Source organism: Rubellimicrobium mesophilum DSM 19309 (genome assembly GCF_000600335.2).
Taxonomy (GTDB): domain Bacteria; phylum Pseudomonadota; class Alphaproteobacteria; order Rhodobacterales; family Rhodobacteraceae; genus Rubellimicrobium; species Rubellimicrobium mesophilum.
Genome location: NZ_KK088521.1, coordinates 112469 through 167154, shown reverse-complemented (window position 1 = coordinate 167154; position 54686 = coordinate 112469). Strand labels below are relative to the sequence as shown.

Annotated in this window: 55 protein-coding genes and 1 pseudogene (2 of these 56 running past the window's edge); 29 read left to right on the top strand and 27 right to left on the bottom strand. The window is 70.1% G+C overall.

The window, feature by feature from the left end:
* The 3 genes from cysS to RUMESO_RS00785 form a co-directional block, all read left to right on the top strand.
* On the top strand, positions 1-1390 hold the 3' portion of the coding sequence (gene cysS, locus RUMESO_RS00795; protein ID WP_082483286.1) for a cysteine--tRNA ligase. The gene continues 143 nt to the left of window position 1, outside the view; only the last 1390 of its 1533 coding nucleotides appear in the window; the start codon falls outside the window, past its left edge; it ends in the stop codon at positions 1388-1390.
* Between the two features lie 139 nt (positions 1391-1529).
* A complete protein-coding gene (gene cimA, locus RUMESO_RS00790; protein ID WP_037277256.1) occupies positions 1530-3155 on the top strand; it encodes a citramalate synthase in 1626 nt (541 codons plus the stop codon).
* Entirely contained in the window at positions 3152-3913 is a 762-nt protein-coding gene (locus RUMESO_RS00785) for a squalene/phytoene synthase family protein (RefSeq protein WP_037277255.1), read from the top strand. The genes cimA and RUMESO_RS00785 overlap by 4 nt, the downstream gene beginning before the upstream one ends.
* 4 nt (positions 3914-3917) lie before the next feature.
* On the opposite strand, the gene RUMESO_RS00780 is transcribed toward RUMESO_RS00785, so the two are convergent.
* Genes RUMESO_RS00780 through cobA form a run of 3 tightly spaced genes read right to left on the bottom strand, consistent with a single transcriptional unit; the run spans position 3918 to position 7269 of the window.
* Positions 3918-5150 carry an MFS transporter gene (locus RUMESO_RS00780; protein WP_037277254.1) on the bottom strand — a complete coding sequence of 411 codons (1233 nt, stop codon included), beginning with the start codon at positions 5148-5150 and terminating at the stop codon, positions 3918-3920.
* Positions 5147-6448 (bottom strand): cobyrinic acid a,c-diamide synthase CobB, encoded by a 1302-nt coding sequence (locus tag RUMESO_RS00775; RefSeq protein ID WP_051520883.1) that lies wholly within the window; start codon positions 6446-6448, stop codon positions 5147-5149. The genes RUMESO_RS00780 and RUMESO_RS00775 overlap by 4 nt, the downstream gene beginning before the upstream one ends.
* Positions 6448-7269 carry a uroporphyrinogen-III C-methyltransferase gene (gene cobA, locus RUMESO_RS00770; RefSeq protein ID WP_037277253.1) on the bottom strand — a complete coding sequence of 274 codons (822 nt, stop codon included), beginning with the start codon at positions 7267-7269 and terminating at the stop codon, positions 6448-6450. Before cobA ends, RUMESO_RS00775 begins: the two co-directional genes overlap by 1 nt.
* 168 nt (positions 7270-7437) lie before the next feature.
* On the opposite strand from cobA, the pseudogene RUMESO_RS23705 reads away from it, so the two are divergent.
* From RUMESO_RS23705 to RUMESO_RS00745, 5 genes and pseudogenes are all read left to right on the top strand, one after another.
* Positions 7438-8480: pseudogene (locus RUMESO_RS23705) on the top strand (cobalt-precorrin-5B (C(1))-methyltransferase).
* Positions 8477-9217, top strand: coding sequence for a cobalt-precorrin-6A reductase (locus RUMESO_RS00760; RefSeq protein ID WP_037277251.1), 741 nt, complete (start codon positions 8477-8479; stop codon positions 9215-9217). The pseudogene RUMESO_RS23705 and the gene RUMESO_RS00760 overlap by 4 nt, the downstream one beginning before the upstream one ends.
* Positions 9218-9226: 9 nt before the next feature.
* A complete protein-coding gene (locus RUMESO_RS00755) occupies positions 9227-9850 on the top strand; it encodes a DNA-3-methyladenine glycosylase family protein (protein ID WP_037277239.1) in 624 nt (207 codons plus the stop codon).
* A gap of 46 nt (positions 9851-9896) precedes the next feature.
* The gene (locus tag RUMESO_RS00750) at positions 9897-10574 is read left to right on the top strand and encodes an alpha/beta hydrolase (RefSeq protein WP_037277237.1); all 678 of its coding nucleotides are present in this window, start codon (positions 9897-9899) and stop codon (positions 10572-10574) included.
* A 139-nt stretch (positions 10575-10713) separates the two neighbouring features.
* On the top strand, positions 10714-11301 hold the full coding sequence (locus tag RUMESO_RS00745; protein ID WP_037277456.1) for an HNH endonuclease: 588 nt from the start codon (positions 10714-10716) through the stop codon (positions 11299-11301).
* Between the two features lie 7 nt (positions 11302-11308).
* On the opposite strand, the gene RUMESO_RS00740 is transcribed toward RUMESO_RS00745, so the two are convergent.
* Positions 11309-11896: a YbjN domain-containing protein gene (locus RUMESO_RS00740; protein WP_051520882.1), complete on the bottom strand. Its 588-nt coding sequence runs from the start codon at positions 11894-11896 to the stop codon at positions 11309-11311.
* 135 nt (positions 11897-12031) lie between these two features.
* A complete protein-coding gene (locus RUMESO_RS00735; RefSeq protein ID WP_037277236.1) occupies positions 12032-12232 on the bottom strand; it encodes a hypothetical protein in 201 nt (66 codons plus the stop codon).
* A gap of 146 nt (positions 12233-12378) precedes the next feature.
* On the opposite strand from RUMESO_RS00735, the gene RUMESO_RS00730 reads away from it, so the two are divergent.
* From RUMESO_RS00730 to pgi, 5 genes are all read left to right on the top strand, one after another.
* On the top strand, positions 12379-12753 hold the full coding sequence (locus tag RUMESO_RS00730) for a VOC family protein (RefSeq protein WP_037277233.1): 375 nt from the start codon (positions 12379-12381) through the stop codon (positions 12751-12753).
* Positions 12754-12809: 56 nt separating this feature from the next.
* Positions 12810-13535 carry an MgtC/SapB family protein gene (locus tag RUMESO_RS00725; RefSeq protein WP_156362573.1) on the top strand — a complete coding sequence of 242 codons (726 nt, stop codon included), beginning with the start codon at positions 12810-12812 and terminating at the stop codon, positions 13533-13535.
* Positions 13536-13615: 80 nt separating this feature from the next.
* Positions 13616-15070, top strand: coding sequence for a glucose-6-phosphate dehydrogenase (gene zwf / locus RUMESO_RS00720; protein WP_037277231.1), 1455 nt, complete (start codon positions 13616-13618; stop codon positions 15068-15070).
* A 51-nt stretch (positions 15071-15121) separates the two neighbouring features.
* Positions 15122-15793: a 6-phosphogluconolactonase gene (pgl, locus tag RUMESO_RS00715; protein ID WP_037277230.1), complete on the top strand. Its 672-nt coding sequence runs from the start codon at positions 15122-15124 to the stop codon at positions 15791-15793.
* 1 nt (position 15794) lies between these two features.
* Positions 15795-17399, top strand: coding sequence for a glucose-6-phosphate isomerase (gene pgi / locus RUMESO_RS00710; protein ID WP_037277229.1), 1605 nt, complete (start codon positions 15795-15797; stop codon positions 17397-17399).
* 973 nt (positions 17400-18372) lie between these two features.
* Here the strand turns inward: pgi and RUMESO_RS00705 are convergent.
* The gene (locus tag RUMESO_RS00705; RefSeq protein ID WP_037277228.1) at positions 18373-18591 is read right to left on the bottom strand and encodes a DUF1858 domain-containing protein; all 219 of its coding nucleotides are present in this window, start codon (positions 18589-18591) and stop codon (positions 18373-18375) included.
* Positions 18592-18734: 143 nt separating this feature from the next.
* On the opposite strand from RUMESO_RS00705, the gene RUMESO_RS00700 reads away from it, so the two are divergent.
* The 7 genes from RUMESO_RS00700 to RUMESO_RS00670 are packed head-to-tail and all read left to right on the top strand — an operon-like array spanning position 18735 to position 24367.
* Entirely contained in the window at positions 18735-19187 is a 453-nt protein-coding gene (locus RUMESO_RS00700) for a c-type cytochrome (protein WP_037277227.1), read from the top strand.
* A 16-nt stretch (positions 19188-19203) separates the two neighbouring features.
* Positions 19204-20547, top strand: a complete 1344-nt coding sequence (locus tag RUMESO_RS00695; protein WP_037277225.1) for a cbb3-type cytochrome c oxidase subunit I — start codon at positions 19204-19206, stop codon at positions 20545-20547.
* A 5-nt stretch (positions 20548-20552) separates the two neighbouring features.
* Positions 20553-21350 carry a CbbQ/NirQ/NorQ/GpvN family protein gene (locus RUMESO_RS00690; protein ID WP_037277223.1) on the top strand — a complete coding sequence of 266 codons (798 nt, stop codon included), beginning with the start codon at positions 20553-20555 and terminating at the stop codon, positions 21348-21350.
* Positions 21351-21355: 5 nt separating this feature from the next.
* A complete protein-coding gene (locus tag RUMESO_RS00685; RefSeq protein WP_037277222.1) occupies positions 21356-23278 on the top strand; it encodes a nitric oxide reductase activation protein NorD in 1923 nt (640 codons plus the stop codon).
* Positions 23279-23280: 2 nt separating this feature from the next.
* Complete coding sequence (locus RUMESO_RS00680) at positions 23281-23454, top strand: hypothetical protein (protein ID WP_037277220.1); 174 nt, start codon at positions 23281-23283, stop codon at positions 23452-23454.
* The gene (locus RUMESO_RS00675; protein ID WP_037277219.1) at positions 23451-23678 is read left to right on the top strand and encodes a hypothetical protein; all 228 of its coding nucleotides are present in this window, start codon (positions 23451-23453) and stop codon (positions 23676-23678) included. Before RUMESO_RS00680 ends, RUMESO_RS00675 begins: the two co-directional genes overlap by 4 nt.
* Entirely contained in the window at positions 23675-24367 is a 693-nt protein-coding gene (locus RUMESO_RS00670) for an NnrU family protein (RefSeq protein ID WP_037277218.1), read from the top strand. Before RUMESO_RS00675 ends, RUMESO_RS00670 begins: the two co-directional genes overlap by 4 nt.
* On the opposite strand, the gene RUMESO_RS00665 is transcribed toward RUMESO_RS00670, so the two are convergent.
* The 14 genes from RUMESO_RS00665 to RUMESO_RS00600 all read right to left on the bottom strand — a co-directional run bounded on the left by RUMESO_RS00665 (position 24364) and on the right by RUMESO_RS00600 (position 36664).
* The gene (locus RUMESO_RS00665; RefSeq protein WP_051520896.1) at positions 24364-24888 is read right to left on the bottom strand and encodes a flavin reductase family protein; all 525 of its coding nucleotides are present in this window, start codon (positions 24886-24888) and stop codon (positions 24364-24366) included. The two genes, RUMESO_RS00670 and RUMESO_RS00665, sit on opposite strands and share 4 nt — an antisense overlap.
* Positions 24889-24979: 91 nt before the next feature.
* The gene (locus RUMESO_RS00660; RefSeq protein WP_082483285.1) at positions 24980-26020 is read right to left on the bottom strand and encodes a KpsF/GutQ family sugar-phosphate isomerase; all 1041 of its coding nucleotides are present in this window, start codon (positions 26018-26020) and stop codon (positions 24980-24982) included.
* Between the two features lie 388 nt (positions 26021-26408).
* Positions 26409-26876, bottom strand: a complete 468-nt coding sequence (locus RUMESO_RS00655; RefSeq protein WP_037277215.1) for a prepilin peptidase — start codon at positions 26874-26876, stop codon at positions 26409-26411.
* Between the two features lie 3 nt (positions 26877-26879).
* On the bottom strand, positions 26880-27737 hold the full coding sequence (locus RUMESO_RS00650) for a helix-turn-helix transcriptional regulator (RefSeq protein WP_156362571.1): 858 nt from the start codon (positions 27735-27737) through the stop codon (positions 26880-26882).
* 246 nt (positions 27738-27983) lie between these two features.
* Entirely contained in the window at positions 27984-28979 is a 996-nt protein-coding gene (locus RUMESO_RS00645) for a type II secretion system F family protein (RefSeq protein ID WP_037277214.1), read from the bottom strand.
* A gap of 7 nt (positions 28980-28986) precedes the next feature.
* Positions 28987-29958 (bottom strand): type II secretion system F family protein, encoded by a 972-nt coding sequence (locus RUMESO_RS00640; protein ID WP_037277211.1) that lies wholly within the window; start codon positions 29956-29958, stop codon positions 28987-28989.
* Between the two features lie 3 nt (positions 29959-29961).
* Positions 29962-31356: a TadA family conjugal transfer-associated ATPase gene (locus RUMESO_RS00635; RefSeq protein WP_037277209.1), complete on the bottom strand. Its 1395-nt coding sequence runs from the start codon at positions 31354-31356 to the stop codon at positions 29962-29964.
* An 8-nt stretch (positions 31357-31364) separates the two neighbouring features.
* Positions 31365-32492, bottom strand: coding sequence for a CpaE/TadZ family protein (locus RUMESO_RS00630; RefSeq protein ID WP_037277208.1), 1128 nt, complete (start codon positions 32490-32492; stop codon positions 31365-31367).
* Between the two features lie 288 nt (positions 32493-32780).
* Entirely contained in the window at positions 32781-33260 is a 480-nt protein-coding gene (locus tag RUMESO_RS00620; RefSeq protein WP_051520880.1) for a TadE/TadG family type IV pilus assembly protein, read from the bottom strand.
* On the bottom strand, positions 33257-33754 hold the full coding sequence (locus tag RUMESO_RS00615) for a TadE/TadG family type IV pilus assembly protein (RefSeq protein WP_169791110.1): 498 nt from the start codon (positions 33752-33754) through the stop codon (positions 33257-33259). The genes RUMESO_RS00620 and RUMESO_RS00615 overlap by 4 nt, the downstream gene beginning before the upstream one ends.
* Positions 33755-33759: 5 nt before the next feature.
* Positions 33760-35262, bottom strand: a complete 1503-nt coding sequence (locus RUMESO_RS00610; protein ID WP_037277205.1) for a hypothetical protein — start codon at positions 35260-35262, stop codon at positions 33760-33762.
* A 24-nt stretch (positions 35263-35286) separates the two neighbouring features.
* Positions 35287-36120 (bottom strand): Flp pilus assembly protein CpaB, encoded by an 834-nt coding sequence (gene cpaB / locus RUMESO_RS00605; protein ID WP_037277202.1) that lies wholly within the window; start codon positions 36118-36120, stop codon positions 35287-35289.
* A gap of 90 nt (positions 36121-36210) precedes the next feature.
* Positions 36211-36435 carry a Flp family type IVb pilin gene (locus RUMESO_RS24780; protein WP_156362569.1) on the bottom strand — a complete coding sequence of 75 codons (225 nt, stop codon included), beginning with the start codon at positions 36433-36435 and terminating at the stop codon, positions 36211-36213.
* A gap of 16 nt (positions 36436-36451) precedes the next feature.
* Positions 36452-36664: a Flp family type IVb pilin gene (locus RUMESO_RS00600; RefSeq protein WP_037277201.1), complete on the bottom strand. Its 213-nt coding sequence runs from the start codon at positions 36662-36664 to the stop codon at positions 36452-36454.
* 430 nt (positions 36665-37094) lie between these two features.
* On the opposite strand from RUMESO_RS00600, the gene RUMESO_RS00595 reads away from it, so the two are divergent.
* Together RUMESO_RS00595 and RUMESO_RS00590 are read left to right on the top strand one after the other, a co-directional pair.
* Positions 37095-37862 carry an L-iditol 2-dehydrogenase gene (locus RUMESO_RS00595; RefSeq protein WP_037277200.1) on the top strand — a complete coding sequence of 256 codons (768 nt, stop codon included), beginning with the start codon at positions 37095-37097 and terminating at the stop codon, positions 37860-37862.
* Positions 37863-37864: 2 nt separating this feature from the next.
* On the top strand, positions 37865-38635 hold the full coding sequence (locus RUMESO_RS00590; protein ID WP_245639099.1) for an SDR family NAD(P)-dependent oxidoreductase: 771 nt from the start codon (positions 37865-37867) through the stop codon (positions 38633-38635).
* A gap of 17 nt (positions 38636-38652) precedes the next feature.
* Here RUMESO_RS00590 and RUMESO_RS00585 read toward each other — a convergent pair whose 3' ends face one another.
* The gene (locus tag RUMESO_RS00585) at positions 38653-39336 is read right to left on the bottom strand and encodes an endonuclease/exonuclease/phosphatase family protein (protein ID WP_051520878.1); all 684 of its coding nucleotides are present in this window, start codon (positions 39334-39336) and stop codon (positions 38653-38655) included.
* A 38-nt stretch (positions 39337-39374) separates the two neighbouring features.
* Complete coding sequence (gene cls, locus RUMESO_RS00580) at positions 39375-40829, bottom strand: cardiolipin synthase (protein ID WP_037277196.1); 1455 nt, start codon at positions 40827-40829, stop codon at positions 39375-39377.
* A 168-nt stretch (positions 40830-40997) separates the two neighbouring features.
* Between cls and RUMESO_RS00575 the strand changes: the two genes are divergently transcribed.
* Positions 40998-41720, top strand: coding sequence for a transporter substrate-binding domain-containing protein (locus tag RUMESO_RS00575; RefSeq protein WP_037277194.1), 723 nt, complete (start codon positions 40998-41000; stop codon positions 41718-41720).
* A gap of 36 nt (positions 41721-41756) precedes the next feature.
* Here RUMESO_RS00575 and RUMESO_RS00570 read toward each other — a convergent pair whose 3' ends face one another.
* The gene (locus RUMESO_RS00570) at positions 41757-42827 is read right to left on the bottom strand and encodes an NAD(P)/FAD-dependent oxidoreductase (RefSeq protein WP_037277193.1); all 1071 of its coding nucleotides are present in this window, start codon (positions 42825-42827) and stop codon (positions 41757-41759) included.
* Positions 42828-42958: 131 nt separating this feature from the next.
* On the opposite strand from RUMESO_RS00570, the gene RUMESO_RS00565 reads away from it, so the two are divergent.
* Positions 42959-43840 carry an N-acetylmuramic acid 6-phosphate etherase gene (locus tag RUMESO_RS00565; RefSeq protein ID WP_037277192.1) on the top strand — a complete coding sequence of 294 codons (882 nt, stop codon included), beginning with the start codon at positions 42959-42961 and terminating at the stop codon, positions 43838-43840.
* A 2-nt stretch (positions 43841-43842) separates the two neighbouring features.
* Here RUMESO_RS00565 and RUMESO_RS00560 read toward each other — a convergent pair whose 3' ends face one another.
* The 3 genes from RUMESO_RS00560 to RUMESO_RS00550 form a co-directional block, all read right to left on the bottom strand.
* A complete protein-coding gene (locus RUMESO_RS00560; protein ID WP_051520877.1) occupies positions 43843-44931 on the bottom strand; it encodes an endonuclease/exonuclease/phosphatase family protein in 1089 nt (362 codons plus the stop codon).
* Positions 44932-45037: 106 nt separating this feature from the next.
* The gene (locus RUMESO_RS00555) at positions 45038-46531 is read right to left on the bottom strand and encodes a catalase (RefSeq protein WP_037277190.1); all 1494 of its coding nucleotides are present in this window, start codon (positions 46529-46531) and stop codon (positions 45038-45040) included.
* A gap of 78 nt (positions 46532-46609) precedes the next feature.
* Entirely contained in the window at positions 46610-47455 is an 846-nt protein-coding gene (locus RUMESO_RS00550) for a glucosamine kinase nucleotide-binding domain-containing protein (protein ID WP_037277188.1), read from the bottom strand.
* 411 nt (positions 47456-47866) lie between these two features.
* On the opposite strand from RUMESO_RS00550, the gene RUMESO_RS00545 reads away from it, so the two are divergent.
* Genes RUMESO_RS00545 through RUMESO_RS00525 form a run of 5 tightly spaced genes read left to right on the top strand, consistent with a single transcriptional unit; the run spans position 47867 to position 52957 of the window.
* Positions 47867-49135: an ABC transporter substrate-binding protein gene (locus RUMESO_RS00545; protein WP_037277186.1), complete on the top strand. Its 1269-nt coding sequence runs from the start codon at positions 47867-47869 to the stop codon at positions 49133-49135.
* 60 nt (positions 49136-49195) lie between these two features.
* Positions 49196-50101 (top strand): carbohydrate ABC transporter permease, encoded by a 906-nt coding sequence (locus RUMESO_RS00540; RefSeq protein WP_037277183.1) that lies wholly within the window; start codon positions 49196-49198, stop codon positions 50099-50101.
* Positions 50101-50937 carry a carbohydrate ABC transporter permease gene (locus RUMESO_RS00535; RefSeq protein WP_037277181.1) on the top strand — a complete coding sequence of 279 codons (837 nt, stop codon included), beginning with the start codon at positions 50101-50103 and terminating at the stop codon, positions 50935-50937. The genes RUMESO_RS00540 and RUMESO_RS00535 overlap by 1 nt, the downstream gene beginning before the upstream one ends.
* Positions 50934-51959 carry a Gfo/Idh/MocA family protein gene (locus tag RUMESO_RS00530; RefSeq protein ID WP_211262740.1) on the top strand — a complete coding sequence of 342 codons (1026 nt, stop codon included), beginning with the start codon at positions 50934-50936 and terminating at the stop codon, positions 51957-51959. Before RUMESO_RS00535 ends, RUMESO_RS00530 begins: the two co-directional genes overlap by 4 nt.
* The gene (locus RUMESO_RS00525; RefSeq protein WP_037277179.1) at positions 51959-52957 is read left to right on the top strand and encodes an ABC transporter ATP-binding protein; all 999 of its coding nucleotides are present in this window, start codon (positions 51959-51961) and stop codon (positions 52955-52957) included. Before RUMESO_RS00530 ends, RUMESO_RS00525 begins: the two co-directional genes overlap by 1 nt.
* A gap of 268 nt (positions 52958-53225) precedes the next feature.
* On the opposite strand, the gene RUMESO_RS00520 is transcribed toward RUMESO_RS00525, so the two are convergent.
* A protein-coding gene (locus RUMESO_RS00520) for a CRTAC1 family protein (RefSeq protein ID WP_037277176.1) crosses the window boundary here: on the bottom strand, positions 53226-54686 show its 3' portion. Its footprint extends 120 nt past the window's final position; only the last 1461 of its 1581 coding nucleotides appear in the window; the start codon falls outside the window, past its right edge; the stop codon is at positions 53226-53228.

Sequence of the window (54686 nt, the reverse complement as noted above, 5' to 3'; positions counted from 1 at the left end):
ATTCGACACCCTCTTCCGCCTCCTCCGCCACGTCTATGGCGCGGATCACGTCACCTATGTCCGCAACTTCACGGACGTAGACGACAAAATCAACGACGCCGCCCTTGCCCGGAAGAACGCCGGCGACCCCCGCTCGCTGGAGGAGCTGATCCACGAACGCACCGAGGAGACGATCCGCTGGTATCACGAGGACATGAAGGCTCTTGGAGCTCTTCCTCCGAACCGCGAGCCCCGGGCTACTCAATGGATCGGCCCGATGATCGCGATGATCCAAGACCTGATCGAGGGCGATCACGCCTACGAACGCGAGGGCCACGTTCTCTTTCGTGTCCGTAGCTACTCCGGCTACGGCGCTCTCTCCGGCCGCTCGGTGGACGACATGATCGCCGGCGCCCGTGTGGAGATCGCTCCCTACAAGGAAGACCCGCTCGACTTCGTTCTCTGGAAGCCGTCCGACGAGTCGCTCCCTGGTTGGTCCTCGCCTTGGGGTCGCGGCCGTCCGGGCTGGCACATTGAATGCTCGGCCATGGCGAAGGGTCTTCTTGGTCCGGCCTTCGACATCCACGGAGGAGGCATCGACCTCCAGTTCCCCCACCACGAGAACGAGATCGCCCAAAGCTGCTGCGCCAACCCCGAGGCGGGATTCGCGAAGGTCTGGATGCACAACGAGATGCTCCAGGTCGAGGGCAAGAAGATGTCAAAGAGCCTCGGCAACTTCTTCACCGTGCGGGACCTGCTGAAACAGCAAGTGCCGGGCGAGGTTATCCGTCTAGTCCTGCTTGGAACGCACTATAGCAAGCCGATGGATTGGACGGAAGTTAAGTGGAAAGAAGCGGATGCTATTCTTCTTCGCTGGGAAGAAGTTGTTCGAGACGTGGTTCCAACGCGCGAGCCGGACGAGGCGGTAGTTACCGCCTTGGCAGATGATCTGGATACGTCGCGTGCAATCACGGAACTTCATCGGCTCTACTCTGAAGGCAACCATGCAGGTCTTGCGGCCTCTCTAGATTTCCTCGGAATTGAAATCAGGTTGAAAACTCCTCAGGATATTGTTTCAGCAAAGGATCAGCTACTCGCGTCGGTTTTTGAGATGTATTTAGATGCGAAGGCGTCCAAAGACTTTAGTAGGATCGACCACATAAAGAGCAGACTGAAAGACGACGGTATTCAGGTCGGCTTTTATAAGGATGCAGCTCGACTTGATGCAGTCGATCTAGAGCAAGCTCGGATGGATATATTTCACTGGCTGCCGAGCTGGAAGGCGCGAAAGCAATTCTTTCGAGAGGCCGTGCGCCAGTCTGGTGAGAATGAGTTCAGTCTCAGTCGCAGGGCTCTGACGTATCAATATTTCATTCGTAGGGTCCAACCTCTGATCCAAAACGCAGAATGAGGACGGATCGGATGGTTCTCTCCTGTGCTCCCCACGCCACACCCAAACCCTTTCTCCACCCCCGACGCAACGCTCGTTACTATAATGAACCGTTAACCCTTTCCTGCGAATCTCAAGGGCAGCCAAAGGACAGACCCCAATGACCGCCCGCCTCTTCCTCTACGACACCACCCTCCGCGACGGCGCCCAGACCCAGGGCGTCCAGTTCACGACCGCCGAGAAGACCCGCATCGCCAACATCCTCGACGCCCTCGGCCTCGACTACATCGAGGGCGGCTGGCCCGGCGCGAACCCGACCGACTCCGACTTCTTCGACGCCGCGCCCCAAACCCGCGCCACCATGACCGCCTTCGGCATGACCAAGCGCTCGGGCCGCTCCGCCGACAACGACGACGTCCTCGCCGCCGTGCTGAACGCCAACACCCCCGCCGTCTGCCTCGTCGGCAAGTCGCACGAATTCCACGTCCGCACCGCCCTCGGCATCCCGCTCGACGAGAACGTCGAGAACATCCGCGCCTCCTTCGCCCATCTCAAGGCGAAGGGCCGCGAGGCCCTCTTCGACGCCGAGCACTTCTTCGACGGCTACCGCGCCGACCCCGCCTACGCCCTGGCCTGCCTCCACGCCGCCCACGGCGAGGGCGCGAGGTGGATCGTCCTCTGCGACACCAACGGCGGCACCCTCCCCGGCGAGGTCCGCGCCACCATCGAGGCCGTGATCCAAAGCGGCATCCCCGGCGAGAACCTCGGCATCCACACCCACGACGACACCGGCCACGCCGTCGCCAACTCCCTCGCCGCCGTCGAGGCCGGCGCCCGCCAGATCCAGGGCACCCTCAACGGCTTGGGCGAGCGTTGCGGCAATGCGAACCTCGTGACGCTGATCCCCACGCTCCTCCTCAAGGAGCCTTTCGCCAGCCGGCTCCAGACCAACGTCACCGAGGACGCCCTCAAGGGCCTCCTCAAGGCCTCCCGCACGCTTGACGACATCCTGAACCGCGTCCCCGCCAAGCAGGCGCCCTATGTCGGCCACTCCGCCTTCGCCCACAAGGCCGGGCTCCACGCCAGCGCCATCGCCAAGGACCCCTCGACCTACGAGCACGTCGACCCCGCGAGCGTCGGCAACTCCCGCATCGTCCCCATGTCGAACCAGGCCGGCCAGTCCAACCTCCGCCAGCGCCTGCGCGAGGCCGGGATCGAGGTCGAGGCGAACGACCCCCGCCTCTCGCGCATCCTCGACACCGTGAAGGAGAGGGAAGCCAAGGGCTACGCCTACGACACCGCCCAGGCGAGTTTCGAGCTCCTCGCCCGCGACGCCCTCGGCCTCCTCCCCCGCTACTTCGACGTGGAGCGCTACCGCGTGATCTCCGAGCGTCGCCGCAACGCGAAGGGGCAGGTCGTCACCGTCTCCGAAGCGGTCGTGACCATCCAGATCGGCGCCAAGCGCATCACCAGCTTCCACGAGAACCACCACACGCCGGACGAGGGCGATGCCGGCCCTGTCCATGCGCTGTCGCGCGCTCTAGCAGCCGACCTCGGGCCGCTTCAAGGCTACATCGAGGATATGCGCCTCACCGACTTCGCCGTCCGCATCGTCGGCAGCGGCACCGAGGCCGTGACCCGCGTCGTCATCGACAGCGAGGACGACACAGGCCGCCAGTGGACAACCGTCGGCGTCTCCGGCAACATCATCGACGCGAGCTTCGACGCCCTGATCGACGCCATCACCTGGAAGCTCGTCCAGGACGACGCCCCGGTCCCGGCATGAGCCTCCAGGCCTGCGCCGAGATGGTGGAGCGGTCCGACCCCGACCGCTTCCGCGTCGCCATGGCCGCCCCGCCCCCCGCGCGCGAGATCCTCTTCCCCCTCTACGCCTTCAACCTCGAGGTCGCCCGCGCGCCCTGGCGCACCCGCGAGCCCATGCTGGCCGAGATGCGCCTCCAATGGTGGCGCGACGTGGTGGAGAACAGCGCGGCTGGCGAGACGCCCCCCGCCCACGAGGTCGCCGGCCCCCTCGGCGCGCTCCTCAACGCGGGCCGCCTCGACCCCGCCCCCCTCGATGCCCTGATCGAGGCCCGCCGCCGCGACATCGAGCGCGAGCCCTTCGCCCCCGACGCGCTCCGCCCCTACCTCGAAGGCACCGCCGGGAACCTTCTCTGGGCCGGTGCGGGAGGCTTAGGCGAGCCCGAGTCGAGCCGTCCCGCCATCATCCAGGCTGGCTATGCCAGCGGCCTTGCCACTTGGCTCCTCGCCTTGCCGGAACTGGCGACCCATGGCCGGGGCCTCGCGATCCTGACGCCCGACACGATCCACAGCCTCGCCCAAGACGCCCTAGCCGCTCTGTCCGAGTCTCGCCGCACCCGCTTCGGCCCCGGCATCCCCGCGCTCCGCGCCGCCTCGCTGGCAGCGGCAATGCTCAAGGCGGCAAGCCGCGACCCCGACGCCGTTCTCCATGGCCGCCTCGCCCTTCCCGAGGGTCAGAAGCGCCTCCGCCTTCTCTGGGTCACGCTCCGAGGAACGTGGTAGCGCCCTAACGCGCCATCCGGGGCCGCATCGCCAGCCAGATCAGCGCCCCGCCCGCGAGCACGAGGAACGGCGCCATGGCGAGGTTGACGAGCTGCCACCCCTCCGCCGCGCTCCCCACCGCGCAGTTCATCAGCCCGCCCGAAGCCAGCGACGCCACCGTCACGCAGCCCATGACGATCGAGTCGTTCATCCCCTGCACCCGCCCGCGCTCCTCTGGCGCATAGGCCGAGGTCAGCATCGCCGTCGCCCCGATGAACCCGAAGTTCCAGCCGAGCCCCAGCAGCATCAGCGTCCCGTAGAAGTGGGTGAGGTCCACGCCCGACAGCCCGAACGCCCCCGCGCCCGCCAGGATGAACAGCCCGATCATGACGATCCGCTGCGCCCCGAACCGGGCGATCAGGTTCCCGGTGAAGAACGACGGGATGAACATGGCGAGCACGTGCATCGACAGCCCGTCGGCGGCGTTCCCGGTGGTGTAGCCGCAGCCCACCATCGCCAGCGGCGCCGAGGTCATCACCAGGTTCATCAGCGCGTAGGATACCATTCCGCAGATCACCGCCACGCGGATCACCGGCCGCGACAGCAATTCCAGCCAGGACGGCCCCTTGGTCGCCTTCACGTCGCTCCGCGTCGGCGTGGGCAGCTCCAGCAGGAAGAACAGCGGCATCCCGATCAGCGTCACGATCATGGCCGCGAGATAGGTTCCCAGGAATGGCACCGCGAACATCTCGTTCGTGAACTTGACGAGCTGCGGCCCGGTCAGAGCCGACACCAGCCCCCCCGCCATAACCCAGGAGATCGCCTTGGGCTTGAAGGCGTCCGAGGCCGCATCCGTCGCCGCGAAGCGATAGAACCCCTGCGCCGCCATGTAGGTCCCCGTCAGGAAGCTCCCCGCGAGGAACAGCACGAAGCTCCCCAGCGACAGTCCCAACGCGGCGAGGCCCGAGCCCAACAGGCCGCCCGTCGCGCCCAGCAGGAAGCCCGGACGCCGCCCGTGCCTCTGCATGAACCCGGACAGCCAAGGCGCCGTGATCATCGCCCCGAACACGATCATGGAGATCGGCAGCGTGGCGAGGCAGTGGATCGGCGACAGCATGTTCCCCGCGAGCCCGCCCACGACGAAGACCATCGTCACCTGGCTCCCCAGCACCGCCTGCGCGGCGACGAGGACGAAGACGTTGCGGCGCGCGGCGCGGTCGTCGGGCAGATAGGCGGGGGAAGCGGGCGAGGCGGTCATGCCCGAAGCCCTACGCCCGGCACCGCATCCTGTCCATCCAGGCGGTCGATCAGGTGGGCGAAAGACCCCGCGACACGTCCGCGCCGCAGCCCCATGGGCGCGAGTTCCGTCCCCTCGGCGTCCCAAGCCTGGAACAGCGGCTCCCCTTCGGCCCGCAGCGTCGTCGCGTAATGGAACTCATGGGCGGCCCAAGGACCTGGGAACGGTCCTCCCGCCGCCTCGACGCGCCGGTAGCCCAGATGCAGCCGCCGATCCGCGAACGACGTCTCCAGCCCAAGCAGCCCCGCCATCCGATGCGCCCGCCCTTCGGCATCCACCAGCGCCTCGCCCAGCACCATGTATCCGCCGCATTCCCCATAGACGTCAGAGGATTGCGCGAAGATCCTCAGGGACGACATGAACCTCTCCGCCCCCGCGATCCGCCCGGCATGGAGCTCCGGGTAGCCACCCGGCAGGATCGAGAGGTCCGCGACCGGCACCGGCTCGTCCGCAAGCGGCGAGAAGAACAAGACCTCTGCGCCAGCCCCGCGCCAATCCGACAGCAGATGGGGGTAGGCAAAGGCAAAGGCCGCATCCCGAGCCACGGCGATCCTCTGCGCCGGCGGCGGCACCCTCGGCCCCTCCGCCCCGGGGAGCTCTCCCGCAGCCAGCGCCAGCAGCGCGGCGAGGTCCATATGCCGCTCCGCCAAATCGGCCGCCCGCTCCAGGAACGTCTCCAGGTCCGGCCGCTCCTCGGCCTGCACCAGCCCGAGGTGCCGCGACGGATGCGCCAGGGCCTCGGCACGGGGCAGGGCGCCCAGCACCGGCAGCCCCACTCCCTCGACCGCTCGCTCCAGCATCAGGCGATGCCGCTCCGACCCCACCCGGTTCAGCACCACGCCCACGACCCGCACCTCCGGGTCGTGCCGCGCGAAGCCCGCGACCAGCGGCCCTACCGACTGCGCCATGCGCGCGGCATCCACCACCAGCACGACCGGCAGCCCGAGCACCGTCGCCAGGTTCGCCGTCGACCCCCGCCCATCGGCCGCCCCGTCGAAGAGCCCCATCGCCCCCTCGACCACCAGCGTCCCAGGCCCCCCAGCCAGCGCGCGCAGCCGCGCCCGGCCCATCGCCCAGGCATCGAGGTTCACGCAAGGAGCCCCGCAGGCCGCCTCGTGGAAGCGCGGATCGATGTAATCCGGCCCCGACTTCGCCGCCCGCACCGCGAAGCCCCGCCGCGCCAGCGCCCGCAGCACCCCCAGCGTGACCGTCGTCTTGCCCGACCCCGAAGCGGGCGCCGCGAGGACGATCCCGCCCATCAGGCGCTCTCGATCCGCCCGCGCGTCCCCAGCGGATCGAGCCGACGAACCCCCTCGCGCCAGTCGAGCACCTGCCGCAGCAGCACGTTCCGCCCGATGCAGATGATCGCCGGAGGCTCCACCTTCGCCGCTTCCTCGGGCAGCGACCCCAGGATCGTCTCCACGACCGCCTGCCGGGGCGTCGTCGCGTCCGTCACGATGGCTACCGGCTCGGACGCCCCGCGCCCCGCCGCCATCAGCTCCCCCGCGATCTGCGCGGCGTGCTTGAGGCCCATGTAGATCACGATCACCTCGGACGCCCGAGCGATGGCCCGCCAGTCGAGCGACGACGGCGTCTGCCCCGTCTGGTCATGCCCCGTGACGAAGGTCACCGACTGGTTCACGTCCCGGTGCGTGACCGGGATGCCCGCATAGGCCAACCCCCCGATCCCTGCCGAAATCCCCGGCACGATACGGATCGGTACGCCATGCTCGACCAGGGTCTGCCCTTCCTCGCCGCCGCGCCCGAAGACGAAGGGATCGCCGCCCTTGAGCCGCAGCACCCGCTTGCCCTCGCGCGCCAGCTCCACGAGCCGCAGGGAGATGTCCCGCTGCGATGGCGAGGGCTTGCCGCCGCGCTTGCCCGCATACACCCGCTCGGCCCCCGGCGCCCAGTCGAGGATGCGCGGCTCCACCAGCGCGTCGTAGACCACCACGTCCGCCTGTCGCAGCGCGTGCAGCGCGTGCAGCGTCAGCAGCCCCGGATCGCCGGGGCCCGCGCCCACGAGCCACACCCATCCGGGCAGGAACTCGGGCCAGTCGAAGGAGGGCAGGTCGGTCATGCCGCCCTCATAGGGCCAAGCTCCGCCCGCGAAAAGCCATCCCGCGACGCCTCGGCCACCTCGGGCGACCCGCTGCATCGACCGCGCCCAGCGCAGGGGCGGTCCGCCCGGCCTGCAAGCACCCGCCGGCCCTTGCAGGTCCCGGCCCTCGGCCCCATCATCCCGGACGTGACCCAGGAAGCTCCCCTCCGCCGCGGCTGGACCACCGGCGCCTGCGCGACGGCGGCGACCAAGGCCGCGCTCCTGCGCCTCTGGGGCGGAGAATGGCCCGAGGCCGTCACCATCACCCTCCCACGCGGCGAGACGCCCACCTTCGCCGTCGCCCATCGCGCCGAGGGCGAGGGCTGGGCCGAGGCCGGCATCGTCAAGGACGCGGGCGACGACCCCGACGTGACCCACGGCGCCCTGATCTGCGCCCGGGTCTCTCCCTCCAGGGGCGGCGTCATCTTCAGGGCGGGGCAGGGGGTCGGCACCGTGACCTGTCCCGGCCTCCCGATCCCGCCGGGCGAGCCCGCCATCAACCCCGTCCCCCGAGCCATGATGGACGAGGTGGTGGCAAGCCTCGCCTCCGACCTCGGCCATGAGCCGAACATCGAGATCACCATCTCCATCCCCGACGGCGAGGCCCTCGCGCAGAAGACCTGGAACCCCCGCCTCGGCATCGAGGGCGGCCTCTCCATCCTCGGCACGACCGGCATCGTACGCCCCTTCTCCTGCGCCGCCTGGATCGCCTCGATCCACCGGGGCATCGACGTGGCCCGCGCGACCGGCCTTACCCACGTCGCCGGCTGCACCGGCGCGACCTCCGAGGCGACCGTCCGCGCCCTCCACGGCCTTCCCGAGCACGCGATGATCGACATGGGCGACTTCGCGGGCGGGATGCTGAAATACCTGCGCCGCCATCCTGTCCCCCGCGTGACCCTCGGCGGCGGCTTCGCCAAGATCGCCAAGTTCGCCCAAGGGGCCGTGGACCTACACTCCGGCCGCAGCCAACTCGACATGGCCCGGCTCGCCACCCTCGCCGAAGACCCCGCGTCGCCGAGGCGCCCACCGGCCTCGCCGCCCTCGACCTCTGCGGGCCGACCCTCGCGCAGCGCGTGGCCGACGAAGCCCGCGCCCGCCTCGACGCGATGCTCGATCGCACCGGCTCCCTCTCCGACGTCGTCATTACCGACCGCGCCGGCACCATCCTCGCCCGGTCCGGTCCGTGATCCTCCTGCTCGCCGGGACCGCCGAGGCTCGCCACCTTGCGCAACGCCTCACCGACAACCGAATCCCCGCAATCGCGAGCCTCGCCGGAGCCACCAGGGAGCCCGCGCCCCTCCCACTTCCCACCCGCATCGGCGGCTTCGGCGGCACGGAGGGCTTCACCTCCTATCTCGACACGAACCCCATCACCGCCGTCATCGACGCAACCCACCCCTTCGCCGCCCGCATCACCGCGCGCACCCACGCGATCTGCACCGAACGCGGCCTCCCGCACCTCCGCCTCGAACGCCCCGCCTGGACGCCCGGCCCGGGCGACCGCTGGATCCATGTCGCCGACGAGGCCGAGGCCACACGCCTCATCCCCGAGAATGCCACCGTCTTCCTCGCCACCGGCCGCCAGAGCCTCCCCGCCTGGGCCGACCTTCGCGCGCAGGCGACCTACCTCCGCGTCATCGACCCGCCGACCGAGACCTTCCCGCTCCCCGGCGCCTATGTCGTCGCCCGCCCCCCCTTCGACCGCGTCGCCGAGGCCGACCTCTTCCACCGCCTTGCCGTCACCCACCTCGTCGTCAAGGACGCGGGCGGCGCCGACTCCCGCCCCAAGCTCGACGCGGCCCGCGACCTGGGGATCGAGGTCCTCATCCTGCGCCGCCCCGAGCCCCCCGAGGGCCTTCCGACCTTGCGCACCGTGGACGAGGCTCTCGCCTGGGCTGTTGCCCTTTCGTTCTCCTCGGCCTAGCTTGGCCGCATGAGGATCATCCAGACCAACGATTGCATCGAGGAGGGCGCCCACTGGCTCGGCGCGCGCGAGCCGCGCTTCGCCATGGCCTACGAGATGTCGCGGCCCCTGAAGCTCCGCCGCTACCCCGACGGCTTCGACCGCCTGTTCTCCTCCATCGTCAGCCAGCAGGTCTCCACCGCCGCCGCCGAGTCGATCTGGAACCGGCTCGTCGCGAACGGTCTGACGACGCCCGAGGCCGTCCTCGCGGCTGACGAGGACACCCTCCGCGCGCAAGGCCTCTCCCGCCAGAAGGTCCGCTACACCAAGGCCCTCGCCGCCGAGGGGATCGACTACGACGCCCTCCGGACCCTGCCCACCGAGGAGGTGATCCAGAAGCTCATCCACGTCCCCGGCATCGGCCGCTGGACCGCCGAGATGTATGCCATGTTCGCCCTCGGTCACGCCGACGTTTTCGCCCCCGCCGACCTCGCCTTGCAGGAAGGGGTGCGGCTGCTCTGGGATCTCCCCGACCGTCCCAAGGAGCGCGCGCTCAAGGAGATGGCCGAGGCCTGGTCCCCCTGGCGCGCCGTCGCCGCCCGCATCCTCTGGGGCTACTACCACGTCGTGAAGAGCCGCGAGGGGGTGCGCTGAGCCCGCGCCCACGCTATCTCGCGGCCCAGCCACGAAGGAATCCCAGATGCCCAAGGACACCCGCGCGCTGCGCGCCGAACGCGTGGAGCCCGCCTCCGGCGAGACCCGCTCCGCCGTGATCTTCCTCCACGGCTACGGCGCCAACGGCCGCGACCTGATCGGCCTCGCCGAACCGCTGGCCGAATACATGCCCGACACGCTCTTCCTCTCCCCCGACGCGCCGGAGGAGTGCATCGGCGCGCCCATGGGCCTGCAATGGTTCCCGATCCCCTGGATCGACGGCTCCTCCGAGGAAAGCGCCCTCAACGGGATGCTCCGCGCGGTGGACGACCTCCAGACCTTCCTGGATGGCGTCATGGTGGACGAGGACCTGCTGCCCGAGCAGGTCGTCCTCTTCGGCTTCTCGCAAGGGAGCATGATGGCCCTCCACGCCGCGCCCCGGCGCGAGGACCCGGTCGCCGCCGTGGTCGCCTTCTCGGGCCGCCTGCTGGAGCCCGAGCTCCTCGCCGACGAGGCGCTCTGCCGCCCGCCCGTCCTCCTCGTCCACGGCGACAAGGACGACGTCATCCCCATCCAGGCCCTCCCCGAGGCCGCCCGCGCCCTCGAGGCCGCCGGCTGGACCGAGGTCTACGCGCACGTCATGAAGGGCACGCCCCACGGCATCGCCCCCGACGGCCTTGGCGTCGCGCTCGCCTTCATGCGCGACAGGCTCGGCCTGTCCTGAGTTCCTGTCACGTGCCTGTCATCCCTTGGGGATAAGGCTCCCGCCACAACTAGCAGCGCTTGCCGCGTGTCGGACCCGATATATAGTGGGACTCGACGGCCATGCGCGGACGGGGAGTCGCTAGAGCATGACGGCACTGATGGCTGAGGACGAATTCAGGACCAGCTTCGTGAGGGACCCCGCGTCGCTCCGTCATCACCCCGCACTCGTCCTGAACGCCGACTACCGCCCGCTCTCCTACTACCCGCTGTCGCTCTGGCCCTGGCAGGAGGCGGTCAAGGCCGCCTACATGGATCGCGTCGTGATCGTGGCGACCTACGACGATTGCGTCCACTCGCCCTCGACGACGATCCGCATCCCCTCGGTCGTGGTGCTCAAGGATTACGTCAAGCCGCAGAAGCAGGTGGCCTTCACCCGCTTCAACCTGTTCCTGCGGGACGAGTTCTGCTGCCAGTACTGCGGCGCGCGGGGCGACCTGACCTTCGACCACGTCGTCCCCCGCTCCAAGGGCGGCCGCACGAGCTGGGAGAACGTCGTCGCCGCCTGCTCGAGCTGCAACCTCCGCAAGGGGTCGCGCTCGCTCAAGCAGGCGGGCCTTTCGCTGCGCCGTCCTCCGCGCCAGCCGGGCTCGGAGGACCTGCGCAACATCGGGCGGAAGTTCCCGCCCAACTACCTTCACGACTCCTGGCTCGACTACCTCTACTGGGACGCCGAGCTCGAGTCGTGATCGCCTCTCACTGGAAGCCGATCTCCGTCTTGAAGTTGCCGACGGCCACCTTCCACCAGTCCACGGCGTCCGCGAAGTTCTCCTGCGTCATGCCGCCGGTGGTGGTGACGAAGTAGTTGAGGAACGGGTCCTGCTCGTTGTCCAGATAGGCCTGGCCCACGAGGTTGTTCTGGTTCCAGGTGTTCATCGCGTCCAGCGTGGACCCGTTGGGCAGGTCGAAGCCCGCGCTGAAGATCAGCCACTGGCAGTCGGCGTGATCCTGGCAGCCGTAGAAGTAGACGTTGAACTGGGTCCCCTCGACCTCGCCCGTGATGGTCGGGTCGCCGGCGCCGTCGGTGCCCAGAGTCGCGGTGTAGCCCAGCGCCTGGATGGCCGAGACGACGCCCTGCGGGTCCGAGGCGACCACGAGGCCACCGGCGGCGGGCGCGGCTGGCGCGGCCTGCGTGGCGGCATCGGCTCCGGCGTCGGGAGTGGTGATCTGGGCGCCCGCGGCGGGCTTGCCGCCCGTTCCGGCCTGCCCGGCGGGGGCCTTCTGGGCCTCGGCGGCGGTCGCGGCCAGCAACAGGCCTAGGGTGGCGATCTTGAATGCGTTCATGGCAAAGACCTTTCAGGAACGAGGCCGATCGGATTCGGCCGGGCGCGACGTCACCACGAAAGGTCCCCGGCGGCAAGGGCCGCGCGGGGACATGGTTCCCGACTTGACAACGCAGCGGAGCGCCGGTCGCGCCGCCTACTTGTTCGTCCGCCCGCGCTGGTTCGGGTCGACCCCGCCCTGGGGCGAGGTGTCGTTCATCACGTCGCCCTCGAAGGTGTTCTCCCCGTCGAGGTCGTCCCCGTCGGAGGCCGTCCCGGGCGACGTGCCGATCCCCGGATTGCCCTTGATGTCCGCGTCGCTGGGCGTGTGGGTCTTGGGATGCTTGCTCGTGCTCATCTCGGGTCCCTTTCCTTGAGCTGTCCGAGGGGCAACGCCCGGGTGGCGCGAGGGGTTCGGCCAGGACGCCGGATCGGGCGGGTCCTCGCCCAGGCGACCGGCTCGCGCTACTCTGCGGCAACCGACCGTTTCGCAGGATCGAGCCCATGGCCCGCCTCAAGGAGATCGTGATCGACAGCGACATCCCCTCGCGCCTCGCGAGGTTCTGGGCCGAGGCGCTCGACGGCTACGAGGTGCTCCCCTACGACGAGGCCGAGCTCGCCCGGCTCGCGGCCCGCGGCCTCACGCCCGAGACCGACCCCGTCGTGATGGTCGAGGGCCCCGGGACGCGGCTCTGCTTCCACCTCCGCCCGGGCGACCGTCCGGCGCGGAACCGCCTGCACCTCGACATCGCCGCGCCCGACCCCGGGGCCGAGGTCGCCCGCCTCCTCGCCCTCGGCGCGACGATCCTTCGGCAGGGCGAGGGCTACATCGTCCTCGCCGACCCCGAGGGAAACAACTTCTGCGTCGTCGCCGGGTGACGACTCGCCGCGACCTCGATTGACAGGCCGGCGACCGGGCGGGACAACCCCGGCCCATGGACTCCTTCCTGCCGTTCCCCTTCCTGTCCGTCCCGCTCCAGCACGCGGCCCTCAACCTCTTCGTGGCGCTGACCTGCGGCGCCGTGATCGGGTCCGAGAGGCAGATCCGCCAGCGCATGGCCGGCCTTCGCACCAACGCCCTCGTGGCGCTCGGCGCCGCCTCCTTCGTGATCTTCTCCGGCCTTTTCCCCGACGAGGTGAGCCCCACCCGAGTCTCCGCCCAGATCGTCTCGGGCATCGGCTTCCTGGGGGCGGGGATCATCTTCCGCGACGGCTTCACCGTCTATGGCATCAACACCGCGGCGACGCTCTGGTGCTCGGCCGGGGTGGGCATGATGGCCGGGGCAGGGGCCTGGCCCCACGCCGCCCTGCTCACCGGCTTCGTGGTCTTCATCAACCTGGGCCTCCGCCCGCTGGTGAAGTGGATCAAGCGCCACACCCTCGCAGGGCGGCCCGCCCTACGGCACTTCCAGGTCACCATCGCCTGCGATCCGACGCGCGAGGCCGAGGCCCGGGCCTTCCTCCTGCGCACCTTCGCCCTGGGCGGCCTCCACCTGACCGAGATCGCCGCCCGCCCCTCCGCCGAGGGCGGCACGCTTGACATCACGGCGGCCGTGACCGGAGAAGGGGCGACGCCGGTCGCCATCGACCAGACCCTCGCGCGCCTCGCGGCCGAGCCGGGCCTCGCCCGCGTCTCGTGGGAGTCTCTGGAGGATGGCTGAGGCAGCCGCTGGACGCGGCGCGCCATTGGAGTTAGAGGGGCGCCGTTAGCGCTAACGGTCCCCGCAGAGGAGTCTCGACGATGGTCTCGCGCGTCATCCCGGTCGAGCCCTTCGACCTCGTCATCTTCGGCGGCACCGGCGACCTCGCCCGCCGCAAGATCCTCCCCGGCCTCTTCCGCCGCTTCCGCGCGGGCCAGATGACTCCCGATTCGCGCATCATCGGCGCCGCCCGCGCGCCCCTCGACGCGGACGCCTACCGCGAGATGATCCGCCAGGGGATCGAGGAGTTCGGCGGCCCCGAATCCAAGGACTCCGAGAGCCTTGCCGCCTTCCTCGACCGGCTCGACTACGTCTCCGTCGACGCCACGGTGGAGGAGGGCTGGCCCCGGCTCGCCGCGCTGATGCGCGACGGCGTCGTGCGCGCCTTCTACTTCTCCGTCGCCCCCAGCCTCTTCGGCCCCCTGGCCGAGAAGCTCCACGAGCACGCCATCGCCGACGTCGACTCCCGCATCGTGGTGGAGAAGCCCTTCGGCCGCGACCTCGAATCCGCCCGCGCGCTCAACCGCACGCTCGCCGAATACTTCCGCGAGGAGCAGATCTACCGGATCGACCACTACCTCGGGAAGGAGACGGTCCAGAACCTCATGGCCGTCCGCTTCGGCAACCTCCTCTTCGAACCACTCTGGAACAACCACTACGTCGACCACATCCAGATCACCGTGGCCGAGACGGTCGGCGTCGAGGGTCGGGGCGGCTACTACGACAAGTCCGGCGCGATGCGGGACATGGTCCAGAACCACCTGATGCAGCTCCTCTGCCTGATCGCCATGGAGCCGCCCTCCCGCTTCGAGGCCGGCGCCGTCCGCGACGAGAAGCTCAAGGTCATCCGCGCCCTCCAGCCCGTTCCCGTCCACCACATCGTGCGCGGCCAGTACGACGCGGGCGACGGCCACCCTTCCTACCGCGAGGAGGCGGGCAACCCCCGCAGCTTCACCGAGAGCTTCATCGCCATCCGTGCCGAGATCGCCAACTGGCGCTGGGCCGGCGTGCCCTTCTACCTCCGCACCGGCAAGAAGCTGAAGGCCCGGCACAGCGAGATCGCGGTCGTCTTCAAGGACCTGCCCCACACGATCTTCGAGGGGGATCATGCCCGCCACCGCAACATCCTCTCGATCCGCCTCCAGCCCAACGAGGGTATCGACCTCACCGTCACCATCAAGGAGCCCGGCCCCGGCGGGATGCGCCTCATCGACGTGCCGCTCGACATGACGTTCAGCGAGGCGCTGGGCCAGGAGGGGCAGGACGTCCCCGACGCCTACGAGCGGCTCATCATGGACGTGATCCGGGGCAACCAGACGCTCTTCATGCGCGGCGACGAGGTCGAGGCCGCCTGGGCCTGGACCGATCCCCTCATCGCCGGCTGGGAGGCGCGCAACGACGTGCCCAAGCTCTACGACCCCGGCAGCACCGGCCCCGACGACGCGCTGATGCTCCTCCACCGCGAGGGACGGCGCTGGCGCGAGATCAAGGCCTAGGCGGCCCCCGTCCGGCGCCCTATGGTCCGACGCGTTGCTTCGGGGAACCTCATGGAACTCATCACCTACGCCGACTCCGAGCTCATGATGATCGAGGTCGCCTCGCGCCTCGCGGGCGAGCTGCGCCAGGCGCTCCAGTCCTCCGAGACGGCCTCGCTCGCGGTCCCGGGCGGCACCACGCCCGGCCCCATCTTCGACTCGCTCTGCGGCGCCGACCTCGACTGGGACCGTGTGGCCGTGCTCCTGACGGACGAGCGCTGGGTCCCCGAGGACTCCCCCCGCTCCAACACCCGCCTGCTGCGCCAACGCCTCCTCACCGGCAAGGCCGCCGTCGCCCGCTACCTTCCCCTCTACGCGCCCGCCGACACGCCCGAGGAGGGCATCCCCCAACTCGCCGAGGCCATCTCCGGGGTCCTGCCGCTCACCGCCTGCCTCCTCGGCATGGGCGCCGACATGCACACCGCCTCGATCTTCCCCGGCGCCGACCGGCTCTCCGAGGCGCTGGCGGGCGACGCCATCCTCGTCCCCATGCGCGCCCCCGGCGCGCCCGAGCCGCGCGTGACCCTTTCCGCGCCGGTCCTCGCCGGCGCCATCTCGCGCCATATCGTCATCACTGGCCCGGAGAAGCGCGAGGCGCTCGAACGGGCCCGCACCCTGCCGCCCGAGGAGGCCCCCGTCGCCGCCGTCCTCAAGGGCGCCACCATCCACTGGGCGGAGAGCTGAAATGTGGGACCCCCTGCGCGCGCACCATGAGTCGGTCAAGGACCGTTCCATCCTCTCCCTCTTCGACGACCCCTCGCGCGCCGAGCAGTTCTCCCTCCGCCTGGGCGACCTCCTCTTCGACTACTCCAAGACCAACCTCGACGCCGAGGGCCTGCGCCTCCTGATCGGCCTCCTCGACGCCGTGAAGGTGGCCGAGAAGCGCGACGCCATGTTCGCGGGCGCGAAGATCAACGAGACCGAGGATCGCGCCGTCCTCCACACCGCGCTCCGCAACCTCGACGGCGGCCCCGTCCTCGTGGACGGCGAGGACGTGATGCCCGGCGTGCTCGACACCCTGAACCGCATGGAGACCTTCGCCGAAGCGATCCGCGAGGGGCGCGAGAAAGGGCAGGGTGGCCGCTACGCCGACGTCGTCAACATCGGCATCGGCGGCTCCGACCTCGGCCCCAAGATGGGCGCCATCGCGCTCCGTCCCTACGCCGACGGCCCGCGCACCCACTTCGTGTCCAACGTCGACCCCGCCGACGTCCACGACGTCCTCTCCGCCTGCGACCCGGCCACGACCCTGGTGATCGTCGCGTCCAAGACCTTCACGACCCAGGAGACGATGGCCAACGCCGCCACCGCCAAGGCCTGGATGAGCGAGAAGGTCCAGAACCCCGCGAGCCAGTTCGCCGCCCTCTCGACGGCCCAGGACAAGACCAGCGCCTTCGGCATCGACCCCGCCCGCGTCTTCGGCTTCGAGGACTGGGTCGGCGGGCGCTACTCCATGTGGGGCCCCATCGGCCTCTCGCTCATGCTCGCCATCGGCCCTCAGGCCTTCCGCGCCTTCCTGCGGGGCGGGCAGGACATGGACTGCCACTTCCAGGCAGCCGAGTGGCACGAGAACATGCCCGCGCTCCTCGCCCTCGTGGGCCTCTGGCACAACCAGGTCTGCGGCTACGCGACCCGCGCCGTCCTTCCCTACGACAACCGCCTGATGCGCCTCCCCGCCTATCTCCAGCAACTGGAGATGGAGTCGAACGGCAAGCGCGTCTCCATGGACGGGCAGGCCCTCACGGTCCATTCCGGCCCCGTCGTCTGGGGCGAGCCCGGCACCAATGGCCAGCACGCCTTCTACCAGCTCATCCATCAGGGCACCCGCGTCATCCCCTGCGAGTTCCTCGTCGCCGCGCGGGGCCACGAGGAGGGCCTCCACCACCAGCACCAGCTCCTGATCGCCAACTGCCTCGCGCAGTCCGAGGCGCTGATGCGCGGCCGCTCCCTGGACGAGGCGCGCGGGATCATGTCCAAGCGCGGCCTCACCGGCGAGGAACTCGAACGCCAGTCCAGCCACCGCGTCTTCCCGGGCAACCGCCCGTCCACGACGCTCGCCTATCCGCTCCTCGACCCCTACACCCTCGGCCAGATCGTCGCTCTCTACGAGCACCGCGTCTTCGTCGAGGGCGCAGTCCTCGGCATCAACAGCTTCGACCAATGGGGCGTCGAGCTCGGCAAGGAGCTGGCGAACACCCTCGCCCCCATGGTCGAGGGCACTCAGGCGACCTCCGGCAAGGACGCCTCCACGGCGGGCCTCGTGGAGTTCCTCCGCACCAACGGAGCCTGAAGCCCGCCCTGGCGGGCGCAACCCAAGCGTCGCGACCCTGCGCGTGGATTCCACCCACCCGACGGGCCGGAGCCCTCGACGGCGCAAGCCGTCCCCGTCCCTCTTAGGGCGGGGGTCCACCCCACCATTCCCGGCCAGCTCCGGTCGCCGCCAAGTGGGCTTCAGCCCACCATCCCCGGCCCGCTCGGGGCGGTGATTCGTCCCGTGCCGCTGGCGGGCTGAATCCCGCCCCACGGGGCGACGCAACACCCTCGCCCGAGACGTTCCCGAGCCGGATCAACACCTTGTCTCGGGGGTGTTGCGTCCCCCCACCCCCCACCGAACGCCCGGGTAACGGATCGTTAACCTCTGGCGCGCATCCTTCCTCTCACATCGGAGCGCCGTTCCGCGACGCCTCCCCCCGGCCCGTCCACGACCTCAGAGCAGGAGGACGCTTGCGCCGGCAGGAGGCCTCAACGGACAGCGCTCCCCCGGACGGGGCCTTGGACGGCCGGTCCTGCTCCGGGCTCATCACGACCGTCCATGCCCGGGACCGGTTCCCCCGGGCGAGAGCTCTTTGAGGGGCGGGATGAGAGTGACACCTCCGGAGGGAGTCCGGCACGCTCATCCGGCAAGGCATCGCGCCCCACTGGGAGAGGACCAGGCGAGTCCTCGCAAAGACCCAGCCGCCGCGCGTCGAACACGCGCTCCCACCCGTGCCGGCTTGGCCGCCGGACGAGGTGGCCTCCGGGCGCGAGCCGCGGCGTGGCTTTCCACGCGCCAAGGCTGACGGCCCGGACCAGCCGGCGCGGACCCTCGGGCGGGGGTCCGCGTCCCCGGCCCATCGCTCTCCTGACCAGCAAGCCCGGCGGACGACGCCCGCCCCTTCGCCGGACCACCGGTTCCGGCGTCGTGCGCGCGGCCTGGCCGCCGCGCGCACGCCGTAACGACTTCAACTCGTCACCAACAGCCTCCGGCCACCCGGCCGGAGATCTCACCGGGCCGGGACCGCCGCCGCCTCGCGCAGCCTCGTCCGGAACTGGTCCTCGTCCAGGTTGTACTCCAGGCAGGCGTCGATCACCGTGTGGAACGGTGCGATGGGGCAGCCGAAGCACAGCATCCCCTGGTTCAGGAACACCGCCCCCGCCGCCGGCCACCTCTCGAAGAGATGCGACAGCGGCAGGTCCGGGTCGTCGATGTTCGTCTTGGGCATGGCCGTTCCTCCGTCGCCCGAACCGAGATCCGGGTCCGCAGAGGATCGCCGCGCGGAAGTTCCCGTTCTTTGCGGTTGCGCAACTCCCTGCGCGACGCCCCGGTCTAGGACGGCCCCGTCTTCAACCTTCACCCGAGGAGCCCATGTCGGAAGTCCTGACAAAGGCCAGGGCGCGGAACGTGTTCTACGGAGGCTCGCTGTTCTTCGCGGCCGTCTTCGTGGCCATGGTCGCCCAGAGCCACCACTTCATCGTCTCCAGTTCCACCGCCTCCCAGCCGCTCACCGACCAGGTCATCCTGGGCAAGCAGGTCTGGGAGGAGAACTCCTGCATCAACTGCCACACGCTGCACGGCGAAGGCGCCTACTTCGCCCCCGAGCTCGGCAACGTGATGACCCGCTGGGGCGTCGCCGACGACCCCGAGGGCGCCTACCAGATCCTTGACGGCTGGATCCAGGCTCAGCCCTCCGGCATCGCCGGCCGCCGCCAGATGCCGCACTTCACCCTCACCGAGGAGCAGACCCGCGGGCTCGCGGAGTTCCTTCGTTGGGCCGACCACACCGACCTCCAGAGCTGGCCGCCCACGGACGCCGGCTGAGAAGGACACCACCGCCATGAAGTATCAATCGCAAAGGGTCGCCCTCGGCTACTTCGCCGTCGCGCTGTCCCTCTTCGCCGTCCAGGTCCTCGCCGGGCTCCTCGCGGGCTGGATCTACATCTCGCCCAACACGCTTAGCGTGATCCTGCCCTTCAACATCGTCCGCATGATCCACACCAACGCCCTGGTGGTCTGGATCCTGATGGGCTTCTTCGGCGCCGCCTACTACCTCGTCCCCGAGGAGGCCGAGCACGAGCTCTACTCCGAGAAGCTCGCCTGGGCGCAGCTCATCATCCTGACCGTGGGCGCCCTCGGCGCCGTGGTCAGCTACCTCGTCGGCATCCACGGCGGGCGCGAGTTCCTCGAGCAGCCGCTCTGGGTCAAGGTCGGCATCCTCGTGGGCGCGCTGATCTTCCTGTTCAACATCACGATGACCTCGCTTGCGGGCCGCAAGACGGCGATCACCAACATCCTGCTGCTGGGCCTGTGGCTCCTGTCGCTGCTCTGGGTCTTCGCCTTCATCAACCCGGACAACCTGTCGCTCGACAAGATGTACTGGTGGTTCGTCGTCCACCTCTGGGTCGAGGCGACCTGGGAGCTGGTCATGGCCGCGATCCTGGGCTTCCTGATGCTCAAGCTCACCGGCGTCGACCGCGAGGTGATCGAGAAGTGGCTCTACGTCATCATCTCGACGGCGCTCTTCTCGGGCATCCTGGGCACCGGGCACCACTACTTCTGGATCGGCGCGCCGGGCTACTGGCAGTGGGTCGGCTCCATCTTCTCGACCTTCGAGGTCGTCCCCTTCTTCGGGATGATGAGCTTCGCCTTCGTCATGGTCTGGAAGGGCCGCAAGAACCACCCGAACAAGGCCGCGCTCCTCTGGTCGCTCGGCTCCTCCACGGTGGCCTTCTTCGGCGCCGGCGTCTGGGGCTTCCTGCACACGCTGCACGGGGTGAACTACTACACCCACGGCACGCAGATCACCGCCGCCCACGGGCACCTGGCCTTCTACGGCGCCTATGTCTGCATCAACCTCGCCGTGATGACCTACGCCCTGCCGCTGCTGCGCAACCGCGAGCCCTACAACCAGGCGCTCAACATCGCATCCTTCTGGCTGATGACGTCCGGCGTGGCCTTCATGACCTTCGTGCTGACCTTCGCGGGCACGGTCCAGACGCATCTCCAGCGCGTGATGGGCATGTACTACATGGACGTGCAGGACCAGCTCTGGCTCTTCTACGCGATGCGCTTCGGCGCGGGCTTCGCGGTGGTCCTGGGCGCCATCCTCTTCATCTACTCCAGCGCCGTCATCCGGCGTGACCGTCCCGCGGCCCAAGCGGCCCTCCAACCCGGGGAGTGACACCCATGAACGCCTTCGTCCAAGTCCGCGAGGTTCCCTTCTACCAGCCGACGGCCGACGAATGCGCGGTCTTCGAGGCGGCTCAGGCCAAGGGCCTGCCCCTTCTCCTGAAGGGGCCGACCGGCTGCGGCAAGACCCGCTTCGTCGAGCACATGGCCGCGCGTCTGAACCTGCCTCTCTACACGGTCGCCTGCCATGACGACCTCTCGGCGGCCGACCTGATCGGCCGCTACCTCCTCAAGGGCGGCGAGACCGTCTGGGTGGACGGTCCTCTCACGAGGGCCGTCCGCGAGGGGGGCATCTGCTACCTCGACGAGGTGGTCGAGGCCCGCAAGGACGTGACGGTGGTGCTTCACCCGCTCACCGACGACCGCCGCCGCCTCTTCATCGACCGCACCGGGGAGGACCTCGCGGCTCCTGCGTCCTTCATGCTGGTGGCAAGCTACAACCCCGGCTACCAGAACATCCTCAAGAAGCTGAAGCCCTCCACGCGGCAGCGCTTCCTCTCCCTCGGCTTCGACTTTCCCGAGCCCGAGATCGAGACCCGCGTCCTCAAGCACGAGACCGGCCTCGATGATCGCCGCGCCGGCGCGCTGGTCCGCCTCGCCGGCCACATCCGCAAGCTCTCGGGCATGGACCTCGAGGAGGGCGTCTCGACCCGCCTCCTGGTCTACGCGGGCAGCCTGATCGCCGCCGGCATGGCGGTGGAGCGCGCGCTGGAGGCCGCCGTGATCGAGCCGCTCAGCGACGACGCCGACACGCAGCAGGCCCTGCGGGACCTCGCCGCCACGGTCTTCGGGTAACGATCATGCTCCACGCCGCCCTTGAGATGATGGAGCCCGAGGACTTCGTCGGGAACCTCTGGCACGACTGGGCGAGCCGCCTCGCCGCGCCCGCGCAGGGCACGGCCGAGGCCGCCGTGACCCTGGAGGAGATGCGGACCAGCGTGGCCGTGCTCTTCCGGGCGCTCGGCGGCGGTGGGGGCGTGGAGATCGGCCCCGCGCCGCAGACCGTGGCCCCGCAGCGCCGCCGCCTTCGGGAGCAGGTCGCCGGCCTCCACCCCAAGGAGCACCGCGCGACCTTCGACGGGGAGCGCCTGCGTCTCCCCCCCGAGCTGGCCGTCTTCCCGACGCGCGAGATGAACCGTGCCGCCTATCTCTGGTGCGCCGCCCTCGCGGCGGTCACCGAGCCGCAGGACCGCCCCGAGGACCCGCTGGTCGCCGACATGGTCCAGCTCAGGGCGATGCAGGAGGCGGGCTGGAAGCTCCGCGAGCTCTGCCCCGGCCTCGTCCCCGCCGCCGACTCGCTAGCCGCCCATCTGCGCCAAGGCCGCACCGCGAGCCCCGGCTCCGCCACCGAGAGCGCCGTCGAGGAGCTGGCCCTCTGGGTCCTCGGCGGCCCGCCCCCGTTCCACGACCGCGCGCAGGAGCTCCTGCGGAAGTTCGATGCCGCGGCCCTCGCCGCGCCGCGCGGCTACGCCCCCCTGGCCGCCGTCCCGATCTGGCCCCGCGTGGAGCGCGCCGCCAAGGGCCGCAGCGCCGCCCTCGACGCGCAGGAGCCGGGGCAGGGACCCCAGGGCCTCGCCATCGCGGGCCGCAAGCGGGGCGAGCGCAAGGACCAGGACCAGACGACCCGTCGCGACACCTTCATCCTGCACCGCTTCGAGGGCATCCTCTCCTGGGCCGAGAGCCTGAACCTCGCCCGGATGACGGACGACGACACCGACGACAACGCCGCCAAGGCCGCCGAGGACCAGGACCACATCACCCTGTCCCAGCACTGGAAGCGCGCCGCCTCGCGCCTGCGCGTCTCGCTCGACCTCGCGCCCCAGGACGCGGAGCACGAGCGCCTCTCGGACCGCTTCACCTACCCCGAGTGGAACCACCGCTCGCGCAGCTACATGCCCGACCACGCCCGCGTCCTCGAATCCGAGGCCGAGGTCTCCGCCACCGCCGCGACCCCCGACCCGCGCCTCGCCGCCCGCGTCCGCCGCCAGTTCGAGGCGCTGCACCCCCGCCGCGTCACGCTGCCCCGCCAGATGGACGGCGCGGAGCTCGACCTCGACGCGGTGGTCGCCTCCCGGGCCATGATCCGCGCGACGGGGCAGGGGAGCGACCGCATCCACCTCGCCTCCCGGGCGACGGAACGCGACCTCGCCGTGGCCCTCCTCGTGGACTGCTCGCGCTCCACCGAGGCCGTGACCGGCGAACGCTCCGTCATCGACACCGCCCGCGACTCGGTCGCGGCGCTCGCGGCGGGCCTCGACAAGGTGGGCGACCGGCTGGCCGTCTGGGGCTTCTGCTCGCTCCGCCGCGACCGCGTGTTCCTCCACCGCTGCAAGGGCTTCGGAGAGCCGATGTCGCAGGCCGTCGCCCAGCGGATCGGCTCCCTGCGCCCGGGCCACTACACCCGCCTCGGCGCCGCCATCCGCCACGCCTCGGCCCAGCTCGCCAAGGAGGGCGCCCAGAAGCGCCTCCTCCTCGTCCTCACCGACGGCAAGCCCAACGACCTCGACCACTACGAGGGCGTCCACGGGATCGAGGACAGCCGCATGGCCGTGCGCGAGGCCCGCGCCCTCGGCCAGTCCGTCCACGGCATCGTCATCGACGCCGACGGCCAGGACTGGTTCGCCCGCATCTTCGGCCGCGGCGGATTCACGCTGCTTCCGGACCCGCAGCGCCTTCCCAAGGCGCTCCCCGACATCTACCACGGACTGACCAGAGAGAGCTGACCATGAAAGCCCTGATCCTCCTCCTGACCCTCCTCCCCGGCGCGGCGCTGGCCCAGGCCGTCGAGCTCCCCGCGCCGCCGCCCTACTCCTCGGGGGACCAGTTCTGGTTCGCCGTGGCTTCGGTCGCCATGGTCGTGATGCTGGCGGCCGTCCACTGGCTGGTGAGGCGTCGATGAAACCGGGCTGGGGGCTCGTCGCGGGGATCTATCCCTTCGCGGCGGGGGCGATGATGCTGAACCTCTTCTTCGCCTCGCTGCTGCTGGGCTGGGTGGGCCTTCCCATCCTGACGCCGTGGCAGGCGCTCTGGGCCAGCATCCCGCTCGGCCTCCCGCCCGCCTGGATCTACGCCCGGCACCTCACGAAGCTCATGGCCGAGGTGGACGGAGGGGCGGAGGCGTGACCGGCTGGGCCGGTTACGCCCTGGCCTGGACGGCCTTCGTCGGCACCCACTTCGTGCCGACCCGCCCCGCGATCCGCGCCCGCCTGATCGAGGCCCTGGGCCGCCGCGCCTGGTTCTCGATCTACGGGGTCATCTCGCTCCTCGTGACCGCCTGGGTGATCGCGGCGGCCGCCTGGCCCCCCTACGTGGAGCTCTGGCCCCAGCTCCCCTGGACGCGCTGGGTCCCGAACCTCGTGATGCCGCTCGCCATCGCGGTGACGACCCTCGGCCTCCCGGCGCGTACGACAACCCTCAGCGGTCCTCGCGCGCCGAAGCTCGACCCCACCGCCCCCGGCTTCGCCGCCCTGACCCGGCACCCGCTGCTCCTGGCGCTCGCGCTCTGGTCGCTGTCGCACCTCTTCCCGAACGGCGACCTCGCCCACGTGATCCTCTTCGGCGGCTTCGCCCTCATGGCGCTGGCCGCCATGCCCGCCTTCGACGCCCGCGCCCGCGCCGCCCTCTCGCCCGAAGCCGCCCGCGCCTACTTCGCCACGACCTCGGCCCTCTCGCTCCGCCCGCTCGCCAGCGCCGCATGGTGGCGCGTGGCCGTCGCCGCGCGGGCCGGCCGCCTCCTGCTCGCCGTCGCCATCTGGCTCGCGGTCCTCTGGCTGCACCCCTACGTCATCGGGGTCTCGCCGCTTCCCGTCTAAGGGGCGGAATCGGGGCTCGGATGCGGCTCGTCGGCGGGCACGAAGCCCCCGTAGCGCCCGCCCTGGAACACCAGGGGCGCCCCGTCGGACCGCGCGGCGGACCAGACGCGGCCCAGCAGGATCGCATGGTCCCCGCCGTCGATCGCCGCCTCCCGCCGGCACAGGAACCGCGCCACGCAGCCCTCAAGGAGCGGCAGCCCGCGTGGTCCCTCGCTCCAGGCCACGGCCGCGAAGCCGCCCTGCGCCCGCACGAAGGCGTCGCAGACCGCCTGTTGGTCCCGGGCCAGCACGTGGATCGCGAAATCCTCCGCCTCCACGAAAGCCTCGAACCGCCGCGAGGCGCGCGCCGGCGACCACAGCACCAGAGGCGGATCGAGCGAGACGGACGCGAAGCTGTTCGCCGTGAGGCCCACCGGCTCCCCCCGTGCGTCGCGCGCCGTCACCACCGTGACGCCGGTCGCGAAGCTTCCCAGGGCGGTGCGGAAGGCGCGGGGGTCGACCTCCGGCGCGAAACTCTCCATGTCGGCGGCATCCCCCATTCGGCTCGGGGACCTTCGTCCGCGCGACAGGCGGTGTAAAGAGGGCCCCCGCCGTCGCCGGGCGCGCCCTCCCTCAGGCCACCCCGGCCTGAAGGCCGTCGTGGATATGGAGAACCCCGACCGGAACGCTGTCCTCGTTCACCACGAAGAGCACGTTGACCTTGCGCTGGTTCATCAGCGCCACCGCCTCGGCGGCGAGCATACCGGGGGGCGCCGTCAGCGGCGACCAGGTCGCCACCTCGCGGGTGAGCTTGCCCATCAACCCTTCCATGTTTCGCCGGAGGTCCCCGTCCGTGACGATGCCCACCAGTCGCCCCTCGGCGACGACGCCCGCGACGCCCAGGCCCTTGTTGGTCATTACCAGGATCGTCTCGGTCATCGGCGTGTCGGGCCCGACCAGCGGCAGCGACCCGGGCCCCCGCATGATCTGCCCCACCTTGGCGAGCCGCGCGCCCAGCCGCCCGCCCGGATGGAAGCTGTGGAAGTTCTCGGGCATGAAGCCGCGCCGCTCCATCAGCGCGACCGCCAGCGCGTCGCCCAGGGCCAGCGTCATCGTCGTCGATGTCGTGGGCGCAAGGCCCATGGGGCAGGCCTCGGGCGCCGGCGGCAGCACGAGCCGCAGGTCCGCCGCATTCATCAGCGTGCTCTCGCGTCGCGAGCCGACGCCCACGAGCGGGATGCCCAGGCGGCGCGTATGCGCGATCAGGTCCGACAGCTCCGCCGTCTCGCCCGAGTTGGAGACGAGGATGCAGGCATCGCCCTCGGAGACGGCTCCCAGGTCCCCGTGGCTCGCCTCGGCCGGATGGACGAAGTGCGACGGCGTGCCGGTGCTCGACAGCGTGGCCGCGATCTTGCGCGAGACGTGCCCCGATTTGCCCATGCCCGAGACGATCACGCGTCCCTGCGTCCGCAGGAGGAGCTCGACTACCCGGTCGAAGTCCTCCGGCAGGTCGTCCGCGAGCAACCGCAGCGCCTCCGACTCGGTCCGCAGCACGCGACGGGCGGTGTCCACGGTCGAAGCCCCATCGGACAAGGCGAACCCCGGAGCCTCGCCCTCCGAGCGGTCGCCCGGCTCCGTCACGACATGGCCAAGGGCCCTTGCGCTGGCACTCATGCCCCGACCTCCGTTGAAGCGACCGAAGTGGCGACGCTATCCCATCGGGCGCCCCAGCGGGCTGCCGCCTTCTGTCGCGCCTGTGTAGGGTCCCCGGACATCAGGGACGGCACCGCGCGGCCGAAGGGACCCGCCCCCTTCCGACACGGCATCGGGAGGTGCGACGTCGGCTTCCGGCCCAGGCCGGTCAGCAATGAACAACGATGCTGCATGCGATCCCGGTGCGCTGCCCAAGGGAGATCCCGCCGGGGCAGGCCCGGTGATAGACCCGGAGGTCCGGCCCGGCAACCGGCATTCCGAAAGGACGCGGCCCGAAGCGGACCCGCGCGGCGGACCGGCTATGCGATCGGCTGCAGCCCTTGGCCGGGCGGCGAACCGATCCCTCGATTCAGGACAGCGCCGCGAGCACCCCGAGATGCGCCACCCCGCTCAGGCCCAAGGCGATCCCCATGGGAAAGGTGCCCTTGGCGCGCAGCGAGACGGTACCGGTCCGCCTCAGCGCCGGGACAGCCCGCAGCGTCAGCACGACCGCCATGCCGAGCAGCATCGCCGCCGAGAAGACGAAGGCGAACAGCGTGTAGGTGCCCGTCGGCACGAAGAGCATGAGCGCCGCGCCCATCTTCACGTCGCCGCCGCCCACCATGCGCGCGGCGAACAGGGCGAAGCCCGCGGCGAAGACGATGACCCCCGCCATCAGCCGGAACCCCGCCTCCGGCCAGCCGATCGCCGGGATCGTGAGCACGAAGACTGCCAGCGCCGCCAGCACCGCCGAGTTGCGGATGCGCATGACGCGGAAGTCCGTCCAGGCGATCCAGAGAAGGATCGGCGCGGCCAGGGCCAGGGGCAGCAGCTCCACGACTCAGGCCCGCCGCGCCGCCGGACCGGCCAGCCTGTCCTCGCCCTTCCAGGGGGCGAGCAGGAGGTAGAGGAGCTCCGTCATTGAGCTCGTCTCGGTCTTGGCGAAGATGCTCCGCAGATGGGCCTTCAGCGTCGAGGGGGAGATCGACAGCTCCGAGCAGACGGAGGAGGTGCTGAGGCCCCGGCTCAGCAGCACGCAGACCCGGAATTCGGCCCGGGAGAGGCGGGCGGGGTTCGCGGTGCTCAGGATCGGTTCGCGCAGGGGCGAATGGCCCTGGGCCCGGCTCGCCAGCATCGCATCCGAGAAGAGCCCCGGGCTGCGGCGGATCCAGGTTCGGCTCAGCGTGTCGGCCAGCGTGTTGAAGAGCCCCTGCGCCCCGCCGCCCGGCGCCACCGGAAGGTGGATCTCGAGGTAGTCGGCCCATTTTTCCTCGAGGGCGAGGGCCACGATCACGGTCTCGGCGATGCGTGCCCTCTCTTGGAACACCTCGAGCGACGGGTCGTCGTTGCCCTCGGTGAAGGAGGAGAACCAGACCGAAGCCGGGCGCGGCCGGTCGACGTAGCGGCCCAGTACGCAATCCGCATAGGACCGAGTCACCTCGACGCTGGGCCGCACCGACGAGGGCAGGTTGTAGATCACCGACCGTACGGAACCCCCGGCCTCGCGCGAGTGACGCGACAGGCAGATCGCGCGGGCGTCCAGGCCCTCGGCCAGATGCTTCAGGGCGGCAAGGAGGGGCTGGCGGCCCTGCAGGCATTCGCACCAGCTCGCGATGGCGGCGATCAGCCCTGATTCCGCAAAGGTGCCTGCGACTTGAACGGAACTGCGTTCGGACTTCAAAACGTCGCTAATGGCCACGAGGCGCTACTCCAGACAAAAACCTATCGCTCGCTGCCCCGAGGCTCGTCCGACTTATCGTTGAGTTGCGTGTCTGACTTCCCCTGCGATCACCATCCTGCGAAGCGGAGTTTGCGTCAAGAAGATGGCATTCTCTCCGTTGAAAGATGGTGTATTTCAACCCTTAGGCGAATTTCGACACACGCGTCGGATGTGGCATGCCCGGATCGCTCAACAATGCCCGGGGATGCCCTCGATTTCCCGCGATCAGAAATTGCGAATGAAGCGAATCACCACCGGGCCGAGGGTTATGAGCACCATTGCGGGCAGCATCAGCGAAGCCAGGACGGCCGACATCTTCACCGGAAGCTTGTTGGCCATCTCCTGCGCCTTCATCTCGCGATAGAGGCGCATTTCCGCGGCATAGGCCGTAAGGGCCTCCGACATGCTCGTGCCGAACTGCATCGACTGGGTCACCACGCTGGCGAAGGATCGGACCGTCTCCACGCCGGTGCGGGCGGCCATGTCGGCCAGGGCCGCCTCGCGGGGGCGTCCCGCCTGCACCTGCCGCTGCACCGACAGGAACTCCCAGGAGAGATCGGGCGAGACCGGCGCCAGCTCGTTGCCCACGCGCGTCATGGCCGCGTCGAAGCCGAGCCCCGCCTCGACCGAGACCTGCAGGAGGTCGAGCGCGTTCGGAAAGGCTTCCTCGATTCGCCGCCGCCGCTCGGCCACCCGGCCCTGGAGCCAGTAGTGCGGCCCGAAGTAGCCCGTCGCCACGAGGAGCGAGAGGCCGATCATGATCTGGTTGTTGGTCAGGTGCGCGACACGGCTCTGGATGTCCAAGGGCATCGTGACGCCGGGCGTCCGGGCCAGGATCAGCAGCGCCAGGAGCGCCCCGGGGAGGAGCACCCCGAAGACCACGCGGATCAACTGGTAATTGCGGACCGAGTGGCGCCCCGAGAAGCCGGCCTGCGCGAGGTCCCGGGCCAGTTGGACCCGCTGCGAGAGGTCGGTCGGCACGAAGACCTTGGCCAGGCCCTTCGGGTCCTCGTCGGGGTTGCGCAGGAGCCCGCGGTCCACGCGCGCCGTGATCCGGGTGCTCCGTCCCGCGGCGAGCCGGGCGGCGGCAGGGTTGCGGTCCCCGGCCAGCGCCGCGATCCCGACGAAGCCCAGGATGCAGCCCAGCCCGATCCCCGCGAGCAGGAGCGTCGTCGGGGTGAGGCCGAGCTGGGAGGCAAGGAACTCGATCTGTTCGAACATGGCGGCCTCAGATGCGGAAGTTGACGAGCTTGCGGAGCACGAGGGCGTTGGTGACCACCAGGACCACGATCACCGACATCATCGGCACGTAGAGCGGGTCCGCGATCACGCCGCCAAAGTAGGTGGGCGAGGAGATCGAGGTGAAGGTGTAGATCGCCACCGGAATCGCGGACAGGAACCAGGCCGAGAGCCGCCCTTCCGACGAGATCGCCCGGATGCGCCGCCGCATCGCGATGCGGCCGCGGATCACCTTGGCCATGACCTCGATCACCCGGGCGAGGTCGCCGCCGGTCCCGTGCTGGATGGCGATGCTCGCGGCCAGGTAGTGGACGTCCTCGATGTCCACCCGCTGCGCGAACTCCTGCACGGCGGCCACGAGGTCGTCCCCGTAGCTCACCTGGTCGAAGATCAGGCCGAACTCGGTCCCGACGGGGTCGGGCATCTCCTTGGCCACCGCGCCGATCGAGGTGTTGAGCGGGTGTCCGACCTTGAGGCCCCGGGACATCAGGTCGAGCGCGTCCGGGAGCTGGGCCACCAGCGCCTCCACGCGCTTGCGCCGCTTCGCCCCGACCACCGCCACCGGCAGGAGGAGCGAGACGCCGATCGCCACGGCGAAGGCCTGTATCGGCGGCAGCACGCGGACCGCGAAGAGCCCGAGCGCCACGCCGCCCAGGAGGCAGAAGAGCAGGAGGTGCGCGGGCGACATCGTCATCCCGGCCCGGCGCATCTCCCGCGCGAGGTTCCCCAGCACCGGGATGCGCCGCAGCAGGCCCGAATCCTCCGGCGCCTTGAGGAGCGCCAGGACTTCCTCGGTCGAGGCGCCCCGCCCGATCATCTTCATGCGCCGGTTGCGGGCCTCCGCCGCGTTCTCGCCGCGCGTGAGGAGCTGGCCCAGCCCGGTGACGAGCAGGAAGACCCCGAGCGCCACGCCGACATAGACGAGATAGATGACTTCCTGGTCCTGAAGGCCCGGGGTCATGGCTCAGCGCTCCGCGATGAAGGCGGTCGCGTCGAGGTCCACCCCGGCGGCGGCGAGCTGGTCGGCGCAGCGCGGGCGGAGGCCGGTCGGGACGAAGTCGCCCAGTACCTCGCCGGACTCCGACCGTCCCTTCTTCCGGTAGACGAAGATGTCCTGCATGGTGATGACGTTGCCTTCCATGCCGGTGATCTCGCTCACGCTCATCACCCGGCGCCGGCCGTCGGCGAGGCGCGAGAGCTGCACCACGAAATGCAGGCCCGAGGCGATCTGCCCCCGGATGGCCGAGAGCGGGAAGTCCACGCCCATCATCGTCACCATCTGCTCCAGGCGTCCCAGGGCGTCGCGCGCGGTGTTGGCGTGCACGGTGGTCATCGACCCGTCGTGGCCCGTGTTCATCGCCTGGAGCATGTCGAAGGTCTCGGCGCCGCGCACCTCGCCCACGATGATGCGGTCGGGCCGCATCCGCAGCGCGTTTCGCACGAGGTCGCGCTGGGTCACGGCGCCCCCGCCGGTCGGGGTCGGCGGACGGGTCTCCAGGCGGACCACATGGGCCTGCTGCATCTGCAGCTCCGCCGCGTCCTCGATGGTGACGATCCGCTCGCGCTCGTCGATGAAGGACGACATGGCGTTGAGCATCGTCGTCTTGCCCGAGCCCGTGCCCCCGGAGATCAGCACGTTCATCCGCGCCTGCACGAGGCCCTTCAGAAGCTGCGCCGCCTTGGGCGACAGCGCCCCGGTGTCCACCAGCCGCTCCATCGTGTAGGGCTTCTTGGCGAACTTGCGGATCGACATGGAGGGCCCGTCGATCGAGCAGGGCCGGATGATCGCGTTCACCCGGCTCCCGTCCTCGAGGCGCGCGTCCACCCAGGGCTGGCTCTCGTCTACGCGCCGGCCGATGCGGCTGACGATCTTGTCGATGATCCGCAGCAGGTGCCGCTCGTCGCGGAAGCGGGTCGGCACCTTCTCGAGGACGCCGAACCGTTCCACGTAGACGTTGCGATAGCCGTTCACGAGGATGTCGTTGATGGTCGGGTCGGCCAGCAGCGGCTCCAGCGGCCCGAGCCCCATGACCTCATGGAGCAGCTCCTCGACGATGGACTTGAACTCGGCGGCGGGAAGGGGGGTGTTCTCGGCCGAGAGCACCTGGCTCACGAGCGCCGTCACCTCGCGGCGGAGGTCCTCGGCGTCGACCTTCTCGATCACGTTGAGGTTCAGCCGGTCGAGCACGGCGTCGTGCAGTCGGCTCTTGAGCTCGAGCCGCTTGACCAGCTCGCGCTCCTCGGTGGTCACGTAGTCGGCCACGGACGGCGCGCTGGCGCGCGCGGCCTGGCCCGTGGCGCCCAGGGGCACGACCTTGGCCTGGGAGACGTCGGACGGGCGGGTGAAGTTGCGGAACATGACGACTCCTAGTGACGGCGGGCGTGGGCGGGTTCGTTGCGCATCAGGGCCGCGAGGGTGTCGCGGCCGAGCGCGGCGATCGACTTCGACAGCGGCGAGCTTCCGGCGGCGGCCGACAGCGGCAGCCCCCGGTCGCTCGCCTTGCGGACGGCACGCGGGTCGAAGGGCAGCCAGTGCGTGAACGGCCGCTCCAGAAGCTTGGCCGCCTCGCGGTGATGGCTGCCCCGGACCAGCGGCTTGTGCTCCTGGCTCATCACGACCTCGACATGGAGCGCGGGGTTGTTCTCGAGATAGAGGTCGAGGAGCCGCCGCGACTGCCGGACCGAGGGCACGGTGCAGTCCGTGACCAGCATCAGCCGGTCGGTCCGCTCCAGCACCGCCGAGATCCAGAGCACGAGGCTGCGCGGCAGGTCGATCACCACGTAGTCGAACTGGTCCGACAGCGCGTCCACCAGGGCACCGACCTGGACGGCGGTGAGCACCTCGAGCGGGGCGAACCGCGACGGCGCGCCCAGCACCCAGAGACCTTGGGGCGTGCTCGCCAGCGCATGGTTGACGAAGGTCGCGTCCGGCACCGTGCCGTCGGTGGCCATCTGGTAGAGCGCCTCGTTCTCCTTGACGTCGAGAAGGCTCGACACCGACCCGAACTGGAGGTCGAGATCCAGGACCACCACGCGGTTGCGCGCGACCTTCCGCAGGCCCCGCCGGTCCATCAGCCGGTCGGCGAGGTTGACGGCCAGCGTCGAGGCCCCGATCCCGCCGCGCGCCTGCGCCACGGTCACGACCTTGCCGCGACGGTGCTGCGGCGCCTCGTAGAGCGCCGGCAGCTTGGGCTTTCTCCAGCGGTCGAGGTGCTGACGCAGCTCGTCCGCGTCGGTGTCCCAGGGCAGCACGTCGGTGACGCCCGCCTGGATGATCCGCCGCGCCTCCGCGAGCGGCAGGTCCGGCGCCGTCAGGGCGATCAGGCTCGCCGTCCGCTCGGGCGACTTGTGGAGGGTGCGGATCGCCTCGAGGTCGAGGTCCTCGCCCGGCGTGGTGCGGAAGAGGATCACGTCCGCCGTCGCCGACAGCCGGTAGGCCGCGCCGTTGAGCCGGGTGAGCGAGCCCTCGCGCCGCTCCAGCTCCACGTCCGGCATGGCCCGGAGGGCGGCGTCGATCCCGTCGGTCTCGGCGCCGGCGCCGACCAGGGGCGATCTGGGTCTTGGTCTTGGTGGTCATGGCCTGGTCTCCTGTTTTCAGGTGCAGCCCGATGCTGTGGGGGTCGAGTCGCACATGCCCTTGTTCAGGTCCTCCCCCGGGAGCGACACGCTCATCGAGGGGAGGGGATGGCGGCGGGGTGTCGCCCGTGGTGATCGCCCCGGCCAGCCGGGCGAGGCCGAGAAGCGGCGAGGCGAAGCCGAAGGAGAGTCCCTGGAGCTCCACCTTCACGACGGGACGTAGGGACCGCCAAGGAAGTTCATGCTGGGATCATTCGTGTAGGTGAACTTCAGGTTCCCCGCTCCCGCGCCGTTGGGCAGGAGCGGCTGGATCGTCGTGAAGATCCGGTTCGCCGTCGCGTTCGCGCTGGTTCCGGAGCAGACCATCGCGGCGACCGCGACGCAGGGGCTGGGGTCGGACGGGTTCTGCGGCCTGCAGGACGCGCCGAACTGGACGGCGGAGCCGGTCACCCTCGCGTTCGTCAGCGGCAACGTCTTGCCGCCGCAATCCACGGGCGTGCGCACGGCGGCCATGCGCGCCGCCATCGACGTCGCCTTCTCGGCCATGGCCCAGGTGTAGGTCAGGCGCCCGAAGTCGAGCAGGACGAAGAAGAACAGGAGGAGCAGCGGGATCACGAAGGCCAGCTCCACGACCGTGGTGCCCCTGTCGTCGCGACGAAGCCGCCGAAGGTGGTGCGTCGCGCTCATGATCCGAACACCCGGGTGTTGTCGGTGATGGTGGTGACGAGGTACGGCGCCATCCCGAGCCCCACGATGTCGAAGAGGCCCTCGAAGGGGAGGTTGATCCGCACCTTGGCCGAGACGGTCGCGATGGGCGTGGAGGCAAGGCGGAACGATCCGGCGACGCAGGTGCGGGTCACGGTCACCCCCGGCGGCACGGTCGTGTCCAGTTGGACCTGGGTCGGCAGGACGCCGCTCAGATGGGTGGCCAGGTCCGAGACGCTGACGTAGTCGGCCACCGTCTTCCCGGACGTGCAGATGTCCGAGTGCACGACCCTCCCGACGTAGCGTGCCGCGTTGCGCACCTCGGCGACGGCGGTCTGATAGGACCACATCATCCGCCCGCCCTCGATGATGACCGCGAAGAGCATGATGAGCAGGGGCAGGGCGAAGGCGAACTCTACCAGGGCGACCCCGCGGTCGGATCGGACAAGGTGGCGGAGGAGGGACCGAGGGGCCATGGCCATCACCGATAGAGCTGCACGACGTCGCGGAACTGGTCGTCCTCGGTCGAGCCCGCGCCACCCGCGCTGCCGACGATCTCGCCCAGGATGTCGAACGTCGGCGGGGTGGTGCCGTTGGCGCGGACCGGCTCGGTCAGGAAGACCCGGAAGAATTCCTTGACCGGGACGCCCGTGGTCCGGCCGCCCACCGGGTTCGCGCCGCAGTCGATGCCGGCGGCGACGATGACGCGACGGTCGGCATCCGGCGCCGTGTAGCCCGTCTTGGGCGGCTGGAAGCACTGGGGCCGCCCGTTCTCCGGCCGGGTCGTCCCGGCGGAGGTGGTGGAGGGCAGGATCGGCGCCGTGGACGAGACGAGGTTCGCGTTGTGGATCTCGTCCAGGTACATCTGGTAGCGCGTCCGGGGATTCAGCGGGTCGACCTCGGGATCGGTGCCGTTGTGGTTCATCGCGACGTAGGCGGCGCGGTCCCAGTCGCCGCTGCCGAAGCGGCAGGTGTCATTCGCGATGCAGGTATCCTGCGGCAGCGCCATCGACGTCGCGGTCGCGGGATCGGTCTGCGGCTGCATCTTGCAGAAGTCGCTGGTGCCGCTCTTGCCCTTGGTGTCCGGCACCAGGCCCGCGACCACGTTGGGCGCCGGTGCGAAGACCGGGTTCTTGCCGTCGTTGTTCATCGTCTGGCCATACATGTCGAACCGGACGTTGAAGTAGGCGTCCTCCTGGCCGCCCCGCTGGCCGGGGAGCGTATCGACGCCGCGCATGTCGAAGCACAGGGCCACGCTGCCGATGCCGCTGATGAGGCAGGCGTCGAGCTTCTGGCCGCTCAGCCCGTCGCAGGGGCCGCCCGGGGCGACGGGGATCTGGGCGGTATCGAGGAAGCCGAAGTCGCCCGGTCCCCAGGAGGCGCCCGAGCGCGCGGTGCGCAGCCGGATCATGTCGCCCACGTGGTCCTCGGCCCTGTAGCTGGCGTCGGGCAGGCAGAACATCAGCGGCGTGACTTGGCAGGCGACCTGGGTGAACCCCGCGACGGCGGATGCCGCCACCGCCATGTTCGTGGCCGATCCACCGGTCAGCACGCTCACCGCCGAGGCGAAGGCCATCTGCACCCCGTGGGCGTTGACGTCCACCTTCACGAAGCGGGCCGCGCGCGCGGTCGTCGCGACGGTGTCCGCCTCGCCCTTCGTCTCATCGCCGAGCTTGGAAAGGTAGGTCAGCGTCACGTCGCTCCGGTTCAGGGTCCGGTCGCCGGAGCCGAAGCTCTGCGTGTCGGTGATCATCGCCACCGCGGCCGCCTCGGCCCGGGTGAGGGCGTCGGCGTTGCCATCCAGCTCGCCCGCCACGGCCAGGGCCATGTTGTCGGCGAAGCTCTGGAGGTCCGACTGGGTAGCCGCGACCCGGCCGAGGTCGAAGGACATCGCCACGAGGCCCAGGAACACCGCCAGGGCCAAGGCGACGAAGACGAGCACCGTCCCGCGCTCGTCCGCCCTCACCCGTCGGATCATGCCCATGGCTCGGCCCTCCCTTCCGCGTCCTCAGTAATCCTCGGTGGTGGGGACGCCCGCGCGGCGCACCACGATGCTGCGCCGGATGGGCGCGGGCTCGGGCGCGGCCTCCGCCGGGGCCGAGACCTCGACCGGCGCGGGCTTCTCGATCATCAGGAGGTCGCTGAGGTTGATCGCGGGAAGGGCCTCGTCCACCGAGGCGTTGGGATCGCGCAGGCTCAGCGACAGCTTGCCGGCCTGCTGGGCGAGGGCGACGCGCTGGCCCTGGTCGGGCGTGACCTCGACCGTCACGGTGCGGGCGACCGACGGGGCGTCGGTCTGCTCGCTCGCGTCCTGGTCCACGCCGATGATGCGGATGTTCTGGAGGATGGTCACCGCGCGCAGCTCCTCGCCGCCGCCCTGGGTCAGGACGATGTCCACGAAGTCGCCCGGCGTGACGAAGCCGCCGACGGCGGTCTGGGCGTCCACGCTGATCGCCATCGCCCGGGTGCCCTCGGCCAGGGTCTGCGCGATGGTCACCTTCTCGCCCCAGTCGCTCACGCGGTTGGCGGTCAGGAGCTCGCCCTGGGCGATGGCCCGCATCGCGCGGCGCGGCTGCTCGCCGGGGTCGGGCAGGAGCATGGCGGAGTCGGTGAACACGCCCGGCGGCACCGAGTCGACCGGCCAGTCCTGGGTGGTGATCATGTGCGGCTCGATGGTCTGGCCGAGCGCGATGTCCCGCGCGGCGACGAGGACGGCGACCGTGGCCATCTGGCCGTCACGTCCGGCCTTGGCCTGCATCTCGAGGTAGTCCCGGGCGGCGTAGACCGACCCGCCGGCCACGCCGAAGCCGATGAGGACGATGAGGATCGAACTGACGCGCATGAGCGACTCCGGAATTGAAGCGTCTATGGCCGGGAGGCCGAGCAGGCGGCCTCCCGACAGGTTGCGAAAACAGCACTGGGAAACAGGACTTCAGGGCACGCAGCTCGGGTCCAGCGTGTCGCAGGCGGCGTTGATCTTGTCCTCGACCTTACCACCCAGGCCCATCAGGCCCGCCGCACCTACGGATACCGCCAAGAAAAGGGCGATGCCGTACTCGACGAGGGTCACACCTTTCTCGTCCTTGCCGAAGCGAACGGTAGTCCTGCGAAGCGACCCGGCCATCTTGACGCCTGTTCTCACAGTTGACTTGGACAAGTCGCTTTCTCCTTGCTCAGCAGCCGCCGGTGCCGGGCGTGGTGGCGTTGGTCGCGGTCAGCACGTTGCAAGCGCCGTCCATCTTGCCGTCGACCTTGCCGGCCAAGCCGAAGAGCGCCGAGGTGCCGAGCGTGACGGCCAGCACGAGGGCGATGCCGTACTCGACGAGGGTCACGCCCTTCTCGTCGCTGCGGAGGCGGGCGAAGGTCTTCACGAGCGCGTTGCGCATGAGGAATTTCCTTTGATTGAGAGGCCATGAGGCCGGTCTGGGACTTTGCAGGGCCGCTCCCAAGGAACCGGCCTGGGACAGAAATTAACGTCCCGTTAAGGGCCCCCGCCTCCGCCAAAAGGGTGTTGTTTCTCTCGCTCCGGTTGAATCTTCGGCGAGATTGAGGCGGAGACGTGGCGGTCGCGCCCCGACTCCGCCCCAAGCAGGCCCGACTTGGGGCAGCCGTGAGAATCGGGGGCGCGCCGGCTCGGGACGGTCGCGAACTCCTTCGGCTGGTCCCTTCGCCGCCGTGTCGCGGCGCGGACGCGTCGTTCGCCCCTTGATCCCGCCGCGCAGGACGGGCTTGGTGGCAAGCGACTCCGCCGGCCCGGCGCCACCGACCCAGGCTGCCGCCACGGACCGGCCATCGAACGACAAGCAAGGAGAGACCATGAAACTCCACGGCAAGCGCGCCCTCATCACCGGCGCCGCGCGCGGCATCGGCCTGGCCTTCGCCGAGGCCTACACGCGGGAGGGCGCCCGCGTCGCCATCGCCGACATCAACATCGACCGCGCGCGGCAGGCCGCCCAGGGCCTCGACGGCGGCATGGCGGTCGAGATGGACGTGACCCGGCAGGACAGCATAGAGGGGGCCGTGGCCGAGGTGGAGCGGGAGCTCGGCGGCATCGACATCCTCGTGAACAACGCCGCCCTCTTCGACGCCGCCCCCATCGTCGAGATCACGCGCGAGAGCTTCGACCGCCTCTTCGCCGTCAACGTCGCGGGCGTGTTCTTCACCACCCAGGCGGTCGCCAAAGGCATGATCGCGCGCGGGCAGGGCGGCAAGATCATCAACATGGCCTCGCAGGCCGGTCGTCGGGGCGAGGCGCTCGTCGCCGTCTACTGCGCCACCAAGGCGGCGGTGATCAGCTTCACCCAGTCGGCGGGGCTCGACCTCATCAAGCACCGGATCAACGTCAACGCCATCGCCCCCGGCGTGGTCGAGGGCGAGCACTGGGACGGCGTGGACGCGCTCTTTGCCCGCTACGAGAACCGCCCGCTGGGCGAGAAGAAGCGGATCGTGGGCGACTCCGTCCCCTATGGCCGCATGGGCACGGCCGAGGACCTCGTCCCGATGGCGATCTTCCTCGCCTCCTCGGATTCCGACTACGTGGTCTCCCAGACCTACGGGGTCGATGGCGGAAACTGGATGGCCTGACGATGGATCTCGGACTCAAGGACAAGGTGGCGGTCGTCACCGGCGGCAGCGTCGGCATCGGCCTCGGCGTCGCGCAGACCTTCGCGCGGGAGGGCGCGCACGTCCTCATCGCCGCCCGCGACGGCTCGCGCGCCGAGGAAGCGGCCCAGGCCATCGCGCGGGAGTTCGGCACCCGCGCCGTGGCCCAGGCCTGCGACGTGGCCACCGCCGAGGGCTGCGACGCGCTGATCGAGGCCGCGAAGCGCGAGTTCGGCGGCTGCGACATCCTCGTGAACAACGCCGGCACCGGCTCGAACGAGACGATCCTCAAGGCGCCCGACGAGAAGTGGCAGGCCTACTGGGACCTGCACGTCATGGCCGCCGTCCGCCTCGCGCGCGGGCTCGTGCCCTTGATGGCGCCGCGCGGGGGCGGCGCGATCCTCAACAACGCCTCGATCTGCGCCACGCAGCCGCTCTGGTACGAGCCCATCTACAACGTGACCAAGGCCGCGCTGCTGATGCTCTCCAAGACCATGTCGACCGAGTTCATCCCCATGAACATCCGCGTCAACACGGTGAACCCGGGACTCATCCTCACCCCCGACTGGGTCAAGACCGCCAAGCAGCTCACCGAGAACGGCGACTGGGAAGCCTATCTCCAGGGCGTCGCGAACGAGCACGCGCCCACAAGCGCTCGGCACGGTGGAGGAACGGCCGACTTCATGGTCTCCTCTGCTCGCCGCGCGCGTCCTATGCCGTCGGCGGGACCTACTTCTACGACGGCGGGATGCTGAAGAGCATCTGACCCCTCTCAGGGGGCCACCGTCATGTCCGCCCAGATGGGCAGGTGGTCCGAGGCGACGTGGGCGAGGGGGGTCGCATGGACCTTCGCCCGCGCCACCTGGACCTTGCCGCTCAGGATGATGTGGTCGAGCGCCACGAAGGGATGGGAGGCGTGGAAGCTCGGCCCCGGCGTCACCAGCTTCATGTCGCGGTGGAACGGGGCGAGGAGCCGGTCGGGCGCGCGCTCGTTGAGGTCCCCCGCCATCACGACCGGCATCCCGAGGTTCCTGGTGGCCTCGATGATCGCCGCGATCTGCCGATGGCGCGAGCCTCGGTTGAGCCCCAGATGCGCCGCGACGAGCGCGAAGGTGCCCTTGCCGTCCTCCCTGTGGATGCGGGCCAGGATGGCGCCCCGGGGCTCGAGCCCCGGCAGGTCGATCAGGTCCAGCACCTCGCCCTTGAGGCCCTTCTTCAGCAGCACCGCATTCCCGTGCCAGCCGAGCGACGGCCCCGGCCCCGGATCGAGATGCTCGAAGATCCCATGCGTCGCGATGAGCCCGAGCGGGATCGCCGCCGGCCTGGGCCCCAGCCGCTTGTCGGCCTCCTGGAGGACCGCCACGTCCGGCGCGATCTCGTCCAGCACCGCCAGGATGCGCTCGGGCTTGCGCTTCCAGTCGAGCCCGACCGCCTTGCGGATGTTGTAGCTCGCCACCCTGAGCCGCCACCCAGCCTCTCTCCTCGGGCGCGCCATCACAGCAGCGGCGACACGAGCCGCGCCAGCGAATCGCGGAAGCGGAGCAGGCGGGGGCCTGCGCGATAGGCATCCGGGTCGAAGACGCGGCAATGGGCCCGGTCGCGCTCGTAGGCCGCCTCCAGCTCCGCCGCGACGGCGGTGTCGTAGACCAGTGCGTTGAGCTCGTAGTTGATCGAGAAGGACCGGATGTCCCAGTTCCCCGATCCCACCGAGGCCACCCAGCCGTCGGTGACGACCGTCTTGGCGTGCAGGAACCCACCTTCGTAGAGCAGCACTTCGACACCCGCCGTCGCTATCTCGACAAGATAGGTCTGCGCCGCCCAATAGACGAGCCTCTGGTCCGGCCCGCCATCGGCGACCATGACCGACACGTCGATCCCCGACAGCGCCGCCGTCTTGAGCGCCTCGGCCAGCGAGGCGTCGAGGATGAAGTAGGGCGTCCGGACCCGGACCCTCTCGCGCGCGGCGGCGATCATCCCGAAATACTGCTGCCGCACCGCCCGCCACTCCGAGTCCGGCCCCGAGAGCACGAGCTGCACGGGCTGCCGGTCCTCCACCTCGCCCTCGGCGAGCGGCGGGAAGTGCTCCGGCCCCGACAGCTTCTCCCCTGTGGCGTTCTCCCAGTCGATCGTGAAGACCCGCTGGAGCGACCGAACCGCCATGCCGGTGATCCGCAGGTGCGTGTCGCGCCACTCCCGGTAATCCTGCCGCCCGTAGACCCTGGCCGGATCGAGGTGCTCCAGACCGATGTTCATGCCGCCGGTGTAGCCGATGCGCCCGTCGATCACCGCGATCTTGCGGTGGTTGCGATACGAGATCGTGTGCACGCGCCAGAGCGGGGAGGAGGGCCACATCTCGATGCCCCGGGCCCGCATCCGCCGGATGTAGATCGCCGTCTTGATCCCGAAGGAGCCCACGGGGTCGTAGATGATCCGCACCTTCACCCCCTGCGCGACCTTGGCCTCGAGGAGCGACATGAGCCGCATCCCGAGCGAGTCCGGCCGCCAGATGTAGTATTGCAGGTGGATCGTCCCGCGCGCGGCCTCGAGGTCCGCGAGCAGCCGGGGATACTTGGCGCTGGCATCCTCCAGCACCTCGACGTGGTTCGACGTGGTGACCAGCGCGCCGCAGGCCGCGTGGGCGAGGTTCGCCATCTGCCGCACCAGGGGCGGCCGGCTGGCGAAGCGCTCCATGGCCCGGTCGTGCTCGTCCTGCGCGGCGCCGCGCACCCCGTCGCGCTGGCGCCCCTCGTCCTGCCGCACGAGCTTGCGCGTCCGGCCCACGCCGCCCCGCATCCGCCCGAACAGGATGTAGATGACGAGGCCGCCCACCGGCAGCGTCAGGAACAGGAACAGCCAGGCGAAGGCGGACTGCGGCCGCCGGTTCTCGGACACGATGTAGGCGGCGGCGGCGACGAAGTAGATCGTGACGCCCAGCGTGAACAGCGACATTCTTGCCCTCGGCGGCGGTCCCGGCGCCGCACGCCCCCATGCTTCGCCAAGCGCCGCGCGCTCCGCAAGGCCCGACGGCGCGCGGCCGGGGAACGCCGCGTCGCCCCTTGAGTCCGCGCGCCGCCGCGCTACGCCTGCCGACGACGCCGACATCGGGAGACCCGCGCCATGAGAACCCTGACCCTTACCGCCGCCCTGGCCCTCGCCGCGACCGGCGCCCTCGCGCAGGACGTGGTCCGCATGGGAACCGAAGGCGCCTATCCGCCCTACAGCTACCTCAACGACCAGGGCGAGCTGGAAGGCTACGAGATCGACCTCGGCAACGAGCTCTGCACCCGCGCGGGCCTCACCTGCGAATGGGTGACGAACGATTGGGATTCGATCATCCCGAACCTCGTCTCCGGCAACTACGACACGATCATGGCCGGCATGAGCATCACGCCCGAGCGCGACGACGTGATCGACTTCACCCAGGACTACATCCCGCCCACGCCGTCGAGCTATGTCGGCCTCTCGCCCGACGTGGACGTGACCTCCGGCATCGTCGCCGCGCAGACCAACACCATCCAGGCCAGCCACGTCGCCGAGACGAGCGCCACGCTCCTCGAATTCGCCACGCAGGACGAAGCCGTCGCGGCCGTGCGGAACGGCGAGGCGGACGCGGCCTTCGGCGACACCGACTACCTCACCCCTATCGTCGAATCGTCGGGCGGGGAGCTCACCTTCATCGGCGATCCCGTCCCGCTCGGCGAGGGGATCGGTATCGGCGTCCGCGAGAGCGATGCCGAGCTCAAGGCCAAGCTCGACGAGGCCATCACGGCCATGAAGGAGGACGGCTCGCTGAACGAGCTGCTGGCGAAGTGGTTCGGGGACGCCGCGCCGAGCTACTGACGCCCGGGAAGGCGGGCCGCCGCGTCCCGCCCGCCTTCACGCCGCGCCCCGATCCAGCCCGAAGGACGCGATCAGCGGGTCGCGGCGCCCCATGAGGATCTCCTCGGCCACGAAGCGACCGATCGCCGGGGCCAGGGTGACGCCCGAATGGGTCACGGCCAGGTAGAGTCCCGGCCTCGCCTCCCCGACGATGGGCAGCCCGTCGCGCGGCATCGGCCGCTGCCCGATCACATGGCCGCCGAGCATGAGCCTCTCGCCGCCCTGGACCCCGGCCTGCACCGTCGCGAGGAGCCGCTCCGCCGTCGCCTGCGGGTCCGCGCCCGGATCGCTCCCCGCGTAGTGCCCCGAAGCCAGGAGCCGCCCATCCCGGAGCTGCCTCAGCTCCAGCCCCGGCCCGACGATCAGCCCGTTGAGGATCGGCTCCAGCGGCTCGGTCACGATGAGGAGCCCCGCCGACTCGTCCACCGGCACCTCGACGCCCGCCTGCGCGGCGAGTGCCGTCGTGCCCGCTCCGGCCGCCAGCACGATCCGGTCGGCCGTCAGCTCCGTCCCATCGGCGAGCCGCAGGCCGGCGACCCGGTCCCCCTTGGTCAGCGGCCGCTCGACCCCGTTCCCCACGAGAAGGTGCGCGCCTCGGCGCTCGGCGTCCGCCAGGATGGCCTGCGTGGCCTCCAGCGGCTCGATTGCGCCTTCGGCCGGCGAATAGGCCGCAAGGGCCGGCGGGTGGGTCAGGGCGGGCTCCAGCGCTGCCGCCTCCTCCCGCCCGACGAGGCGGATGTCGTAGCCCTGCGCCTGCCTCTCGGCCACGAAGCCGCGCAGCTCCTCCTCGGTCTCCAGGTCCCAGACGAGGCCGCCGCACCAGTTCACCCCCAGCCCCGGCACGATGCCGTCCATGCGGCGCCATTCCTCCATCGAGCGCATCCGCAGCCGGACGTAGTGGTCGGGGTGGCCCCAGCTCGCGTTGATCCAGGCCCAGGACCGGGGCGTGGCGACTCCCCCCGGCGCCCCCCGATCCACGACGGTGACCCGAGCCCCTCCGCGTGCGAGGTGCCAGGCGACGGCCGCGCCGATGATCCCCGCCCCGACCACGATCACGTTCCCAGACACGCGCCCGCTCCCAACCTGACCGATCCGACCTGGGTGATGCCCGTCCCTCGCGACGGCGGCAAGGGCAGGGGACTTGGACGACGGGCGCCGTCCCGCTACTTCGGCCAGAGACCCTCGCCCGGAGCCACGCCATGCCCGAAACCGTCGATCCCCGCTACCGCGACCTCGACGCCTGGACCACGCCCGAGGTCGCCCGCGCGATCTGGGAGGGCCAGCTCGCCGCCGCCGCGGCGGTCGGGCCGGCGCTCCCGGTGATCTCGCGCGCGGTGGACGCGGCGGCCGAGCGGTTGGCCCGGGGCTCCGGCCGGCTCCTCTACGCCGGCGCGGGCACCTCGGCCCGCATCGCCGTGCAGGACGGCACCGAGCTCGCGCCCACCTTCGACTGGCCCGAGGAGCGGACGGCCTTCCTCGTCGCGGGCGGCTCGGATGCCCTCATCCGTTCGGTCGAGGGCGCGGAGGACGACGCCGACGACGCCCGTCGGCAGGTCGCGGAGGCAGGGCTGGGCGCGGACGACGTGCTGATCGGGCTCGCCGCCAGCGGGCGGACCCCGTTCACCCTGGCCGCCCTCGAATCGGCCCGCGCGGCGGGCGCCTACACGATCGGCGTCTCCAACAGCGCCAGCGCCGCGCTGCTCACCACCTGCGACGCCCCCATCCTCGTGGACACGGGCGCCGAGGTCGTGGCCGGCTCCACGCGAATGAAGGCCGGGACGGCGCAGAAGGTCGTGCTCAACATGATCTCCACGGCCCTGATGATCCGCCTGGGCCGGGTCTATCGCGGCCTCATGGTGGACATGCGCCCCCTGAACGACAAGCTCAGGGCCCGCGCCGTGGACATGGTCGCCCGCCTCGCCGCCTGCCCGCCCGACGCCGCCCTCGCCGCCCTCGACACCGCCGGGTGGAACATCAAGAGGGCCGTCCTGATCGCGGGCGGCACCTCGCCCGAGGACGCCACGCAGCGCCTGGCGGCCTCGGGCGGCAACCTTCGGACAGCGCTCGGCGAATCCGCCTGATCTCAGCCCGTCGCCTTGGCGCGGGCGGGGGCGGGGCGCTCGACCGTCACGCGATACTCCTCGACCCGCGCGTCGATCTCCTCCCGCTCCTCCGGCGTCATGGGCACGGGCTGGACGTTCAGTCGCTGCGCCTCCTCCGGGTCGATGCGGATGCAGGCGATCACCGGGAAGTGGTCCGACCCCACCTTGGGCCCGAGCCGGAAGTCCACCACGGCGACGTCCTCGGTCACGAAGAGCTGGTCGATGGGGCAGCGGATCAGGGGGTTGGTGGCGCTGAAGCTCGCATAGAGCCCCCGCCCGCGCCGGGGGTCCAGGTAGCGCCCGTAATGCTTGAAGAGCCGCGAGGAATGCGACCAGGCCGCGTCGTTGAAGTCGCCCATCGTGACCAGGGGCACGTCCGTACGCCGCGCGAACCGCGCCGCATAGAGGATCTGCGCGTCCCGTTCCTCCGTGTCCACGCTGGGCACCGGCGGCTGTGGATGCAGCCCCACGAAATGGAAGAGCCGCCCCGACGGCGTCCTGAGCGCCGCGAAGACCGAGGGCGTCTCATCCGGCGTCAGGTAGACGACCTCGGCCCGCACGACCTCGAGGCGCGTCGCGAAGATCAGGCCATAGTAGTCGTCCTTGGGCAGCCGCAGCACCGTCGGATACCGCTCCAGCGCCGGCCGCACCCCCTCCAGCCATGTCCGGTCCGTTTCCATCAGCAGGACCACGTCCGGGTCCGCCTCCCGGATCAGGTCGCGCACGAGGTCGTGCCGCCCGTTCTCCATCAGCACGTTGGACGCGAGCAGCGTCACCTCGTGCCCGTCCCCGCGCGCCGCCGCGAACCGCATCTCCCGGCGCGCGAGCGGCGTGAAGGGCCGGATGCGCCAGAGCTGCAGCCCCAGCCCCGCGACCGTCGGCACCAGCACCGCCCAGAGCGGCCAGCCCCCAAGGAACCCGAAGGCCAGCCCGGCGGCGACCGCCTGCCCGATGGCGATCTGGACCCGGGGAAAGTCCCACATCCGCACCCACCAATGGTGGGTCCCCGACAGCGGCAGCACGGTGACGCCCGCCAGCAGGACCGCGAGGACGCAGATGAGAAGGACCATGCGCCAAACTTAACCGGATGGCTTCGCTTGAAAAGGCCCGGTCTCCAACGGAAACGGCCTCGGCGAGATTGGCTCGCCGGGGCCGTCCCTCAACCGGGCCTCGGCCTCACTCGGCCGCTTCGCTGCTCACCGAGCGTCCGAGCCCCTCGGCCACGCGCCGCCCGTAGTCGGCGTCCGCCAGCGTGAAGTGCCGGATCATCCTGTCCTGGATCACCGGCGCGCACTCGCCCAGCGCCCCCACGAGGTTCGAGATCAGCTCCTCCCGCTCCTCGTCCGAGTAGCTCCGGTAGCGCACCCCTGCCTGCGCGAAGTCGTTGGTCCGCTCGATGCGCTGGCGTCCGATCGCGCCCGCCCAGTAGGTGCGCGGCGGCGGCCCCAGCCTCTCCTGCTCCCGCAAGCCGTCGAAGTTCGACGGCTCGTAGTTCACGTGCGGGTTCGCGCCCTGCTCGGCGCCGTCGACGTGGTAGCTCATCTGCCCGCCGCGCTGGTTGGTGGCGTAGGGGCACCTGGGCGCGTTGATCGGCAGTTGCAGGTAGTTGGGCCCGACCCGATACCGCTGCGTGTCGGAATAGGCGAAGGTCCGGCCCTGGAGCATCTTGTCCTCCGAGAAGTCGATCCCGTCCACCAGCACCCCCGTCCCGAAGGCCGCCTGCTCCACCTCGTTGTGGTAGTCCGAGGGGTTCCGGTTGAGCTGGATGTGCCCGACGTGCCGCAGCGGGAACTGGTCCTCGGGCCAGAGCTTCGTCACGTCCAGCGGGTCCCAGTCGAGCTCGGGGTGCTCGTTGTCGTCCATGATCTGGATGAACATGTCCCATTCCGGGAACTCGCCCCGCGCGATGGCGTCGTAGAGGTCCCCCGTCGCGTGGCTGTGGTCCTTGGCCTGGATCGCCTGGGCCTCGGCCTGCGTCAGGTTCCGTACCCCCTGGCGCGGCTGGAAGTGGAACTTGCAGAGGACGGTCCTGCCCTCGGGGTCCACCAGCTTGTAGGTGTTCACCCCCGAGCCCTGCATCTCGCGGTAGTTGGCCGGGATGCCCCACGGCGAGAAGACCCAGGTCACCATGTGCGTGGCCTCGGGCGTCATCGACACGAAGTCGAAGAACCGCTCGTTGCTCTGGCGGTTGGTGATGGGGTCGGGCTTGAAGGCGTGAATCATGTCCGGGAACTTGAGGGGGTCGCGGATGAAGAACACCTTGAGGTTGTTCCCCACGAGGTCCCAGTTGCCCGTCTCGGTGTAGAACTTGATGGCGAAGCCGCGCGGGTCGCGCAGCGTCTCGGGCGAATGCCCGCCGTTGATGACGGTGGAGAAGCGCAGGAAGATCGGCGTCTGCGTTCCCGCCCGGAACACCTTGGCGCGGCTGTACTTCTCGATGGGCTCATCGCCCATCATGCCGGTCGGGAAGAAGGTCCCGTGCGCGGCGGCCCCGCGCGCGTGGACCACCCGTTCGGGGATGCGCTCCCGGTCGAAGTGGCTCATCTTCTCGAGGTAGTGGTAGTCCTCGAGCACCAGGGGCCCGCGAGAGCCGACGCTGCGCGTGTTCTGGTTGTCGTAGACCGGATGGCCCTGACGGGTCGTCAGCCCGACCTTCTTGTCCTCAGCCATGGGAAGGCTCCTTTCGCGATGGGCGCCGGCGGGCGACGGACGGGTTGGCCCAGGAGGTTAGCAGAGACGCCACCGCCCTCAAGGCCCGGCCCCCTCGTAAGCGAGCCACAGCGCGCCGTCGAGCGCCGATCCCCGGGGCGGCCGCAAGGTCCAGCGCCCCGCGAGCCGCTCCGCGTAGGCGGGCCCGAGGCCGCCCAGCAGCACGACGGGCAGCCCCTCGCCGGCCTGGAGCAGGTCCACCGCCTCCGCCACGTCGGCCGTCGCGCGTCCCATGATCGCCAGCGCCGCGGGGTCCGAGGATTCCATGACCCTCGGCGCGAAGCGGGCGAAGCCCACCGGCTTCGCGCCGAGCGAGAAGGTCACGACCCCCTCGGGGCCGCCATGCTCGGCGACGACCTCCCGCAGCAGCGCCGTCATCGGGACGAACCCGTCCACCGCCCGCAGCGCCCGCGACAGCAGCGCCCGTCCGATCCAGGCGCCGCTCCCCTCGTCCCCCAGCACGAGGCCCCAGCCGCCGATCTGCCGCACGCGCCCGCCGCGCTGGATGCCGAACACGGAGCCCGTCCCGAGCGCCGCGACGATCCCATCCTCGTCCGCGAGAGCCCCCTTCACCGCCGCCACGGCATCCGTCTCTATGCGCACCGAGGCGAAGGGCAGGGCGGCCCGAAGCCGTTCGACCGTTCCGCTCGCATTCGCGCCGGCCAGCCCGAGCCCCGCCCGCAGCCTCGGCAGCTCCCCCTCCGTCAGCCCCGCGTCCGCCAGCGCCGCCCGCGCGGCCGTCAGGATGCTCCGAAGCGCTCCCTCCGGGTCCGAGGCGATGTTCGCGGGCCCCGCCATGCCACGTCCCAGCACCCTCCGGTCCTCGCCCGCCAGAGCCGCGCGGCAACCGGTGCCGCCGCCGTCGATTCCCAGATGGAATGTCATCGCGGTCCCCCCGTGCCGCTTCTGGCGCAAGGGAAAGGTCGCCGCTAGGCCGAAACGCGGCGGAGACAAGCCTTTACAGATTTCCCGGTTCGGTCATTCTCCCCCGCACAGGGAGACAAGAACCAAGATGGCCCGGCGACCCAGAGAAGCGCGTCATCCGAGTTTCGAAGCGCGACACGACCGCCCCAGGGAAACGCCTCGGTCGTGGCTCGGCGACGTGCGACCGGATCCATCCTGGCCTGGGACCACTCCCCTCCGGCGGGACGATCCGCCCAACCCGGGCGCCTTTCCGAATCCCGCTCGGGCGCGGAGGCCACATCCAAGCGGATTCTCCGACCCCCACGCAACGCACGGTCCGCTTACGATCCGTAAACCTTCTTCGGCGACAACAGGACGACAAGGGAGACAACCATGAAGAAACCGATCATCGCCGCCATCCTCGCCACGACCGCGCTCGCCGGACCCGCTCTCGCGCAGGATCCGGTCACGCTGACCATCGAGTCGTGGCGCAACGACGACCTCGGCATCTGGAACGACACCATCATCCCCGCCTTCGAGGCGAGCCACCCGAACATCCACGTCGAGTTCGCGCCGACCGCCCCGGCCGAATACAACGCCGCGCTGAACGCCAAGCTCGACGCGGGGTCCGCCGGCGACCTCATCACCTGCCGTCCCTTCGACGCCTCGCTCGAGCTCTACAACAAGGGGCAGCTCGCCGACCTCACCGACCTCGCCGCGATGGCCAACTTCTCGGACGTGGCCAAGTCCGCCTGGCAGACCGACGACGGGGCGCACACCTTCTGCGTCCCGATGGCCTCGGTGATCCACGGCTTCATCTACAACAAGACCGCCTTCGACGAGCTCGGCCTGCAGGAGCCCACCACGGTGGACGAGTTCTTCGCCGTCCTCGACAAGATCAAGGAGGACGGGACCTACATCCCCATGGCCATGGGCACCAACGACCAGTGGGAAGCGGCGACCATGGGCTACCAGAACATCGGGCCCAACTACTGGCACGGCGAGGAGGGCCGGAAGGCCCTGATCGCCGGCACCCAGAAGCTCACCGACGAGGACTGGGTCGCCCCCTTCGAGCAGCTGGCCCGCTGGAAGGACTACCTGGGCGACGGCTTCGAGGCGCAGACCTACCCCGACAGCCAGAACCTCTTCACCCTCGGCCGCGCCGCGATCTACCCGACGGGCTCGTGGGAGATCGGGGTCTTCCGCCCGCAGATCGGCGACGCCTTCGAGATGGGCGCCTTCCCGCCCCCGGTCCAGAACGCCGGCGACACCTGCTACATCTCGGACCACACCGACATCGGCATCGGCATGAACGCCGCGACCGCGCACCCGGAGGAGGCGAAGGAATTCCTCGAATGGGTGGGCAGCCCCGAGTTCGCCCAGCTCTACGGCAACGCGCTCCCCGGCTTCTTCCCGCTGTCGAACGCGCAGGTGACGCTCGACGACCCCCTCGCGCAGGAGTTCATCTCCTGGCGCGACCAGTGCGAGAGCACGATCCGCTCGACCTACCAGATCCTGTCGCGCGGCACGCCGAACCTCGAGAACGAGACCTGGAACGCCTCCGCCAACGTGATCCGGGGCACCGAGACGCCCGCCGACGCGGCGGCCCGCCTCCAGCAGGGCCTCGAATCCTGGTACAAGCCCGGCGAAGCCGCCCAGTGACCTGAACTTTCCGGCCCCGGGAGCCTCCCCGGGGCCGCACCACCCAGCGAAAGGACGATCATGGCGGCCCGACGGGCGACAAGGTGGCACATCGCGGTGTTCCTCGCGCCGGCCGTGCTCGTCTACACCGCCGTGATGATCCTGCCCCTCTTCGGGACCCTGAACCTTTCCCTCTATCGGGCGGAGGGCTTCGTCGGCCTCGCCAATTTTCGCACCCTCTTCGGCGACCCCCACTGGTCCGAGCAGTTCTGGAACGCGCTCCGCAACAACGTGTGGTTCTTCATCATCCACATGCTGGTCCAGAACCCCATCGGCATCCTCCTGGCCGCGCTCCTTTCCAGCCCGCGCCTCCGCCTCGCGGCCTTCTACCGCACCGCCATCTTCATCCCTACGATCCTGAGCTTCGTGATCGTCGGCTTCGTCTGGAAGCTGATCCTGTCCCCGATCTGGGGCATCGCCCCCTCCATGCTCCAGGCGGTCGGCCTCAAGTTCCTCTTCCAACCCTTCCTCGGGCAGGAGGAGACGGCGCTCACGACCCTCGCCCTCATCTCCGTCTGGCAGTTCGTCGGCATCCCCATGATGCTCATCTATGCCGCGCTCCTCTCCATCCCCGACGAGGTTCTCGAGGCCGCCGAGATGGACGGCATCACCGGCTGGTCGCGCTTCTGGAAGGTGCAGCTTCCGCTCATCCTGCCCGCCATCGGGATCATCTCGATCCTGACCTTCGTCGGCAACTTCAACGCCTTCGACCTGATCTACGTGGCGCAGGGCGCGCTCGCCGGCCCGAACTTCGCGACCGACATCCTGGGAACGTTCCTCTACCGCACCTTCTTCGGCTTCCAGCTCCAGCTCGGCGACCCGAACATGGGCGCGGCCATCGCCACGGCGATGTTCCTCATCATTCTGGCCGGTGTCTGCGTCTACCTCTTCGCGATCCAGACGCGGCTCCGCCGCTACCAGTTCTGATGGCGGCCCGCTCCCACCCCGGGCGCACCTTCGCGGCCCATGCGATCCTGATCGCCTACACGCTGATCGCACTCTTCCCGGTCTGGGTGATCGTCATCAACAGCGTGAAGTCCCGCCGCGCGATCTTCGGCGCGCCGCTGGCCGTTCCCACGCCCGAGACCTGGGACCTCGTGGGCTATACCACCGTCCTCGAGAACGGCGACTTCTTCGGCTACTTCCAGAACTCGCTGATCGTCACCGTCGCCTCGATCTTCTTCGTCCTCCTCTTCGGGGCGATGGCCGCCTTCGCGCTGTCGGAATACCGCTTCCGGGGCAACACGCTGACGGGCCTCTACCTCGCCCTCGGCATCATGATCCCGATCCGCCTCGGCACCGTGGCGATCCTGCAGGGCATGGTCGCCGCCGGCCTCGTGAACACCCTGACGGCGCTGATCCTCGTCTACACCGCCCAGGGCCTGCCTCTCGCCGTCTTCATCCTGTCGGAGTTCATGCGGAACGTCTCGGACGACCTCAAGAACGCGGGGAGGATGGACGGCCTCTCCGAATACGCGATCTTCTTCCGCCTCGTTCTGCCGCTCGTCCGGCCCGCGATGGCGACCGTCGCGGTCTTCACCATGATCCCGATCTGGAACGACCTCTGGTTCCCGCTGATCCTCGCGCCCTCCGAGGCGACCAAGACGATCACGCTGGGCTCGCAGGTCTTCATCGGCCAGTTCGTGACCAACTGGAACGCGGTGCTGGCTGCGCTGTCGCTCGCCATCGTGCCCGTCCTGATCCTCTATCTCATCTTCTCGCGGCAGCTCATCCGCGGGATCACCGCAGGAGCCGTGAAATGACCATCCGAGTCCTCGTCGCGGGACTGGGCAACATGGGCCGCAGCCACGCGCTCGCCTACGCCACCAACCCCGACTTCGAGATCGTGGGCCTCGTCAACCGCTCCCACGTCGACCTCCCGCCCGAGCTCGCGGGCCACGCCATCGCGCCCGACTTCCACGAGGCGCTCCACCGTCTCAAGCCCGACCTCGCCTGCATCGCTACCTACTCCGACACCCATGCCGATTACGCCGTCGCGGCGATGGAGGCCGGCGCCCACGTCTTCGTCGAGAAGCCCCTCGCCACCACCGTCATCGACGCCCGGCGCGTGGCTGACGCCGCGCAACGCACCGGCCGAAAGGTCGTCGTCGGCTACATCCTCCGCCACCACCCGAGCTGGATCCGCCTCATCGAGGAATCCCGCGCCTTGGGCGGCCCCTACGTCTTCCGCCTCAACCTCAACCAGCAGAGCAGCGGCCCGACCTGGGAGGTCCACAAGCGCCTGATGGAGACGACCTCGCCCATCGTGGATTGCGGCGTCCACTACGTCGACGTGATGTGCCAGATCACCGACGCCGCGCCGACCGAGGTGCGCGGCATGGGCCTCCGCCTCTCCGAGGAGGTCGCGCCCACGATGTACAACTACGGCCACTTCCAGGTGCTCTTCGCCGACGGCTCCTGCGGCTGGTACGAGGCCGGCTGGGGCCCGATGATGTCCGACACCGCCTTCTTCGTGAAGGACGTGGTCAGCCCACGCGGCGCGGTCTCCATCCGTATGCCCGAGAGCGCCCGGTCGGACGACATCGACACCCACACCAAGACCTCGCTTCTCCGCGTCCACCGGGTCGGCCAGCCAGACGAGGACCTGTCCATGGCCGACGAGCCCGGCCACCAGGACCTCTGCAACCGCGAGCAGGCCTTCGTCGCCCGCGCGATCAGGGAGGACCTCGACCTCTCCCGCCACCTCCAGGACGCCGTCCGCTCCCTCGCCGTCTGCCTCGCGGCCGACGAGAGCGTGCGGACCGGCCAGCCGGTGAGGCTCTGATGGGCGCGCTCCAGCTCCAGGGCCTCCGCAAGAGCTTCGGCAAGACCGAGATCATCAAGGGCGTGGACCTGTCCGTCCAAGACGGCGAGTTCGTCGTCTTCGTCGGCCCCTCCGGCTGCGGAAAGTCCACGCTCCTCCGCATGATAGCGGGCCTCGAGGACGTGACCACCGGCACCGTGGTCCTCGACGGCGAGGACGTGACCAACGTCGCCCCCGCCCGGCGCGGCATCGCCATGGTCTTCCAGACCTACGCGCTCTATCCGCACCTCACGGTCCGCGACAACATGGGGTTGGCCTTGAAGCAGGCCGGCACCCCCCGGGCCGAGATCGCCCGCGACGTGGACCGCGCCTCCACCATGCTCGCCCTCGACCCCTACCTCGACCGCCGCCCCGCCGAGCTCTCGGGCGGCCAGCGCCAGCGCGTCGCCATCGGCCGCGCCATCGTGCGGACGCCCAAGCTCTTCGTCTTCGACGAGCCGCTCTCGAACCTCGACGCCGCCCTCCGGGTCGCCACCCGCATCGAGATCGCCCGCCTCCACCGCGAGTTGGGCGCCACGATGATCTACGTCACCCACGATCAGGTCGAGGCGATGACCCTGGCCGACCGCATCGTCGTCCTCCGCGCCGGCGAGGTGGAGCAAGTGGGCGCGCCGATGGAGCTCTACAACGATCCCGACAACACCTTCGTCGCAGGCTTCATCGGCAGCCCCAAGATGAACTTCCTCAAGGGCGCCGCGCTCGGCGACCGCGCCGACACCGTCGGCATCCGGCCCGAGCATCTCGCCATCTCCCGCGAAGGTGGCACGATCCCGGGCACCGTCAGCCATGTCGAGAAGCTCGGCGGCGAGACCCTCGTCTATGTCCGCACCGAGCCGCACGGCCTCCTCACCGTCCGCCTTTTCGGAGAGCACGACTTCGCGGTCGACGAGAGTGTCGGCCTCACCCCGGATGCGACGCGGGTCTTCCGATTCGACGCCTCGGGACGACGGCTGCGCTGAATCGGCGTCTGGCGGGAACGGATGGTCGTAGGGCGGGCTTCAGCCCGCCACGCTTCGCAGGCTGCGTGTGCGCTGCTGGCCGAGGTCGCTGGCGGGCTGATGCCCGTCCTACGGGTCTCCCGCCACGACGTTCCATGCCGGTCTTAACCGTTCCTTAATCCTTCTCTGCCATGTTGAACCCGTCCCCGGGTCGCCGCCCGGCGGGGTAGGGGGAGTTGCGCCTTCCGCCCAGGCCTCGCGTCGCCGGAACACGAACCGAAATGCCGTCCTAGCCGGGGGACCACGCCCGCGCGGCGGCATCCGGGCTCAGGACATAGAACCCATCGGCTCGAACGGTCTCCCACTCGCCCGCCTCGCCATGCGGCCAGACGACCCGGACCTCCGCCTCCTCGGCGGCGCCCAGCCCCATGTGCCACCAGCCCATGGAGCCGCCCGCCTGCCCGCCGCCCACCGTGACCTCGCGCGAATGGACCCCGTCCGCCAGCCGCACCTCGATCCAGGCGCCCACGCCGTCGCGGTTCGGCCCCGGTTGCTCCAGCCGCAGTTCCAGCCAGTGCCCGGCCCCCTCCGTCGCGTTGCGCCAGAGCTGCGCGTTCGCTCGCCGGTTCGTCACCACGAGGTCCGGCAGCCCGTCCAGATTCAGGTCCGCGAGCGTCCCCCCGCGCGAGACCGCCATGCTCGCGATTCCCGCCTCCAGTCCCGCCTCCCGAAAGGTCCCGTCGTCGCAAAGCAGGAGAAGGTTGTTCGGGTCCTGCGCCGCGAAGTCCGGCATCTCGTCCACGTTGCCCTTGGCGATGAAGAGGTCCGGCCGCGTGTCGTTGTTCACGTCCGCGAACTCCACGTGCCAGCCGGTCGAGGGGCGCACGTCGCCCCCCGTGTAAGGCCTCTGGGCGATGGCCCCCTTCGGAAAGGCCACGTCGCTGTAATCCGGTCGCGGCGCGGCGCCGTCCCCGGGCGCCCGCATGAGCGTCTGGAGCTTGTTGTCCATCATGCTGCTCAACGCGTATTCGGGGTATCCGTCGCCATCGAGGTCCCGCGAGGCGATCCCCATCCCCCAGATACGGAGGTACTTCCACCCCTCCGCCTCGGTGTAGAGGCTCGGCACCGCGCCCGGAGGCACCCGCCACATCTGCTCCTGCCCGCCTTTGTAGTACTCCCGGTCGTTGGCGATCCGCAGGGCCGGCGTCCCCGAGCGGTCCCAGTCGGAGAACAGCATGGACAGCGCGCAGTAGCTCGGCCGAAGGGGCAAGGGGCCCCCGAACCGCCGTCCCTCGGGCCGGAACAGCAGGTTGTCCGTGCAGGTCCCCCAGGGAAAGAACTCCTCCTTGGGGTCGATGTAGGTGCCGAGCGCCAGCGTCGGCCACTCCGCGCCGTCCTCCCAGGTCGCCGAGAAGGCCGAGGTCCAGGCGTCCGGCGCCCGGAACCCCCAGCTCTCGTCCGCGCGCTCGAAGCGGCACGCGCCGAGGCCGCGCATCAGCACGCTCTCGCCCTGCCGAAGGAGCATCAGGTCCTGCACCCCGTCCCCATCCACGTCGAGCGGATAGGTCCCGGTCACGCCGTCCATCTCGATGCCGCTCTCGACCTTCTCGAACCGCAGCGGCCCGCCCTGCGCCGACAGGTTCCGCCAGAGCGAGGCCGCCGACTCCCCGCCCGCGAAGGCAAGGTCAGGGAACCCGTCGCCCGAGCAGTCGAAGGCCGCGACGCCGCCGCCCACCATGTATTCCCAGCC

Bases quoted from the DNA above. Each gene is read 5' to 3' on its own strand.
- cimA (WP_037277256.1), top strand. From the start codon at position 1,530: ATGACCGCCCGCCTCTTCCTCTACGACACCACCCTCCGCGACGGCGCC.
- RUMESO_RS00785 (WP_037277255.1), top strand. From the start codon at position 3,152: ATGAGCCTCCAGGCCTGCGCCGAGATGGTGGAGCGGTCCGACCCCGAC.
- RUMESO_RS00780 (WP_037277254.1), bottom strand. From the start codon at position 5,150: ATGACCGCCTCGCCCGCTTCCCCCGCCTATCTGCCCGACGACCGCGCC.
- RUMESO_RS00775 (WP_051520883.1), bottom strand. From the start codon at position 6,448: ATGGGCGGGATCGTCCTCGCGGCGCCCGCTTCGGGGTCGGGCAAGACG.
- cobA (WP_037277253.1), bottom strand. From the start codon at position 7,269: ATGACCGACCTGCCCTCCTTCGACTGGCCCGAGTTCCTGCCCGGATGG.
- RUMESO_RS00755 (WP_037277239.1), top strand. From the start codon at position 9,227: ATGAGGATCATCCAGACCAACGATTGCATCGAGGAGGGCGCCCACTGG.
- RUMESO_RS00750 (WP_037277237.1), top strand. From the start codon at position 9,897: ATGCCCAAGGACACCCGCGCGCTGCGCGCCGAACGCGTGGAGCCCGCC.
- RUMESO_RS00745 (WP_037277456.1), top strand. From the start codon at position 10,714: ATGGCTGAGGACGAATTCAGGACCAGCTTCGTGAGGGACCCCGCGTCG.
- RUMESO_RS00740 (WP_051520882.1), bottom strand. From the start codon at position 11,896: ATGAACGCATTCAAGATCGCCACCCTAGGCCTGTTGCTGGCCGCGACC.
- RUMESO_RS00735 (WP_037277236.1), bottom strand. From the start codon at position 12,232: ATGAGCACGAGCAAGCATCCCAAGACCCACACGCCCAGCGACGCGGAC.
- RUMESO_RS00730 (WP_037277233.1), top strand. From the start codon at position 12,379: ATGGCCCGCCTCAAGGAGATCGTGATCGACAGCGACATCCCCTCGCGC.
- RUMESO_RS00725 (WP_156362573.1), top strand. From the start codon at position 12,810: ATGGACTCCTTCCTGCCGTTCCCCTTCCTGTCCGTCCCGCTCCAGCAC.
- zwf (WP_037277231.1), top strand. From the start codon at position 13,616: ATGGTCTCGCGCGTCATCCCGGTCGAGCCCTTCGACCTCGTCATCTTC.
- pgl (WP_037277230.1), top strand. From the start codon at position 15,122: ATGGAACTCATCACCTACGCCGACTCCGAGCTCATGATGATCGAGGTC.
- pgi (WP_037277229.1), top strand. From the start codon at position 15,795: ATGTGGGACCCCCTGCGCGCGCACCATGAGTCGGTCAAGGACCGTTCC.
- RUMESO_RS00705 (WP_037277228.1), bottom strand. From the start codon at position 18,591: ATGCCCAAGACGAACATCGACGACCCGGACCTGCCGCTGTCGCATCTC.
- RUMESO_RS00700 (WP_037277227.1), top strand. From the start codon at position 18,735: ATGTCGGAAGTCCTGACAAAGGCCAGGGCGCGGAACGTGTTCTACGGA.
- RUMESO_RS00695 (WP_037277225.1), top strand. From the start codon at position 19,204: ATGAAGTATCAATCGCAAAGGGTCGCCCTCGGCTACTTCGCCGTCGCG.
- RUMESO_RS00690 (WP_037277223.1), top strand. From the start codon at position 20,553: ATGAACGCCTTCGTCCAAGTCCGCGAGGTTCCCTTCTACCAGCCGACG.
- RUMESO_RS00685 (WP_037277222.1), top strand. From the start codon at position 21,356: ATGCTCCACGCCGCCCTTGAGATGATGGAGCCCGAGGACTTCGTCGGG.
- RUMESO_RS00680 (WP_037277220.1), top strand. From the start codon at position 23,281: ATGAAAGCCCTGATCCTCCTCCTGACCCTCCTCCCCGGCGCGGCGCTG.
- RUMESO_RS00675 (WP_037277219.1), top strand. From the start codon at position 23,451: ATGAAACCGGGCTGGGGGCTCGTCGCGGGGATCTATCCCTTCGCGGCG.
- RUMESO_RS00665 (WP_051520896.1), bottom strand. From the start codon at position 24,888: ATGGAGAGTTTCGCGCCGGAGGTCGACCCCCGCGCCTTCCGCACCGCC.
- RUMESO_RS00660 (WP_082483285.1), bottom strand. From the start codon at position 26,020: ATGAGTGCCAGCGCAAGGGCCCTTGGCCATGTCGTGACGGAGCCGGGC.
- RUMESO_RS00645 (WP_037277214.1), bottom strand. From the start codon at position 28,979: ATGTTCGAACAGATCGAGTTCCTTGCCTCCCAGCTCGGCCTCACCCCG.
- RUMESO_RS00640 (WP_037277211.1), bottom strand. From the start codon at position 29,958: ATGACCCCGGGCCTTCAGGACCAGGAAGTCATCTATCTCGTCTATGTC.
- RUMESO_RS00635 (WP_037277209.1), bottom strand. From the start codon at position 31,356: ATGTTCCGCAACTTCACCCGCCCGTCCGACGTCTCCCAGGCCAAGGTC.
- RUMESO_RS00630 (WP_037277208.1), bottom strand. From the start codon at position 32,492: ATGCCGGACGTGGAGCTGGAGCGGCGCGAGGGCTCGCTCACCCGGCTC.
- RUMESO_RS00620 (WP_051520880.1), bottom strand. From the start codon at position 33,260: ATGAGCGCGACGCACCACCTTCGGCGGCTTCGTCGCGACGACAGGGGC.
- RUMESO_RS00615 (WP_169791110.1), bottom strand. From the start codon at position 33,754: ATGGCCCCTCGGTCCCTCCTCCGCCACCTTGTCCGATCCGACCGCGGG.
- RUMESO_RS00610 (WP_037277205.1), bottom strand. From the start codon at position 35,262: ATGGGCATGATCCGACGGGTGAGGGCGGACGAGCGCGGGACGGTGCTC.
- cpaB (WP_037277202.1), bottom strand. From the start codon at position 36,120: ATGCGCGTCAGTTCGATCCTCATCGTCCTCATCGGCTTCGGCGTGGCC.
- RUMESO_RS00600 (WP_037277201.1), bottom strand. From the start codon at position 36,664: ATGCGCAACGCGCTCGTGAAGACCTTCGCCCGCCTCCGCAGCGACGAG.
- RUMESO_RS00595 (WP_037277200.1), top strand. From the start codon at position 37,095: ATGAAACTCCACGGCAAGCGCGCCCTCATCACCGGCGCCGCGCGCGGC.
- RUMESO_RS00590 (WP_245639099.1), top strand. From the start codon at position 37,865: ATGGATCTCGGACTCAAGGACAAGGTGGCGGTCGTCACCGGCGGCAGC.
- cls (WP_037277196.1), bottom strand. From the start codon at position 40,829: ATGTCGCTGTTCACGCTGGGCGTCACGATCTACTTCGTCGCCGCCGCC.
- RUMESO_RS00575 (WP_037277194.1), top strand. From the start codon at position 40,998: ATGAGAACCCTGACCCTTACCGCCGCCCTGGCCCTCGCCGCGACCGGC.
- RUMESO_RS00565 (WP_037277192.1), top strand. From the start codon at position 42,959: ATGCCCGAAACCGTCGATCCCCGCTACCGCGACCTCGACGCCTGGACC.
- RUMESO_RS00560 (WP_051520877.1), bottom strand. From the start codon at position 44,931: ATGGTCCTTCTCATCTGCGTCCTCGCGGTCCTGCTGGCGGGCGTCACC.
- RUMESO_RS00555 (WP_037277190.1), bottom strand. From the start codon at position 46,531: ATGGCTGAGGACAAGAAGGTCGGGCTGACGACCCGTCAGGGCCATCCG.
- RUMESO_RS00550 (WP_037277188.1), bottom strand. From the start codon at position 47,455: ATGACATTCCATCTGGGAATCGACGGCGGCGGCACCGGTTGCCGCGCG.
- RUMESO_RS00545 (WP_037277186.1), top strand. From the start codon at position 47,867: ATGAAGAAACCGATCATCGCCGCCATCCTCGCCACGACCGCGCTCGCC.
- RUMESO_RS00540 (WP_037277183.1), top strand. From the start codon at position 49,196: ATGGCGGCCCGACGGGCGACAAGGTGGCACATCGCGGTGTTCCTCGCG.
- RUMESO_RS00535 (WP_037277181.1), top strand. From the start codon at position 50,101: ATGGCGGCCCGCTCCCACCCCGGGCGCACCTTCGCGGCCCATGCGATC.
- RUMESO_RS00530 (WP_211262740.1), top strand. From the start codon at position 50,934: ATGACCATCCGAGTCCTCGTCGCGGGACTGGGCAACATGGGCCGCAGC.
- RUMESO_RS00525 (WP_037277179.1), top strand. From the start codon at position 51,959: ATGGGCGCGCTCCAGCTCCAGGGCCTCCGCAAGAGCTTCGGCAAGACC.